The 56,607-nt window shown below is 36.4% G+C and carries 65 protein-coding genes (1 of these 65 cut by a window edge); 17 read left to right on the top strand and 48 right to left on the bottom strand.

The annotated features are described in order from the left end of the window. Window positions 1-46: 46 nt before the first annotated feature. From BW946_RS15150 to BW946_RS15170, 4 genes are all read right to left on the bottom strand, one after another. On the bottom strand, window positions 47-370 hold the full coding sequence (locus tag BW946_RS15150) for a hypothetical protein (protein WP_076596989.1): 324 nt from the start codon (window positions 368-370) through the stop codon (window positions 47-49). 67 nt (window positions 371-437) lie between these two features. After that, window positions 438-1,226 carry a sensor histidine kinase gene (locus BW946_RS15155; RefSeq protein ID WP_076597030.1) on the bottom strand — a complete coding sequence of 263 codons (789 nt, stop codon included), beginning with the start codon at window positions 1,224-1,226 and terminating at the stop codon, window positions 438-440. Window positions 1,227-1,871: 645 nt separating this feature from the next. Beyond that, window positions 1,872-2,714 (bottom strand): hypothetical protein, encoded by an 843-nt coding sequence (locus tag BW946_RS15165; RefSeq protein ID WP_076596991.1) that lies wholly within the window; start codon window positions 2,712-2,714, stop codon window positions 1,872-1,874. Between the two features lie 6 nt (window positions 2,715-2,720). Then, a complete protein-coding gene (locus tag BW946_RS15170; protein WP_076596992.1) occupies window positions 2,721-3,353 on the bottom strand; it encodes a response regulator in 633 nt (210 codons plus the stop codon). 567 nt (window positions 3,354-3,920) lie between these two features. Here BW946_RS15170 and BW946_RS15175 point away from each other — a divergent pair. Next, window positions 3,921-4,355, top strand: coding sequence for a hypothetical protein (locus BW946_RS15175; protein WP_076596993.1), 435 nt, complete (start codon window positions 3,921-3,923; stop codon window positions 4,353-4,355). Window positions 4,356-4,495: 140 nt separating this feature from the next. On the opposite strand, the gene rplQ is transcribed toward BW946_RS15175, so the two are convergent. From rplQ to BW946_RS15320, 29 genes are all read right to left on the bottom strand, one after another. Then, window positions 4,496-5,017, bottom strand: coding sequence for a 50S ribosomal protein L17 (gene rplQ / locus BW946_RS15180; protein ID WP_066695984.1), 522 nt, complete (start codon window positions 5,015-5,017; stop codon window positions 4,496-4,498). Window positions 5,018-5,023: 6 nt separating this feature from the next. Next, complete coding sequence (locus BW946_RS15185; RefSeq protein WP_047376582.1) at window positions 5,024-6,019, bottom strand: DNA-directed RNA polymerase subunit alpha; 996 nt, start codon at window positions 6,017-6,019, stop codon at window positions 5,024-5,026. 33 nt (window positions 6,020-6,052) lie between these two features. Then, a complete protein-coding gene (gene rpsD / locus BW946_RS15190; protein WP_076596994.1) occupies window positions 6,053-6,661 on the bottom strand; it encodes a 30S ribosomal protein S4 in 609 nt (202 codons plus the stop codon). 19 nt (window positions 6,662-6,680) lie between these two features. Beyond that, the gene (gene rpsK, locus BW946_RS15195; RefSeq protein WP_002983263.1) at window positions 6,681-7,070 is read right to left on the bottom strand and encodes a 30S ribosomal protein S11; all 390 of its coding nucleotides are present in this window, start codon (window positions 7,068-7,070) and stop codon (window positions 6,681-6,683) included. 12 nt (window positions 7,071-7,082) lie between these two features. Continuing rightward, the gene (gene rpsM, locus BW946_RS15200; protein WP_002983260.1) at window positions 7,083-7,460 is read right to left on the bottom strand and encodes a 30S ribosomal protein S13; all 378 of its coding nucleotides are present in this window, start codon (window positions 7,458-7,460) and stop codon (window positions 7,083-7,085) included. A 7-nt stretch (window positions 7,461-7,467) separates the two neighbouring features. Next, window positions 7,468-7,584 carry a 50S ribosomal protein L36 gene (rpmJ, locus tag BW946_RS15205; protein ID WP_007839480.1) on the bottom strand — a complete coding sequence of 39 codons (117 nt, stop codon included), beginning with the start codon at window positions 7,582-7,584 and terminating at the stop codon, window positions 7,468-7,470. A 63-nt stretch (window positions 7,585-7,647) separates the two neighbouring features. After that, window positions 7,648-7,863 (bottom strand): translation initiation factor IF-1, encoded by a 216-nt coding sequence (gene infA, locus BW946_RS15210; RefSeq protein ID WP_027381317.1) that lies wholly within the window; start codon window positions 7,861-7,863, stop codon window positions 7,648-7,650. Window positions 7,864-7,866: 3 nt separating this feature from the next. Beyond that, window positions 7,867-9,246 carry a preprotein translocase subunit SecY gene (gene secY, locus BW946_RS15215; RefSeq protein WP_062673613.1) on the bottom strand — a complete coding sequence of 460 codons (1,380 nt, stop codon included), beginning with the start codon at window positions 9,244-9,246 and terminating at the stop codon, window positions 7,867-7,869. A gap of 9 nt (window positions 9,247-9,255) precedes the next feature. After that, on the bottom strand, window positions 9,256-9,705 hold the full coding sequence (gene rplO, locus BW946_RS15220) for a 50S ribosomal protein L15 (RefSeq protein ID WP_034694692.1): 450 nt from the start codon (window positions 9,703-9,705) through the stop codon (window positions 9,256-9,258). A gap of 21 nt (window positions 9,706-9,726) precedes the next feature. Continuing rightward, window positions 9,727-9,903 (bottom strand): 50S ribosomal protein L30, encoded by a 177-nt coding sequence (gene rpmD, locus BW946_RS15225; protein ID WP_029297759.1) that lies wholly within the window; start codon window positions 9,901-9,903, stop codon window positions 9,727-9,729. An 11-nt stretch (window positions 9,904-9,914) separates the two neighbouring features. Next, entirely contained in the window at window positions 9,915-10,436 is a 522-nt protein-coding gene (gene rpsE / locus BW946_RS15230; protein WP_002983245.1) for a 30S ribosomal protein S5, read from the bottom strand. 19 nt (window positions 10,437-10,455) lie between these two features. Continuing rightward, the gene (rplR, locus tag BW946_RS15235) at window positions 10,456-10,809 is read right to left on the bottom strand and encodes a 50S ribosomal protein L18 (RefSeq protein WP_002983242.1); all 354 of its coding nucleotides are present in this window, start codon (window positions 10,807-10,809) and stop codon (window positions 10,456-10,458) included. Window positions 10,810-10,824: 15 nt separating this feature from the next. Continuing rightward, window positions 10,825-11,370 carry a 50S ribosomal protein L6 gene (gene rplF, locus BW946_RS15240; protein WP_076596995.1) on the bottom strand — a complete coding sequence of 182 codons (546 nt, stop codon included), beginning with the start codon at window positions 11,368-11,370 and terminating at the stop codon, window positions 10,825-10,827. A 17-nt stretch (window positions 11,371-11,387) separates the two neighbouring features. Further along, on the bottom strand, window positions 11,388-11,786 hold the full coding sequence (gene rpsH / locus BW946_RS15245; protein ID WP_002983236.1) for a 30S ribosomal protein S8: 399 nt from the start codon (window positions 11,784-11,786) through the stop codon (window positions 11,388-11,390). Between the two features lie 147 nt (window positions 11,787-11,933). Continuing rightward, window positions 11,934-12,203, bottom strand: coding sequence for a 30S ribosomal protein S14 (gene rpsN / locus BW946_RS15250; protein ID WP_002983233.1), 270 nt, complete (start codon window positions 12,201-12,203; stop codon window positions 11,934-11,936). 3 nt (window positions 12,204-12,206) lie between these two features. Further along, window positions 12,207-12,758 carry a 50S ribosomal protein L5 gene (rplE, locus tag BW946_RS15255; RefSeq protein WP_034694682.1) on the bottom strand — a complete coding sequence of 184 codons (552 nt, stop codon included), beginning with the start codon at window positions 12,756-12,758 and terminating at the stop codon, window positions 12,207-12,209. 11 nt (window positions 12,759-12,769) lie between these two features. Further along, window positions 12,770-13,096, bottom strand: coding sequence for a 50S ribosomal protein L24 (gene rplX / locus BW946_RS15260; RefSeq protein ID WP_047427597.1), 327 nt, complete (start codon window positions 13,094-13,096; stop codon window positions 12,770-12,772). A 21-nt stretch (window positions 13,097-13,117) separates the two neighbouring features. Beyond that, window positions 13,118-13,486, bottom strand: a complete 369-nt coding sequence (gene rplN / locus BW946_RS15265) for a 50S ribosomal protein L14 (RefSeq protein WP_002983226.1) — start codon at window positions 13,484-13,486, stop codon at window positions 13,118-13,120. Between the two features lie 2 nt (window positions 13,487-13,488). Continuing rightward, window positions 13,489-13,743: a 30S ribosomal protein S17 gene (gene rpsQ, locus BW946_RS15270; protein ID WP_027371715.1), complete on the bottom strand. Its 255-nt coding sequence runs from the start codon at window positions 13,741-13,743 to the stop codon at window positions 13,489-13,491. A gap of 12 nt (window positions 13,744-13,755) precedes the next feature. Further along, the gene (rpmC, locus tag BW946_RS15275) at window positions 13,756-13,941 is read right to left on the bottom strand and encodes a 50S ribosomal protein L29 (RefSeq protein WP_027381309.1); all 186 of its coding nucleotides are present in this window, start codon (window positions 13,939-13,941) and stop codon (window positions 13,756-13,758) included. A gap of 12 nt (window positions 13,942-13,953) precedes the next feature. After that, window positions 13,954-14,379, bottom strand: a complete 426-nt coding sequence (gene rplP, locus BW946_RS15280) for a 50S ribosomal protein L16 (protein ID WP_076596996.1) — start codon at window positions 14,377-14,379, stop codon at window positions 13,954-13,956. Window positions 14,380-14,476: 97 nt separating this feature from the next. Continuing rightward, a complete protein-coding gene (gene rpsC / locus BW946_RS15285; protein WP_034694675.1) occupies window positions 14,477-15,226 on the bottom strand; it encodes a 30S ribosomal protein S3 in 750 nt (249 codons plus the stop codon). Between the two features lie 7 nt (window positions 15,227-15,233). Continuing rightward, a complete protein-coding gene (gene rplV / locus BW946_RS15290) occupies window positions 15,234-15,632 on the bottom strand; it encodes a 50S ribosomal protein L22 (protein ID WP_002983214.1) in 399 nt (132 codons plus the stop codon). Between the two features lie 2 nt (window positions 15,633-15,634). Continuing rightward, the gene (gene rpsS, locus BW946_RS15295) at window positions 15,635-15,913 is read right to left on the bottom strand and encodes a 30S ribosomal protein S19 (protein ID WP_002983209.1); all 279 of its coding nucleotides are present in this window, start codon (window positions 15,911-15,913) and stop codon (window positions 15,635-15,637) included. A gap of 2 nt (window positions 15,914-15,915) precedes the next feature. Continuing rightward, a complete protein-coding gene (rplB, locus tag BW946_RS15300; RefSeq protein WP_027381305.1) occupies window positions 15,916-16,737 on the bottom strand; it encodes a 50S ribosomal protein L2 in 822 nt (273 codons plus the stop codon). Between the two features lie 22 nt (window positions 16,738-16,759). Then, window positions 16,760-17,050: a 50S ribosomal protein L23 gene (gene rplW, locus BW946_RS15305; protein ID WP_002983204.1), complete on the bottom strand. Its 291-nt coding sequence runs from the start codon at window positions 17,048-17,050 to the stop codon at window positions 16,760-16,762. A 3-nt stretch (window positions 17,051-17,053) separates the two neighbouring features. Continuing rightward, entirely contained in the window at window positions 17,054-17,683 is a 630-nt protein-coding gene (gene rplD, locus BW946_RS15310; protein WP_034694672.1) for a 50S ribosomal protein L4, read from the bottom strand. Beyond that, a complete protein-coding gene (gene rplC, locus BW946_RS15315) occupies window positions 17,674-18,300 on the bottom strand; it encodes a 50S ribosomal protein L3 (protein ID WP_002983195.1) in 627 nt (208 codons plus the stop codon). Before rplC ends, rplD begins: the two co-directional genes overlap by 10 nt. A 248-nt stretch (window positions 18,301-18,548) precedes the next feature. Beyond that, on the bottom strand, window positions 18,549-19,313 hold the full coding sequence (locus BW946_RS15320; protein WP_076597031.1) for a DeoR/GlpR family DNA-binding transcription regulator: 765 nt from the start codon (window positions 19,311-19,313) through the stop codon (window positions 18,549-18,551). Between the two features lie 116 nt (window positions 19,314-19,429). Here BW946_RS15320 and BW946_RS15325 point away from each other — a divergent pair, with 116 nt between their 5' ends. The 7 genes from BW946_RS15325 to BW946_RS15355 all read left to right on the top strand — a co-directional run bounded on the left by BW946_RS15325 (window position 19,430) and on the right by BW946_RS15355 (window position 28,721). Then, complete coding sequence (locus tag BW946_RS15325) at window positions 19,430-21,028, top strand: glycerol-3-phosphate dehydrogenase/oxidase (protein ID WP_076596997.1); 1,599 nt, start codon at window positions 19,430-19,432, stop codon at window positions 21,026-21,028. Between the two features lie 11 nt (window positions 21,029-21,039). Continuing rightward, on the top strand, window positions 21,040-22,536 hold the full coding sequence (glpK, locus tag BW946_RS15330; protein WP_076596998.1) for a glycerol kinase GlpK: 1,497 nt from the start codon (window positions 21,040-21,042) through the stop codon (window positions 22,534-22,536). A gap of 22 nt (window positions 22,537-22,558) precedes the next feature. After that, window positions 22,559-23,290 (top strand): MIP/aquaporin family protein, encoded by a 732-nt coding sequence (locus BW946_RS15335; RefSeq protein ID WP_076596999.1) that lies wholly within the window; start codon window positions 22,559-22,561, stop codon window positions 23,288-23,290. Between the two features lie 4 nt (window positions 23,291-23,294). Further along, window positions 23,295-24,107, top strand: coding sequence for a hypothetical protein (locus BW946_RS15340; protein ID WP_083688895.1), 813 nt, complete (start codon window positions 23,295-23,297; stop codon window positions 24,105-24,107). Between the two features lie 192 nt (window positions 24,108-24,299). Further along, complete coding sequence (locus BW946_RS15345; protein ID WP_076597001.1) at window positions 24,300-24,722, top strand: hypothetical protein; 423 nt, start codon at window positions 24,300-24,302, stop codon at window positions 24,720-24,722. Between the two features lie 224 nt (window positions 24,723-24,946). Then, window positions 24,947-25,924, top strand: coding sequence for a hypothetical protein (locus BW946_RS15350; protein ID WP_076597002.1), 978 nt, complete (start codon window positions 24,947-24,949; stop codon window positions 25,922-25,924). A gap of 76 nt (window positions 25,925-26,000) precedes the next feature. Further along, window positions 26,001-28,721: a hypothetical protein gene (locus tag BW946_RS15355; RefSeq protein ID WP_076597003.1), complete on the top strand. Its 2,721-nt coding sequence runs from the start codon at window positions 26,001-26,003 to the stop codon at window positions 28,719-28,721. Between the two features lie 40 nt (window positions 28,722-28,761). Here the strand turns inward: BW946_RS15355 and BW946_RS15360 are convergent, their stop codons facing one another. The 9 genes from BW946_RS15360 to BW946_RS15400 all read right to left on the bottom strand — a co-directional run bounded on the left by BW946_RS15360 (window position 28,762) and on the right by BW946_RS15400 (window position 39,038). Next, on the bottom strand, window positions 28,762-30,582 hold the full coding sequence (locus BW946_RS15360; protein ID WP_076597004.1) for an acyltransferase family protein: 1,821 nt from the start codon (window positions 30,580-30,582) through the stop codon (window positions 28,762-28,764). Between the two features lie 143 nt (window positions 30,583-30,725). Next, window positions 30,726-31,199, bottom strand: a complete 474-nt coding sequence (locus BW946_RS15365) for a low affinity iron permease family protein (RefSeq protein WP_083688898.1) — start codon at window positions 31,197-31,199, stop codon at window positions 30,726-30,728. 147 nt (window positions 31,200-31,346) lie between these two features. After that, window positions 31,347-31,634 carry a hypothetical protein gene (locus tag BW946_RS15370; protein WP_076597005.1) on the bottom strand — a complete coding sequence of 96 codons (288 nt, stop codon included), beginning with the start codon at window positions 31,632-31,634 and terminating at the stop codon, window positions 31,347-31,349. A gap of 14 nt (window positions 31,635-31,648) precedes the next feature. Continuing rightward, window positions 31,649-33,904: a TonB-dependent siderophore receptor gene (locus BW946_RS15375; protein WP_076597033.1), complete on the bottom strand. Its 2,256-nt coding sequence runs from the start codon at window positions 33,902-33,904 to the stop codon at window positions 31,649-31,651. A 329-nt stretch (window positions 33,905-34,233) separates the two neighbouring features. Next, complete coding sequence (gene rpsJ / locus BW946_RS15380; RefSeq protein ID WP_002661363.1) at window positions 34,234-34,539, bottom strand: 30S ribosomal protein S10; 306 nt, start codon at window positions 34,537-34,539, stop codon at window positions 34,234-34,236. Window positions 34,540-34,555: 16 nt separating this feature from the next. Then, on the bottom strand, window positions 34,556-36,673 hold the full coding sequence (gene fusA / locus BW946_RS15385; protein WP_076597006.1) for an elongation factor G: 2,118 nt from the start codon (window positions 36,671-36,673) through the stop codon (window positions 34,556-34,558). A 6-nt stretch (window positions 36,674-36,679) separates the two neighbouring features. After that, the gene (gene rpsG, locus BW946_RS15390) at window positions 36,680-37,156 is read right to left on the bottom strand and encodes a 30S ribosomal protein S7 (RefSeq protein ID WP_062673583.1); all 477 of its coding nucleotides are present in this window, start codon (window positions 37,154-37,156) and stop codon (window positions 36,680-36,682) included. Window positions 37,157-37,179: 23 nt separating this feature from the next. Next, window positions 37,180-37,593: a 30S ribosomal protein S12 gene (gene rpsL, locus BW946_RS15395; protein ID WP_002983146.1), complete on the bottom strand. Its 414-nt coding sequence runs from the start codon at window positions 37,591-37,593 to the stop codon at window positions 37,180-37,182. 314 nt (window positions 37,594-37,907) lie between these two features. After that, window positions 37,908-39,038, bottom strand: a complete 1,131-nt coding sequence (locus tag BW946_RS15400) for a hypothetical protein (RefSeq protein WP_139326017.1) — start codon at window positions 39,036-39,038, stop codon at window positions 37,908-37,910. Between the two features lie 235 nt (window positions 39,039-39,273). On the opposite strand from BW946_RS15400, the gene BW946_RS15405 reads away from it, so the two are divergent. The 6 genes from BW946_RS15405 to BW946_RS15430 all read left to right on the top strand — a co-directional run bounded on the left by BW946_RS15405 (window position 39,274) and on the right by BW946_RS15430 (window position 44,653). Then, the gene (locus BW946_RS15405; RefSeq protein ID WP_076597008.1) at window positions 39,274-39,750 is read left to right on the top strand and encodes a Dps family protein; all 477 of its coding nucleotides are present in this window, start codon (window positions 39,274-39,276) and stop codon (window positions 39,748-39,750) included. Window positions 39,751-39,839: 89 nt separating this feature from the next. Then, complete coding sequence (gene pncB / locus BW946_RS15410; RefSeq protein WP_076597009.1) at window positions 39,840-41,018, top strand: nicotinate phosphoribosyltransferase; 1,179 nt, start codon at window positions 39,840-39,842, stop codon at window positions 41,016-41,018. A gap of 15 nt (window positions 41,019-41,033) precedes the next feature. Beyond that, a complete protein-coding gene (locus tag BW946_RS15415; protein ID WP_228402607.1) occupies window positions 41,034-41,567 on the top strand; it encodes a YciI family protein in 534 nt (177 codons plus the stop codon). A gap of 182 nt (window positions 41,568-41,749) precedes the next feature. Beyond that, on the top strand, window positions 41,750-43,345 hold the full coding sequence (locus BW946_RS15420) for a GEVED domain-containing protein (protein ID WP_136521098.1): 1,596 nt from the start codon (window positions 41,750-41,752) through the stop codon (window positions 43,343-43,345). Between the two features lie 243 nt (window positions 43,346-43,588). Continuing rightward, window positions 43,589-43,825: a hypothetical protein gene (locus tag BW946_RS15425; protein ID WP_076597011.1), complete on the top strand. Its 237-nt coding sequence runs from the start codon at window positions 43,589-43,591 to the stop codon at window positions 43,823-43,825. 72 nt (window positions 43,826-43,897) lie between these two features. After that, window positions 43,898-44,653 (top strand): DUF5995 family protein, encoded by a 756-nt coding sequence (locus tag BW946_RS15430; protein WP_076597012.1) that lies wholly within the window; start codon window positions 43,898-43,900, stop codon window positions 44,651-44,653. 57 nt (window positions 44,654-44,710) lie between these two features. On the opposite strand, the gene BW946_RS15435 is transcribed toward BW946_RS15430, so the two are convergent. The 5 genes from BW946_RS15435 to BW946_RS15455 form a co-directional block, all read right to left on the bottom strand. Continuing rightward, window positions 44,711-47,809, bottom strand: a complete 3,099-nt coding sequence (locus tag BW946_RS15435; RefSeq protein ID WP_076597013.1) for an efflux RND transporter permease subunit — start codon at window positions 47,807-47,809, stop codon at window positions 44,711-44,713. Then, window positions 47,809-48,924: an efflux RND transporter periplasmic adaptor subunit gene (locus BW946_RS15440; protein ID WP_076597014.1), complete on the bottom strand. Its 1,116-nt coding sequence runs from the start codon at window positions 48,922-48,924 to the stop codon at window positions 47,809-47,811. Before BW946_RS15440 ends, BW946_RS15435 begins: the two co-directional genes overlap by 1 nt. 3 nt (window positions 48,925-48,927) lie before the next feature. After that, window positions 48,928-50,202, bottom strand: a complete 1,275-nt coding sequence (locus tag BW946_RS15445) for a TolC family protein (protein ID WP_228402609.1) — start codon at window positions 50,200-50,202, stop codon at window positions 48,928-48,930. Window positions 50,203-50,348: 146 nt separating this feature from the next. Continuing rightward, a complete protein-coding gene (locus BW946_RS15450; RefSeq protein ID WP_076597016.1) occupies window positions 50,349-51,713 on the bottom strand; it encodes a HAMP domain-containing sensor histidine kinase in 1,365 nt (454 codons plus the stop codon). Window positions 51,714-51,715: 2 nt separating this feature from the next. Then, on the bottom strand, window positions 51,716-52,390 hold the full coding sequence (locus BW946_RS15455) for a response regulator transcription factor (protein WP_076597035.1): 675 nt from the start codon (window positions 52,388-52,390) through the stop codon (window positions 51,716-51,718). A gap of 192 nt (window positions 52,391-52,582) precedes the next feature. Between BW946_RS15455 and rmuC the strand changes: the two genes are divergently transcribed. Then, complete coding sequence (gene rmuC, locus BW946_RS15460) at window positions 52,583-54,088, top strand: DNA recombination protein RmuC (RefSeq protein ID WP_076597017.1); 1,506 nt, start codon at window positions 52,583-52,585, stop codon at window positions 54,086-54,088. A 205-nt stretch (window positions 54,089-54,293) separates the two neighbouring features. Further along, the gene (locus BW946_RS15465) at window positions 54,294-55,061 is read left to right on the top strand and encodes a TrmH family RNA methyltransferase (protein WP_076597018.1); all 768 of its coding nucleotides are present in this window, start codon (window positions 54,294-54,296) and stop codon (window positions 55,059-55,061) included. A 121-nt stretch (window positions 55,062-55,182) separates the two neighbouring features. Here the strand turns inward: BW946_RS15465 and BW946_RS15470 are convergent, their stop codons facing one another. Then, entirely contained in the window at window positions 55,183-55,512 is a 330-nt protein-coding gene (locus BW946_RS15470) for a hypothetical protein (RefSeq protein WP_076597019.1), read from the bottom strand. Window positions 55,513-55,695: 183 nt separating this feature from the next. On the opposite strand from BW946_RS15470, the gene BW946_RS15475 reads away from it, so the two are divergent. Continuing rightward, window positions 55,696-56,607, top strand: the 5' portion of a protein-coding gene (locus tag BW946_RS15475; RefSeq protein ID WP_076597020.1) for a hypothetical protein. It continues 270 nt past the right edge of the window; the window shows 912 of its 1,182 coding nt (coding positions 1-912); it begins with the start codon at window positions 55,696-55,698; its stop codon lies beyond the right edge, outside the window.

A 56,607-nucleotide genomic window follows, 5' to 3' on the forward strand; every position in this document is an offset into this window, starting at 1 on the left:
ACTCACCTTAAAAAGTGAGCTTTATTATACGTTACATAAGTTACTGTTATTTTCTGGGAGAAGGAGATAAAAGACCTGCAAGGGCACCTATTGCTCCTGATGAAATAGTAGCAAAGATTGTTACCAGCTGACTATCCGGTTTTTCTTTACTGTGAACGGAAAGAATAATAAGTCCTGCAATAATGGCGATCACCGCCAGCCCGAGCATAAGAACAATAATTCGGTAGATCCAATAATCGGTTTCTTTCGGATTTCTTATCTCTACACCTTTTATAGCTTCTACAGGGTTGGTTTTGAATTTTTCCTGAAGATCACTGTTGTTTTTTAAAGCACCTTCTAAGTCTTCGATGTCGTTAATAAGAGTTTTCATGGCTTTTGGTTTTATATATCAAATTTCCATCTAAAAACCAGATCTGTCAATTACACAAAAGGGTAATTTATACTGTTATTTTGAAAACCATACTGGTTCCGGGGTTTTCGGTTATGATGTGACATTCACCAGACAATTCGCTCATTCTTCGTTTCATATTTCTAAGACCATTACCTTGCTTATGTACCTCAGAAATCCCGATTCCATTATCTGATATTTTCATAGAGAAATTATTTCCTTCCTGTGAAAATGAAAGTTTCAAAATATTTGCATGACTGTGTTTGTACACATTATTAACAGCTTCTTTTAAACAGAGAAAAAGATTACGTCTCATTTCTGTAGAAATAGGCTTTTCTCCTATGATACCTTTATATTCTGACTGCACCACTATTTTCGTTTTCTTCAAAAAGTTTCCGGTATAAAAGATAGCATAGTCTACAAAGCTTCCCAGAGTGTCATTTCCTGAATTCAGGCTCCAAAGCATTTCTCTCATGGAGATATTCATTTCTTCGGAGGTTTTCAGAAGTTCATCGATATCGTTTTGCAGATCATCGTCTTCTGCTTTCTGTTTCAGAAATTCTGCCTGAAGTTTTAATGCTGAAATTCCGGCTCCGAGATCATCATGCATATCGTGGGAGATACGTTCTCTCTCCTGTTCCAGCATTTTTTGTTTTTCCAGTTCTTTCTGGAGGAGCTGGTTTTGGTACTCAGCTTCTTTGAGTTGTTGCTGCTGAATAAAAAAGAGTTGTCTTTTATTATACAAAACAACGATCAAAATAATGAAAATAACGAAAGTTATTAACAGAATAACGGCAATAATATATGCCAACCTTATGGTGTCCGGCAACTGTTTCATATTCATGTTTTTATTTTCCGTTATCCGCAAATTTCTTTAAAGCAATATAGAACATTCCATACATGATGATATTAACACAATACTGCACAGTCTTTAAAATTTGTAGAAAACCCGGATCATTATCCTGAAGAAAAAACATGGGGATGGATCTAAAAATAAAAAAGATGCTCCAAAAAAGTAACCCACAGGAAATCCAGAAATGCGGATCATTCAACATTTTTATCTCATCAAAGTTTTTCAGTCTGATATAAAACCAAAGCAAGGTATTAATAATAAAATAAAAGCAAACTAAAATACCCAATGTATTTTCATAGTTTTCACTATAAAACTTTACAAACAGGACTATATATGCCAGCAGGACTATGAGAACATACCGGAAGAATACTTTGAGTTTTTGAGGAAAGATTTTTTCATAGTATATGTTAAAAAAAACAATCAGAAAAATACTGTAATAATTAAAGAGATAAGCAAAGTCAAACTCTTTATTATATATTTTATAATGTCCATATAGCTCCAGACTAAGAGACAGGAATAAGAAAACCGTAAAATAGTTTTGGCTGGAAAGACCTTTCTTTCCAGCTAAAACCATCGACTTTACGGTATCTATAAAGAGGATTGATAAGTATATAATCTGAATAAGCATTTCTATGGATAAAGAGAGCCCATGTCGAAGTAGCCTTCTTTACCGTTAATTTCTTCCGGAAGATACATTCCAACAATAGTTAACTGTTTTTCATGATCAGAATAGGCTTTCCTATATTTAGGCTCATCCAAGCCATATTGAGGATTTCTTCTGAAAAAGTCAGATAAAATCTTATATGGAGTAACTTCGCCCAAAATAAACTTTACCTGTTTATATCTTTCCCCGGCAGAATCTGTTTCAGCCATAATTTCTTTTAAACTATCCCAGGTATATCTTAAGCATACTGTCGCATCTTTAGGGTGACTATAAGCAGAAGTAGCCGTATACAAATTATTCTTCAGAAAATTTTTGTGGAAATTACTGAAATCAGAATCGCTTATAATAATTTTATTGATATCAAATTGATAATTCAGATTAAAAATAACAAAATGTTTCTTTAACGGATTATCATTACTATCCAGCGGAGTAACGACCACGTATAAAAATTCATTTGAAAGTTCAGAAATATTTAATACAGAATTATCTCCGGTATACTTAACATATTCATCCTTTGTTAAAAAGATAAAACTAAACTGCAATCCATTTCCCAATGAACCGTAATTATTATACAAAGTTTCAATGGTACTAATATCTAAAGTATAACCATCCAAATAGTGCCGTCTCAGATTAGCACTAAGAATTTCAAGAATTCCAGTACTTGCCTGATACATAAACATTACACCCACATCGTGATGTACACTTTCAAATATTCTTTCAGTTTTACTATAAACCAAATTTCTCAGTTTATCTCCAGTTTTTACTTCTGTGCCACTAGTAACCTCTTGATTGTAATTGTTGCTTCCCATAATTTCTTAGTTTTTAAAATGGTTAAATTTATTGACTGCCTCCACTTTGTTATTTACGTGAAGTTTTCTGTAGATATTTCCGACGTGTTTTTTCACGGTATCAATGCTGATGAATTTCTGATCTGCGATTTCTTTGTAGAGAAATCCCTGTGAAAGAAGTTCAAGAATTTCCTTTTCACGTTCGGTAAGTTCATCGAAACCCTTAATCTCAGGAAGTTTTTTCTCAAAATGCATAAGTACTCTTCGGGCAATAGAAAAACTCATAGGAGCGCCACCGTGGTATACGTCCCGGATGGAAGAAAGAATCTTGTCCATACTTTCTCCTTTTACAAGGTATCCCATAGCGCCAGCTTTTAAGGAATTAAAGATCTTTTCATCATCGTCAAAGCTGGTACACATGATGAACTGTGTATTGGGCATTTCTTTTCGCAGCTTTTCTATGATTTCGATTCCGAGCATATCCTGTAATTGGATATCCATCATCACTACATCCGGAGAAAAATCGGCTAGGTTTTTCATAGCATCATTCCCGTCAAAGAACTGAGCGATTACTCTCATGTCCTTCTGGTAATTGATGACCTTCTTCAACGCATTGTTGTAGTTTTTTTCGTCCTCTACTATGGCAATGGAAATGCTCATGACCTTTTTTGTTTGTAGCAAATTTCAACAGAAAACAATTTGAAATCAATTACACCTTTGTGTAATATTAGAGTTTGAGTTTGAAGTTATGTTCAGTCTTTTAGTTTTTACTAAATTTAATCATTTTTTCACTTTAAAAATAAGATTAATCAAAATATTTCACAATAAATTAAAATGAAAATCAAGAAGTTATAATTACAATTTTAAAATTAATTATTATTTCATAATCTGATCAAAGATAGGATGATCAATACTGCTTACGGTATTATGGAATTTGATCCACACAAAAATCTGAATCCGGTTCTTATCTTTCTTAAACCATATTCCAGGAACGTAAAGTGTCTGCTGATGACCTGCTGTAATATTCCAATATCTTCTTAAATTTTCTCATTTGATAAAAGAACCGCCTCTCTCTAATTTCAAAATTTTCTTTTTGCCTAGACCTAATGTTCAAGGAGAAAAATAAAAGAATTATGCATCAATATCGGTTAAAATTTCTCATATTGTAAGGCATGATTTTTGTAAAATTAAAGTATAAAATCATATTGAATATCAAATAATATAATCATGAAAAAAAGTCTTTTAGCACTAAGTGCTGTACTGGCACTAGTGGTAGTGAGCTGTAAAAAAAGTGAAAGCGGAAACAAAAGTGTTATCAAAACAGAAAGTTCAGAAACTGTGGTTACAGACCATAACGGAAAAATAGATTCGGTAACCCAAAGCTCCTCGACAGTGGATATCAACGGTCAGAAGACTGAGAAAACAGATTTTGTTTATAAAGCTACAGACGGAACGTTAGTAAAGGTAGTATTCAAAAATGATCCGAAGGAAAGTACAGTAGCCATTACCAGCAATAAGAAAACATTTACATTACCTAAATCAGAAACTAAAGGTGATGAAACGATTTACAAAAAAGATGATATGACTGCAAGAGTAAAAGGAGACAGTCTTCACCTTGAACAGGGTAATAATATTATTGAGTTGAAAAGAACAAAAATCTAAATAAAAAATGTCCTTCAATATTGAGGGACATTTTTATCGGGTACCTCCCCATTATTTCTCAATATACCTTTTCATCCATATTATGGAAAATAAAAAAACCATCCGAAAACGGATGGTTTTTATGTATATCTGAATGAATATTACTCTTCAGTTTTTTCTTCAGTAGTATCAGCTTTAGCTTCTTCTACTTTCTCTTCTACTGCTGGAGCTTCAGCAACTACTGCTTCAGCTTTTTTAGGTGCAGCAGATGATCTTCTGCTTCTTCTTGTAGCTTTTTTCTCCTCTGCATTCGGGTTGTAAAGCTCGTTGAAATCTACCAATTCGATAAGAGCAGTATCAGCAGCATCACCTGGTCTGAATCCTGTCTTGATGATTCTTGTATAACCACCGTTTCTTTCAGCGATTTTAGGAGCTACAGTTCTGAATAATTCAGCAACCGCAAATTTATTTTGAAGGTAAGAGAATACTACTCTTCTGTTGTGTGTAGTATCTTCTTTTGCTTTTGTTAATAGAGGCTCAACATATACTCTTAAAGCTTTAGCTTTAGCTACAGTAGTGTTGATTCTTTTATGCTCAATTAGAGAACAAGCCATATTAGAAAGTAAAGCACTTCTGTGAGAAGCTGTTCTTCCTAAGTGATTGAATTTTTTACCGTGTCTCATTATTAATTATTTATCAGCGTCTAACTTATATTTTGCAACGTCGAAACCGAAGTTAAGACCTTTTGAATGCACTAATTCTTCTAGTTCTGTCAAAGATTTTTTACCAAAATTTCTGAATTTCATCAAATCAGACTTACTGTAAGAAACCAATTCTCCAAGAGTTTCTACTTCAGCTGCTTTCAGACAGTTAAGGGCTCTTACAGAAAGATCCATATCTGCTAATTTAGACTTAAGAAGTTGTCTTGTGTGAAGAGTTTCTTCATCGTACTGGATAGATGCTTTTACAGCTTCAGTTTCAAGCGTGATTCTCTCATCAGAGAACAGCATGAAGTGATAAATTAATATCTTGGAAGCCTCAGTTAAAGCATTCTGAGGGCTGATAGACCCATCAGTTTCTATATCTAATACAAGTTTTTCGTAGTCTGTTTTTTGCTCTACACGATAATTTTCAATGCTATATTGTACTTTCTTGATCGGCGTAAAAATAGAGTCAATAGCAATAGTTCCTACAGGAGCATTGTTTGATTTATTTTGTTCAGAAGGAACATACCCTCTACCTTTTTCAATATTGAAAGTAATTTCGAAAGTTACATCACTGTTTAGGTTGCAGATCACCAAATCCGGGTTTAAAACCTCAAATCCGTTGATAGACTTTCCTAAATCACCAGCAGTAATAACCGTTTGACCTGAAACTTTAGCAACAACCTGCTCGTTAGCCTGGCCTTCTGCTGCAGCTTTTAATCTTACCTGCTTAAGGTTTAGAATAATTTCGGTAACGTCTTCGATTACTCCTGGAATAGTTGAAAATTCGTGCTCTACACCTTCTATTTTGATAGATGAAATAGCGTATCCTTCCAGAGAAGAAAGCAACACTCTTCTCAAAGCATTACCGATTGTAAGCCCGAAACCTGGTTCTAAAGGTCTGAATTCAAATTGACCTTTAAATTCATCAGAGTTAAGTAAAATTACTTTATCGGGTTTTATGAATTGTAAAATTGCCATATTATTGGGTTGAGCAAAAATTTGATTAAAAAATTATTTAGAGTAAAGTTCGACGATAAGGTTTTCCTTAATGTCCTCCGGAATCTGGATTCTTTCAGGAGCAGAAATGAAAGTTCCTTCTTTCTTCTCATCGTTGAATTGTAACCACTCATAGTTTGACTTAGAAGCCAATGCATTGGTAACAACTTCAAGAGACTTAGACTTTTCTCTTACAGTGATTACATCACCAGCTTTTACCAAGTAAGAAGGGATGTTAAGAATCTCTCCGTTCACAGTGATGTGTCTGTGAGAAACCAATTGTCTAGCACCAGATCTTGTTTTAGCAAAACCTAATCTGTATACTACGTTATCCAATCTTGATTCACAAAGTTGTAATAGAACTTCCCCTGTTACACCTTTACTTCTGTGTGCTTTGTCAAATAAGTTAGCAAACTGTCTTTCTAAAATACCGTAAGTATATTTAGCTTTTTGTTTTTCTGCCAACTGAACTGCATATTCTGATTTTTTAGCACCTCTTCTTTTGTTAGGACCGTGTTGTCCTGGTGGTTGGTTTTTTCTTTTTTCGAAGTTTTTATCATCTCCGTAGATTGCAGCACCAAACTTTCTAGCAATCTTAGTTTTAGGTCCAATATATCTTGCCATAATGGGTAAATTCTAAAAATTAAACTCTTCTTCTTTTTGGTGGTCTACATCCATTGTGTGGCATAGGAGTCACATCAATGATTTCGCTAACTTCAATTCCTGAATTGTGGATAGATCTGATAGCAGATTCTCTACCTGCACCCGGACCTTTCACAAACACCTTTACTCTTCTTAAACCAGCTTCGTGAGCTACAGCAGAGCAATTTTCAGCTGCCATCTGAGCAGCAAATGGAGTATTCTTTTTAGAACCTCTGAAACCCATTTTACCGGCAGAAGCCCAAGAGATAACCTCTCCGTTTTTATTTGTTAAAGAAATGATGATGTTATTGAAAGAAGCCTGAATATGAGCTTCACCAATAGCTTCAACTTTTACTTTTCTTTTCTTAACTACTTTAGTTTGTTTTGCCATAATTCCTAACGATTATTTACTAGCTTTTTTCTTGTTAGCAACAGTTTTTCTCTTTCCTTTTCGGGTTCTAGAGTTGTTTTTCGTTCTCTGGCCTCTTAAAGGTAATCCAAGTCTGTGACGTATTCCTCGTTGGCATCCTATGTCCATTAATCTCTTAATGTTCAATTGCACTTCAGATCTTAATTCTCCTTCTACTTTTACGTTTTCTGAGATATACGTTCTGATTGCAGCCAATTCATCGTCATTCCATTCGTTGACTTTTTTGTCTTCGCTGATACCGGCAGCTTTAAGGATTTCAGAAGAAGTACTTCTTCCAACTCCATAGATGTAAGTTAAACCGATAACTCCTCTTTTGTTTTTTGGTAAATCAATACCTGCAATTCTCGCCATAATTTAATTAACCTTGTCTTTGTTTAAATTTTGGGTTCTTCTTGTTGATTACGAATAGTACACCTTTTCTGCGTACGATTTTGCAATCAGCGCTTCTTTTTTTAATTGATGCTCTTACTTTCATTTTGATAGTATTTATTTTTTAACAATAGCCAAATGAAATCCTAAGACTCCATTTGGCATTTGTTTAATATCTAAATGTGATTCTCCCTTTTGATAAATCATAAGGAGACATTTCTAGTTTCACCTTATCACCAGGTAAAAGTTTAATATAATGCATTCTCATTTTACCAGAAATATGAGCGATAAGAATATGCCCATTTTCTAGTTCTACACGGAACTGAGCGTTCGAAAGTGCTTCCGTTATAACGCCGTCTTGTTCAATATGTTTTTGTTTTGCCATAAATTAATATCCAGTCGTTCTTGATAATTTAGACTGCATTAAGCCATCATAATGATGGTTCAGCAGATATGTATTAATCTGTTGAACTGTATCTAAAATTACACCCACCATAATTAATAGTGACGTTCCCCCGAAAAATAGGGCAAACGCATCTGTCTGAACAAAGGTTCCGTGCACAATTGCCGGAAGGATTGCAAAGATAGATAAAAATATTGCACCTGGCAAGGTAATTTTTGATAAAATATCATCTAAATAATCAGCCGTCTCTTTTCCTGGTCTTACTTTCGGTACTAAACCTCCATTTCTCTTCAAATCATCAGCCATTTGGTTTACCGGGATTGTAATTGCAGTATAGAAAAACGAGAAGATAATAATTAATAGCGCAAACAATACGTTGTACTGCCAGCTAAAAACATTCTTGAAACCTGCAAGAAAAGTATTAGACTCATCGAATTTTGTTAATAATCCTGGTACGAACATCAGTGCCTGAGCAAAGATAATCGGCATTACACCAGCAGCATTTACTTTCAATGGGATCCATTGTCTTGCTCCCTGCATAAGATTTCTGTTTACACCTCCTCTTGCTTGAGCTCTGCTTACATACTGAATGGGAATTTTTCTAACAGCTACTGATAAGATTACTGCTAAAAGAACTACCAACATCCAGAATAATACTTCAATAAGGATCATGATAGATCCCATTCCTCCTTTTCCGTTCTGCACGGCCATCTCCTGTACGAATGCCTCAGGTAATCTTGAAAGGATCCCCACCATAATAAGGATAGAGATACCATTTCCGATTCCTTTATCGGTAATCTTTTCACCCAGCCACATTGCGAATACTGAACCGGCAACCAAAATAACAATACTTGGCAACCAGAACATGATTGAATTTGGCTCTACATAGTATGCAGACTGGAACTGAGCATATGGTAAGAATAATTGAGTAATAGAAGTTAAGTAAGAAGGTGCCTGTACCAGACAAACTCCAATTGTTAACCATCTTGTAATTTGGTTCAATGTATTTCTACCTGACTCTCCATCTTTCTGAAGCTTCTGAAGATAAGGAATAGCCATCCCCATCAACTGAACAATAATAGAAGCAGAAATATAAGGCATGATTCCCAACGCCATTACGGAAGCGTGGCTGAAAGCTCCCCCCGTAAACGACGAAAGCAAGCCAAGGAGACCTGCTCCTTGCTTGTTACCGCCTTGATTTTTATAATGCTCTAAGAGATCTCCCACCTCTGCAAGGTTAATTGCAGGAAGCGAGATATAAGATGCGAATCTATACACAAGGATAATACCTAAAGTAAAGAGAATTTTATCTCTAAGTTCTTTAAGACTCCAAATATTTTTAAGTGTTTGTATAAATTCTTTCATTAGTAAGTATTATAAGGTAATTGCTTTTCCACCTGCTTTAGCAATAAGCTCTTCAGCAGATTTAGTGAATTTGTCAGCAGAGATTGAAACCGCAGATTTCAATTCTCCTCTACCCATAATTTTCACTAATTCGTTTTTAGAAACTATCCCGTTTGCTACTAAAACTTCTTTCGTGATATCTCCAGTGATGGATTTGTTCTCGATTAAAGTTTGAATAGTATCAAGGTTAACTCCTCTAAACTCTTTTCTGTTTACGTTTTTGAATCCGAATTTAGGTAATCTTCTTTGTAAAGGCATCTGTCCACCTTCGAAACCGATTTTTTGAGAATAACCAGCTCTAGCTTTCTGACCTTTGTGTCCTTTTGTTGAAGTACCTCCTTTTCCGCTACCCTGACCTCTACCAATTCTCTTTGAGTTGAAAGTAGATCCTGCAGCAGGTTGTATGTTATTTAAATTCATTTTAATTTCTCTTTTATAAAATTATTTTTGAACTTCAAGTAAGTGGCTTACTGCAGCGATCATTCCTAAGATTGAAGGAGTAGCTTCGTGCTCTACAACTTGGTGAAGTTTTTTTAATCCTAATGCTTCAAGCGTTCTCTTTTGGGTTTTTGTTCTACCAATAGCGCTTCTTACTTGCTTTACTTTAATTGTTGCCATTGCTTTAATTATTAACCGTTAAACACTTTACTTAGAGAAATTCCTCTCATTCTAGCGATTTCTTCAGGTCTTCTGATATCTAATAACGCTTTGAAAGTAGCTTTCACCACGTTGTGAGGGTTAGAAGATCCTTTAGATTTTGAAAGGATATCGTGAATACCAGCAGATTCCAATACCGCTCTTACCGCACCTCCGGCGATCAATCCTGTACCGTGAGAAGCAGGTCTTAAGAAGATATCTGCACCACCGTATCTAGCAGTAGTTTGGTGAGGGATAGTATGGTTCATTACAGGAACTTTAACAAGGTTTTTCTTAGCGTCTTCAACTGCTTTAGCAATTGCAGAAGCTACCTCTTTAGATTTTCCTAAACCGAAACCGATAACACCTTCTTCGTTTCCTACTACAACAATAGCAGAAAATCCGAAAGCTCTACCTCCTTTTGTTACTTTTGTTACTCTGTTAACAGCTACGAGACGATCTTTTAATTCTAATCCTCCCGGTTTTACTCTTTCTATATTATCTAGTCCTAACATATTTTCCGAAATTTAATGATTAGAATTTAAGTCCACCTTCTCTCGCTCCATCAGCAAGAGCTTTCACTCTACCATGGTAAACGAATCCGTTTCTGTCAAATACAATACTTTCAATTCCTGCAGCGATAGCTTTAGCAGCGATAGCTTTACCAACAGCAGCAGAAACTTCAGTCTTAGTACCTTTAGCGTCTACACCTTTTTCTCTAGAAGAGGCAGATACTAAAGTTTTACCATTTTTATCGTCGATTAACTGAGCGTAAATTTCCTTATTACTTTTATATACAGATAATCTTGGCAATTCAGAAGATCCAGAGATTTTCCCTCTTACTCTTCTTTTGATTCTTATTCTTTTTTCTAATTTACTTAATGCCATAATACTTATAATTTATTAAGCAGATTTACCAGCTTTACGTCTAACAATTTCTCCTACGAATCTTACACCTTTTCCTTTGTATGGCTCAGGCTTTCTGAAAGAACGGATCTTTGCAGTAACCATTCCTAGAAGTTGCTTGTCGTGAGACGCTAAAGTAATAATTGGGTTTTTACCTTTTTCAGTCAATGTATCAACTTTTACTTCACTTGGAAGTTCCAATACAATACCGTGAGAGAATCCTAAAGCTAACTCAAGTTTTTGACCTGAGTGAGAAGCTCTGTATCCTACCCCTACTAGTTCTAGTTTCTTTTCGAAACCTTCTGATACACCAACGATCATGTTAGCGATCAACGCTCTGTATAAACCGTGAAGCGCTTTGTGTTGTTTAGAATCAGATGGTCTGTTTACGTTAAGTTCACCATCTTTTTGTTCTAAAGTAATTCCTGCTGTAAGCTCCTGAGAAAGTTCTCCTTTAGCTCCTTTTACAGTTACTACACCGTTGTTTTCAGTGATTGTAACTCCTGCTGGAATTGTTATAATTGCTTTACCAATTCTTGACATTTTCCTGTGATTAAAAATTAATAAACATAGCAGATTACTTCACCGCCTACTTTCTCTTCTCTAGCTTTCTTGTCAGTCATTACTCCTTTAGAAGTAGAGATGATAGAAATACCCAAACCGTTTAGTACTCTTGGAAGCTCAGCTGAACCTTTGTACTGTCTCAAACCTGGTCTAGAAGCTCTTTGGATAGACTTGATAGCCGGTTTGTTAGTTTGCTTATCGTACTTTAAAGCGATTTTGATCACTCCCTGAACAGCGTTATCTTCAAACTTGTAGTTTAAGATATACCCTTGATCAAATAAGATCTTAGTAATCTCCTTTTTGATTTTCGATGCAGGAATTTCCACCACTTTGTGGCCTGCGCTTTGTGCGTTCCTTACTCTTGTTAGGAAATCTGAAATTGGATCTGTTACCATTTTTCTTTTATAAATTATTGGTTAAAGAACAATCAGTATTGAAAAGACTTGAAGATTAAAATATCAGACTTCAGAAATCTTCGGTCTGATATTTTTATTCTTTAGTATCCTGACAACTTAATTGTCCCGATTTTTAATTAGTAATTATTACCAACTAGCTTTTCTTACCCCTGGGATAAGACCGTTGTTTGCCATTTCTCTGAAAGTTACTCTGGAAATACCGAACGTTCTCATGTATCCTCTTGGTCTACCTGTTAGTTTACATCTGTTGTGTAATCTTACAGGAGAAGCATTTTTAGGCAATTTTTGAAGTCCTTCGTAATCACCAGCTTCTTTAAGAGCTTGTCTTTTAGCAGCGTATTTAGCAACCAGTGCTTCTCTTTTGCGCTCACGCGCTTTCATTGATTCTTTAGCCATTTCTTAGTTCTTTTTAAATGGTAAACCGAAGTGAGTTAATAATGCTTTAGCTTCTTTATCTGTTTTCGCAGTAGTAACGAAAGTGATGTCCATCCCCTGGATTTTTTTCACTTTGTCAATTACGATTTCAGGGAAGATAATCTGCTCAGTAATACCTAAGTTGTAGTTACCTCTACCATCGAAACCATCAGCTTTGATACCAGAGAAATCTCTGATACGTGGTAAAGCAGAAGCAGTAAGTCTGTCTAAGAATTCATACATCTGATTTCCTCTTAAAGTAACTTTTGCACCTACAGGCATACCTTTTCTCAATTTGAAAGCAGCTTCGTCTTTCTTAGAGATTGTACCAACGGCTTTTTGACCTGTGATATTTGTAAGCTCTTCTACAGCATAATCAATGATTTTTTTGTCTGCAGTAGCATCACCTAAACCTTGTGATACAACGATTTTCTCTAATTTAGGTACTTGCATTACTGACTTATACCCGAATTCTTCCATCATTGCAGGAACAATTGTCTCTTTATATGCTTTTTTGGGTCTTGCTATATATTCCATGTTAATTCAAATTATAAAGTTTCACCCGTTTTTTTGTTAATTCTTACTTTCTTATCTCCTTCGATTTTGTAACCGATTTTGATAGCTTTTCCGTCTTTACCAACTAAAGCTACGTTTGAGATATGAATAGAAGCTTCCTTTTCAGTAATTCCTCCCTGAGGATTAGAAGCTGAAGGCTTAACGTGTTTTTTAACGATGTTAAGTCCTGCAACGATTACTCTTGGGTCTCTACCTTCTTTCTTGATCACTTCAATAACTTCACCAGTCTTACCTTTGATATCTTTCTTACCAGTAGTAATGATGACGTTATCTCCTCTTTTTATTTTTAACTTTGACATTTCTTTTAAAAATTTTTAAAATTAAAGTACTTCAGGAGCTAATGAAATGATTTTCATATATTCTTTGTCTCTCAACTCACGAGCAACTGGTCCGAAAACACGCGTTCCTCTCATTTCTCCCGCTGCGTTTAGTAATACACAAGCATTGTCGTCGAATTTGATGTATGAACCATCTTTTCTTCTTACAGCTTTTTTAGTTCTTACTACTACAGCTTTAGATACCTGACCTTTTTTAGCGTTTCCAGATGGCGTAGAATCCTTGATCGTAACAACGATTTTATCACCAACTGAAGCATATCTTCTTCTGGTTCCTCCCAGAACTCTGATCACTAGTACTTCTTTAGCACCTGTGTTATCAGCAACTTTTAATCTTGATTCTGTTTGTAACATTATTACTTAGCTTTTTCAATGATTCTTACTAATCTCCATCTCTTGCTCTTGCTCAAAGGTCTAGTTTCCTGGATCAAAACTGTATCACCTTCTGTGCATTCGTTGTTCTCGTCGTGTGCAGTATATTTTTTCGTTTTCAAAACGAATTTACCGTACATCGGGTGCTTTACTCTTGTAGTTTCGCTAACAACAATAGTTTTTTCCATTTTATTGCTGGAAACCACTCCGATTCTTTCTTTTCTTAAATTTCTATCCATTGTAAAATGAAATTATTGTTTGTTAGTTAACTCAGTATTTAGTCTAGCGATTGTTTTTCTCAAATCTCTGATTTGAATCGGGTTTTCAATTGGGCTGATTGCATGAGCCAATTTCAATTTAGAATATTGAGCTTTTGCTTCAGTTAATTGAGCTTGAATATCACCCGCGCTTAAATTTTTAATATCAGCTTTTTTCATTGTATTCAAAGATTAAAGAGGTTTAACAAAATCGTTAGCAACGATGAATTTAGTAACTACTGGTAATTTTTGTGCAGCAAGTCTTAAAGCTTCCTTAGCGATATCGTAAGGCACACCTCCAACTTCGAACATAATTTTACCTGGTTTTACTACAGCTACCCAGTATTCAACAGCACCTTTACCTTTACCCATACGTACTTCCGCTGGTTTCTTAGTAATTGGCTTATCCGGGAAGATTTTGATCCATAGTTGACCTTCTCTCTTCATATATCTTGTCGCAGCGATACGAGCTGCTTCAATCTGTCTTGCAGTGATCCAAGCTCCTTCCGTTGCTTTGATCCCAAAAGTTCCGTATGCAAGTTGACTACCTCTTTGGGCATTCCCCTTCATCTTCATCTTATGAACTCTACGGAATTTGGTTCTTTTTGGTTGTAACATAATTTCTAAATTTTAGATTTTAGATTTTAGATTTTAGATTTTTTTTATTTTAAAAAAGTAACGGTAATTTAAAATTCAAAATTTCTAATCTAAAATTTTAATTATTATTGTTATTGTTGTTGTTTTTTCTAGGTCTTCTGTTGTCTCTGTCTCCTCCTCTGTTTCCTCTGTCTGACTGACCTCCTTTTTTCTGTTGTCCCACTAGTGGAGAAAGTTCTCTTTTACCGTAAACTTCACCTTTCATGATCCAAACTTTTACCCCTAGTCTACCGTAAGTAGTGTGAGCTTCTGCCCAGTGATAATCGATATCAGCTCTGAAAGTTGACAATGGAATTCTTCCTTCTTTGAAAGATTCTGATCTTGCCATCTCAGCTCCGTTTAATCTACCGGAGATTTGAACTTTGATACCTTCAGCACCCATTCTCATAGTACTTGCCATTGCCATTTTAACAGCTCTTCTGTAAGAAATTCTGTTTTCAATTTGCTTAGAAATACTATCAGCAACTAATACAGCGTCTAATTCAGGTCTTTTGATTTCGAAAATGTTGATTTGAATATCCTTACCAGTCAATTTCTTCAACTCTTCTTTCAATTTATCAACTTCCTGACCTCCTTTCCCGATGATAAGTCCCGGTCTAGCAGTAGTAATAGTTACTGTAACTAATTTTAAAGTTCTTTCAATATAAATTTTTGAAATACCACCTTTAGATAATCTAGCTTCAAGGTATCTTCTGATTTTGTAGTCTTCAGCGATTCTGTCTCCATAATCGTTTCCACCAAACCAGTTAGAATCCCATCCTCTGATGATACCTAATCTGTTACCAATTGGATTTGTCTTCTGTCCCATACCTTGATTAATTTTCTTTGTTACCTAAGATTAATGTAACGTGGTTAGATCTTTTTCTGATTCTATACCCTCTACCTTGTGGAGCTGGTCTTAGTCTCTTCAATTGTCTTGCACTATCCACAAATATTTCTTTAACGATAAGGTTTGCTTCCTCAATGTCAGCACCTTCGTTTTTTACTTGCCAGTTAGCCATAGCAGAAAGAAGTAATTTCTCTAACTTGTTAGAAGCATCCTTCTTAGAATATTTTAGGATATAAAGTGCTTTGTCTACCTGCTCTCCTCTAATGATATCAGCAACTAATCTCATTTTTCTTGGAGAAGACGGGCAATTATTTAATGAAGCTTTTACAACGTCTTTGTTAGCTTCTTTTCTTGCGATTGAACTATCTTGTTTTCTTGATCCCATGATTATCTGCTTCCTTTGTTTTTGTTACCACCATGACCTCTGAAAGATCTTGTTGGAGAAAATTCGCCTAACTTGTGACCAACCATGTTTTCTGTAACGTAAACAGGGATAAAAGATTTCCCATTGTGTACAGCAATAGTTTGTCCTACGAAGTCCGGAGAGATCATAGATGCTCTAGACCAAGTTTTGATAACTGTCTTCTTACCAGACTCTATATTTGCCTGAACCTTCTTATCTAAAGTATGATGAATGAACGGTCCTTTTTTAAGTGATCTTGCCATAATTATTTTCTTTTAGATACGATGTAACGGTTAGACACTTTGTTTTTCTTTCTAGTTTTGTAACCTTTAGCCGGTTTACCGTTTCTAGATCTTGGGTGACCTCCTGAAGAACGTCCTTCACCACCACCCATTGGGTGATCTACCGGGTTCATTACAACCGCTCTTGTTCTTGGTCTTCTACCTAACCATCTGCTTCTACCAGCCTTACCTGATACAGTTAATTGGTGATCTGAGTTGGAAACAGAACCAATCATTGCCATACATTCAGTAAGGATCATTCTTGATTCTCCTGAAGGCAACTTGATGATTGCATATTTCCCATCTCTGGAAGTTAATTGAGCTGAAGAACCAGCACTTCTTGCTAAAATTGCACCTTGTCCAGGCTTCATTTCAACACAAGAGATTACAGTACCCAATGGAATATTTTTCAATTTCATTGCGTTACCTACGTTTGGTTCAACGCTTTCTCCTGATACTACTTTCTGATCAACTTTGATACCGTTTGGAGCGATGATATATCTCTTCTCTCCGTCTGCGTACTCTAATAAAGCGATAAATGCAGTTCTGTTTGGATCGTATTCTACAGATTTTACAGTGGCTTCAACGTTTGCTTTGTTTCTTTTGAAGTCAATAATTCTGTATTTCTTTTTGTGTCCACCTCCGGTGTAACGCATGGTCATTTTACCTGTTTGGTTACGTCCACCTGACTTTTTAATACCAACTGTTAGAGATTTCTCTGGTTTGTTGGTAGTAATTTCCTCAAAATTGTTTACAATTCTGAATCTCTGTCCCGGGGTGATAGGTTTTAATTTTCTAACAGACATTACTATTATTTATAATTAATAATTAATTTACAGCAAAAATATCGATAACCTCACCTTCAGCAAGTTTGATTACCGCTTTTTTCAATTTATTTGTCTTTCCTACTTGAAGACCTTTTTTAGTGTATTTTGAAGAAACCTTCGGAGCATAAATCATTGTGTTAACGTCTGCTACTTTTACACCGTAAGCCGCTTCAACAGCTTTTTTGATCTCGATTTTATTCGCCTTAGGATTCACTAAGAAAGAATAAGAACCTCTTAAATCTGTAAGGTAATTAGCCTTTTCTGAAATAACTGGTTTAATAATAACTGACATGATTTATTTCTTTAAATTTTCCTGGAATTTTTCAACTGCACCTTCAAAGAAAATAATCTCACCAGCGTTTACTAAATCGTAAGAACTGATCTCGTTGAAGTTCATTACTTTAGTTTTAGGCAAGTTTCTTGAAGATAAATATACATTCTTGTTAGCTTCAGGAAGAACGAATAAAGATTTTTTACCGTTAAGTTCCAATGCATTCAATACATTGATGAAATCTTTAGTCTTAGGAGCATCAAAGCTCACATCTTCTAAAACTTTAATGCTGTTGTCTCTCATTTTCTGAGATAAAACAGATTTCTTAGCTAATCTCTTAAGAGCTTTGTTCAATTTGAATCTGTAGTCTCTTGGTTTTGGTCCGAATACTCTACCTCCACCTCTGAATACCGGAGATTTGATATCACCGTATCTAGCAGATCCTGATCCTTTTTGCTTCTTAAGCTTTTTAGTAGAAGCCGTAATTTCGCTTCTTTCTTTTGCTTTATGAGTACCTTGTCTTTGAGCAGCAAGATACTGTTTAACTTCTAAGTAAACCGCGTGCTGATTTGGCTCAATTCCGAATACTGTTTCGTCTAGAGTTACTTTTCTTCCGGTCTCTTTTCCTGATGTATTTAATACTACTAGTTCCATTTTCTGATAATTACATAAGAATTTTTAGCTCCCGGAACAGCACCTTTTACTACTAAAAGATTTTGTTCTTGATCAACTTTTAACACTTGAAGGTTTTGAACAGTTACCTGCTTACCTCCCATTCTTCCAGCCATTCTCATCCCTTTGAATACTCTTGAAGGGTCTGAACCAGCACCGATAGAACCTGGAGCTCTAAGTCTGTTGTGCTGACCATGAGTTGCCTGCATTACACCTCCAAATCCGTGTCTTTTAACAACACCCTGGAAGCCTTTACCTTTTGAAGTTCCTGTTACGTCAACATATTCACCTTCAGCGAATAAATCAACTTTTACTTCTTCTCCTACTTTTACTTCATCAACGAATTCTCTGTAGAATTCAACTAATTTAGCTTTAGGAGCAGAACCAGCCTTTTTAAAATGGCCAGCTAACGCTTTACCAACGTTCTTCTCACTCTTGTCATCGAAACCTAACTGAACAGCTTTATAACCGTCTTTTTCTAAGGTTCTGACCTGTAAAACCGAGCATGGACCAGCTTGAATAACTGTACAAGGAATGTTTTTCCCTTCTTCGTTAAACAAAGATGTCATACCGATTTTTTTACCAATAATACCTGACATTGTTTATATTATAATAAAATTTATCCTTTATTTTTCCCATTTTTCGGAGGTCTGAAGCAATTTCTACTTTTGATATAGGCATACTACGCCCCTAAAATGAGTGTGCAAATTTATGAATAATTTTGTAACTGACAAATATTTCGACTAAAATATTTTGATTTTTAATCAATTAGATGATTTTGAAAAAATTCAGAACAAAATTCCCAACAATTTATTTTGATTTTTAAAAAGAAATTAAGATGAAGACCTTACTGCGTGATCACCTTCACCCCCACTTCTTCCAGCCCAGCTCTATCCTCAGCACAAATACCACTATCTGTTATAAGATAATCCACCTGATCCAATGCCGCTATCTTTCCGAATCCTTTCTTATTCAATTTTGAAGAATCCGCAAGAATCACCGTCTGATCAGCACACTCCATCATAATCTGATTCAAATGAGCTTCCGCAGCATTAGAAGTACTGATTCCGAACTCAGGATCAATTCCATCTACTCCCAGAAAAAGTTTATTACATGAAAATTGTTTTAGAATTCCTTCTGAAATAGAACCCACTATAGAAGTAGAGCTTTTTCGCACTTCACCTCCCAGCTGTATAATATTAATGTTGGGATTATTGCAAAGTTCAATAGCAACCCGTAAAGAAGAGGTCAATACCGTAAGCGGTCCAAAATTCACCAGCATCCTGGCAAGATAATGCATGGTTGTTCCGGATGCCAGTATAATGCAGTCATTTTCCTGAATCAATGACAGCGCTGCTTTTGCTATAACCTGCTTTGCTTCTACATTGATACTCTCTTTCTCCCCAACATTTTTTTCATAAGCATATCTTACCTGCTTACTCGCTCCTCCATGATTCCTGAAAAGAAGCCCCAGACTTTCGAGATAGTTCAGATCCTTTCGGATCGTAACCGAAGAAACATTGAGCTTTTCACATAGATCCTGAACAAGCACATATCCTTTCTCATTAAGCTCTTTAAGTATTTCATCCTGCCTTGGTAATAGCTTTTCCATTTTATTCGTTTCATCAAAATTATCGATTTTTTCCGACATGCTAAAATTTCATTTATTTTCTTTTTGCTTTCATTTTTAATTTATATATTTGAAAACGAAACATAAACGAAACATTTATGAAACGAAACGAAGAACTCAATAAATTAACCCAAGTAAAAGAATGGGACTTTATAGTCATAGGAGGAGGAGCCAGTGGTTTAGGTTCAGCATTAGATGCAGTAAGCAGAGGATTCAAAACATTATTGCTAGAATCTCATGACTTTGCAAAAGCAACATCCAGCAGAAGTACCAAACTGGTACACGGCGGAGTTAGATATCTCGCTCAGGGAGATGTCGGATTGGTAAAAGAAGCATTGAAGGAAAGAGGATTACTAGCAAAGAACGCAGCTCATATCGTAAAAAATCAGTCTTTCATCATTCCAAACTATACATGGTGGGGAGGAATTTACTATAAAATAGGATTATCTGTTTATGACTTTCTTGCCGGAAAACTGAGCCTGGGTAAAACGAAATACATCAGCAAAGCGAAAACAGTTGAAAAGCTTCCCACTATTGAACAAAATCACTTAATGAGTGGTGTTGTTTACCAGGACGGACAGTTTGACGATGCCCGACTTGCAATCAACCTTACCCAAACTATTATTGAAAAAGGGGGAAGTGCTGTTAACTATGTAAAAGTAACTAACCTTTTGAAAGATGCTTCCGATAAAGTAATAGGTGTAGTTGCAGAAGACCAGTTTTCTAAGCAGCAATATCAGATACACGGCAAAGTAGTCATCAACGCAACCGGTGTATTTACGAATGACATTCTTAATATGAACAACCCTAAGCATGGTAAACTTGTAGTACCAAGCCAGGGAATTCACCTTGTGCTGGATAAATCCTTCCTGAAAAGTGATGATGCTATCATGATCCCGAAAACATCTGACGGCAGGGTTTTATTTGTTGTTCCGTGGCATGACAGGGCTTTAGTAGGAACCACAGATACTCTTTTAAAGGATGAAAGCTTTGAACCCCGTGCACTGGAAGAAGAAATCAGCTTTGTTTTAAACACAGCAAGACAATATTTAGCAAAAAAGCCCACGCGTGAAGATGTAAAATCTGTTTTCGCAGGTCTTCGTCCGCTTGCAGCTCCTAAAGACGGAAGCAAAAGCACAAAAGAGGTTTCCCGAAGCCACAAAGTCATTACTTCAGAGACAGGATTAGTTTCTATCATCGGAGGAAAATGGACTACCTACCGTAAAATGGCAGAAGACACCGTAGACGAAGCTATTAAAGTTCACAGATTGGGAAATACCCCATCAAAAACAGAACATCTTTCTATCCATGGAAATGTAAAACCCGAACAGGTAGACAGAACCAATCATCTGTACGTGTACGGCTCTGATATTCCAGCCATCAGAAAATTACAGGAAAGTAACCCGCGTTATGCTCAAAAGATCCACCCGGATCACCCTTTCACGGTGGCAGAAGTGGTATGGGCTGTAAGAGCAGAAATGGCAGAAACCATTGAAGATATTCTGGCAAGAAGAGTACGCTTACTGTTCCTCGATGCAAGAGCTGCTATAGACAGCGCTCATAATGTAGCAAGAATCATTGCTGAAGAGAAAGGTTATTCTGAAGAATGGTCTCAGCAGCAGGAAAATGAATTTATTGAACTGGCAAAAGGGTATTTATTAACACCTTATTCCCCTAAAGTTATCAACCTAAATTAGCACTATAATACATGAATGAAAAGCTTATCCTCGCTCTAGATCAGGGAACAACTTCCTCCAGAGCGATTCTCTTCAACCATAGTGGAGAAATTAAGTATGTATCTCAGAAAGATTTCAGACAGATATTTCCTACTCCGGGTTGGGTAGAACACGACCCCAACGAAATCTGGTCTTCACAGATATCCGTAGCCGCAGAAGTTATTGCAAAAGCAGGTATCTCCGGACTGGAAGTTGCCGCTATCGGAATTACCAACCAACGTGAAACTACCATCGTCTGGGATAAAGAAACCGGTGAACCTGTCTACAATGCTATTGTATGGCAGGACCGCAGAACTTCAAAGTATTGTGACGAACTGAAAGAACAGGGGCATGCAGAAACAATCAAAGAAAAAACAGGACTTGTTCTGGATGCTTACTTTTCAGCAACCAAGTTAAAATGGATCCTGGACAATGTAGAGGGAGCAAGACAAAAAGCTGAAGAAGGAAAACTATGTTTCGGAACTGTTGACACATGGCTTGTCTGGAAACTTACCCGTGGAAAAATGTTTATTACAGATGTTTCCAATGCCAGCAGAACAATGCTTCTTAATATTCATACCTTAGAATGGGATAATGATTTATTAGAATTATTCAACATCCCTAAAAACATTCTCCCCAAAGTAAAGCAAAGCAGCGAAATATACGGAGAGACTGCTACAACTCTATTCTCTACCAAAATTCCAATTGCAGGTATTGCCGGTGACCAGCAGGCTGCCTTATTCGGACAGATGTGTACCACTCCCGGAATGGTAAAAAACACTTACGGAACAGGATGTTTCTTATTAATGAATACAGGAACGGAAGCCGTTTCTTCTAAAAACAATCTTCTAACAACCGTAGCCTGGAAAATCAATGGAGAAGTAAATTATGCTCTTGAAGGAAGTGTATTCGTAGGAGGCGCTGCTATTCAATGGCTGAGAGACGGCCTTAAGCTAATTCGTTCTTCTGATGAAGTAAATAGATTGGCTGCTTCTGTACCAGATAATGGTGGCGTTTACTTTGTACCTGCGCTGACAGGTCTTGGCGCTCCTTACTGGGATCAGTACGCCCGTGGAACAATTGTAGGAATCACCCGAGGAACAACTGATGCACATATTGCAAGAGCCACCCTGGAAGGAATTGCATTTCAGGTTTATGAAATTGTAAAAGCGATGGAAGCAGATTCAGGAAGAGCAAGTCTTGAATTAAGAGTAGACGGCGGTGCTTCTGCCAGCGATCTTCTGATGCAGATACAGTCTGACCTGTTCGGTTTCAAAACCACAAGACCTAAAACACTTGAAACAACAGCATTAGGAGCAGCTTATCTTGCCGGACTAGCTGTAGGATACTGGAAAAGCATTGACGAAATCCAGGAACAATGGATTGTAGACAAAGATTTTCATCCTCAATTAAACAGAGAACAAGTGGATAAAATGACCCACTTCTGGAAGAAAGCTGTAAAAAGCGCTCAAAGCTGGATAGAAGATTAACTCACTCATTAAAAAAACTTATATGACCCCATTTATTGCAGAAGTTATCGGAACGATGCTTCTTATACTATTAGGCAACGGTGTTGTAGCCAATGTTGTCTTAAAAGATACGAAAGGAAATAATTCCGGATGGATTGTTATCACTACCGCATGGGCACTGGCCGTGTTTGTGGGGGTAACCGTTGCAGGGCCAATAAGTGGAGCCCATCTGAATCCGGCTGTAACCATTGGTCTTGCAACTGCAGGAAAGTTTTCGTGGGATCTGGTTCCCTCTTATATTGCAGCCCAAATGATCGGCGGAATGCTGGGTGCATTTTTAGTATGGCTGTTTCATAAAGATCATTTTGCCATCACGGAAGATGAAGGCGCAAAACTGGCATGTTTCAGTACAGGCCCGGCAATCAGAAAAACATCGTCCAATCTTATCAGTGAGATTATCGGAACATTTGTACTGGTATTCTGTGTCTTCTATTTTGCCAATCCAAGCATTACTTTACAGGCAGATCCAACGGCTAAAGTAGGATTAGGTTCTATTGGAGCAATCCCCGTTACATTTGTAGTCTGGGCAATAGGCTTATCTCTTGGAGGAACTACCGGATATGCCATTAACCCGGCAAGAGATCTTGCGCCAAGAATCATGCATACCATTTTGCCTGTAAAAGGAAGCAGTGACTGGAGCTACGCATGGATTCCGGTAGTAGGTCCGATTACAGGAGCTATTATCGCAGCAGTACTATATGGATTTTTAAAATAAACACATGATGAGAAAAATCTTAAAAGGGATCTTCTTTCTTGTTTTAGGAACAGGAAAGCTACTTTCACAGGAAAATGCTGAACCCAAGGAAACGAAAGAAGGAAGACTTGATTTTACGGCCAACATTCAGAACAATCACTTATGGAGAGGTCTTATTATTACTGATAAACCTGTTGTAATGGGAAATCTGTCGTATGCTCTGGATGAAGAGAAAAAATGGAAGGTAGGAATCTGGGGAGCATCTGCACTGGCGGATGATAAAGACAACACCCATTATAAAGAGATCAATTATTATATTCAATATTCTGACGGTCGTTTTTATATTGGGTTATGGGATCTTTATAACTCCAGGAACATCAATACTGCAGTAGCTGCAGATGATATTTTCAGTTATTCACAGAGAAGAACTGCTCATATTATTGATTTAAGAACCAACTATACTTTCGGGCCGTCATTTCCGATCAATATTGAAGCTGATATCATGCTGTACGGAGGAGCCAATGCAGGAGAAGTTATTCTTGAAGCTGACGGAAGCTACAAAAAGAACAGATATTCTACCTATGTGCAGGCAAGCTATCCTGTTATTAAGGGACAGAAAGTAAATCTGGATGCATTTGTAGGAGCCGGATTTGCTCTCAATGACAAAACGTTTTTATACGGCAATGGCCAAAACAGCTTTGACATCGTAAATGTAGGCGTAAAAGCCGGAAAAACTGTTAAGATTACGGATCATTACAGTCTTCCGGTATCCATGATGGCCATGTGGAATCCATCCAATAAGTTTGCAAGGATTCAGCTTGCAGCCACCGTTTTTTAATCTGATTTGAACTCAATGATAAAAAGCCACTTCTTTAAGGAGTGGTTTTATTTTGATGAAACACCTTCCAGCCAAAGAAAGTAAACCGTTTTGCAACTCCATTATCCAGGCCTTCTATTTGATAATTTACAACAACCGTGTTTTTACAGTGAATGTTTTCCTTAAAAATCTTTACTTTTGAAAAAAATATCTATGAAAAAGTTTTTCAGTGTAATAATTCTGTGCATCAGTATTTTTACATGGGCACAGCAGACAGAAGTTCCATTTATTGGATACAGAGCTTTTGATATTATGAAAGGATATAGCGGTACTGGTACTCCTCATTATTATCTGGATCTAAAAAACAATGGTGATGTGCATTTTGGATACGTCCAGGTGAATCAGGCGAGCGGAGAAGAAACAACGGAGGAAATCAATGCCGGAAAATATGCTCCGAATAAGGTAATGAAAGTGGTCTTTAAAAAATATGAGGAAACATTTTTCGTGAAATTTGATAAAGATAAAATCTACCTTACCGATGAAAAAGGAAACGTTAAGAATCTTGAAGGCTGCTGCTCATCCACTGAGAGCATCAATAAAGAAACCTGTACATGCGAAAGCGAATTTTTAAAGTAGTACAATAATATACAAAGAAAGCCATTCCATCCGGGGTGGTTTTTTTGTTGTGAGATATCATCCTGAAATTGCAAAAGGATACTATGATAATTTTCCGTCTGCAAAAACTTTATACATTTGTTACAGTTCATCTTCATATAGTCGAGTCTCATTCTCCAATCACCGGGATTTTACGGTATATATTCTGCCAAAATATCTTTAATTTTGAAAAGTCATTTTCACCGATGAAAAATTTAAAAATTTTATTTCTATTTCTTTTGTTCCTTATTGCGTCATGCAACAGGAAAGAGAATCATCCTTACACTTTTTATTACTGGAAAACCAAACTGAAGCTTGATAATGCAGAAAAGAAAGCATTGGATAAAGCAACAGTTCCTTATTTGTACACCAGATTCTTTGATGTAGATAAAGTGAACGGAAAATTTCAGCCGGTAGCAGTGATTACCAAAGACCAGAGTTTTCAGACAGGCAAGAATATCGTTCCTACGGTTTTTATTACTAATCAGACCTTGTTGGATATCTCTGCAGAAGAGATCCGATTTCTGGCAGAAAGCATTCACCTTTTAATTCAAAAGAAAGCAGAAGAATATCACCTGAAAACCAATAATGAAATTCAGATCGACTGCGACTGGACCGCCGGAACACGAAATGATTATTTTAAATTTCTGAAAGAACTCAAAAGAATTTCCGGAAAAGAAATTACCTGTACCCTTCGTCTTCATCAGGTGAAAGACAAAAAGCAGACTGGAATTCCTCCCGTCGGGAAAGTATACCTGATGTGCTACTCTACTTCGTCACCTCTTGAAAACTCTGATAAGAATTCTATTCTGGATGTCAATATTCTGAAAAGTTATCTTTCGAAAATAGAAGATTATCCTGTCAAAAATATTGAAGTGGCACTTCCGATTTATTCGTGGGGAATTGTTACCAATCATTTGGGTAAACATAAACTGATTAATGCATTATCCAAAAAAGATCTGGAAAACTCCGATTTTAAAAAGATTTCAGATCACGAAGTTGAAGTTTTGAAAGACGGATTCTACTTCGGAAGTTATTTGAATAAAGGTTTCAAAATAAAGGCAGAGGAAATATCCGAAGAACAAGTTAATGACGTTATTGAGTTTTTACAGAAAAAAATCCCACATTTTAATATTATTTATTATCAATTAGATAGTAAATTTGTGTCAGACCGGAAATTTTAATCTCTAAGAGATAGAGGCACACTTGCCAGAACACTACATCATACAATATTAAAACTAAAAAAACACTGCACACCCTATGAAAAAGTATATTCTTTCACTTGCGGTTGTATCACTTTTCTATACACAATCTGATGCCTGCGCGTGGTCAGATCCTGATTATGATTACTTCAACCTTTTTACGCAAACCATTATCAAGGACAAGACTTATCTTCCTTTTCTGCATAATTACTCAAGCAGGTTTTATGGAGGATATAACTCAGCACTGATTCCTGATGACAATGTGGAAACATGGAAAAAGTTCTTCAACAATCAGCTGAGCTATTCTGAAACCCAGAATCTGGTGTATAAAATAAGCATGAACGACCTGAATGCTTTAAAGAACGGAAATCCTTCCAACCCTCTTTTACAAAAACTGGGCACCGGCTTTTACCAGAAATATAAGGAAGGAATTGATTATCTGATTGAGGCCAAGTATCTTGAGCCTTTTATGAGCATCAATTATATAGAAAGTGAAAACTCATTCTATTACGACAGAGATACGAGCAGAAAAAATGCTACAGCTCTTGATTACAATAAAACGATCGCTGCTTTAACCTCGTTATACAATGCGGCGAGAAATCCTGAAATCAAACAGCGTTACGGATATCAGCTGGTACGCCTGAATCATTATACAAGAAATTACGATTCTGCCGTGCAGGCTTTCAAGACCTATGTTGCTCCCATCAAACTAAAAGGAACAGTTTACTTCATGTCTCTGGACCAGCTGGCAGGAGCACAAAGAGGACTGGAAATGAACAGTGATGCCAACTGGAACTTCTTTCAGGTATTTATGAACAGCAAAGACCGTAAGGAATCTGCTTTTGTCTCGATGAAACTTTCAGACACCGCATCTTTCAGCAATATTCTGAAAAGAGCCAATACGAATGAAGAAAAAAATATGGCTTATTTCCTCTTAGGATACGAGGAATTCAACAATCCTGTTCCGATGATGGAAAAGATGTATGAAATTGATCCTGATTCCGAAATTCTGAAGGTAATGGCCGCCAGAAGTATCAACGAACTTGAAAGAAGTTATCTGCCTACCTATTACTATACTTCCGATGCTCAAAAAGCAGCTACTAAAGAAAATTCAACGGATAATTCCGCAAAAGATAAATCTACAGATCAAACAAAAACTGAAGGAAAGGAAGAAAAACTTTCTTTCTGGCAGAAAATTGTAAGATTCTTTAAAAATCTTTTCGGAGGTTCGAAATCTGACAAAACTGGCGATAATGCTAAAGCTGACCAGAGTGATGACGAGCTGTTCAGCAACCCGGACAGAATCCCTTTCTACACCAGAACAGGTTATTATTACGACGAAAAAACGCAGGACTTCCTGGACAGCCTTGAAAAGTTCACAGATAAAACAAAAGAAAAGTCTAAAGACGAATACTGGCAGATTGCAGATGCTTATCTTAAGTTTTTAAAGAAAGATTATAAACAAAGTTCTGAAATTCTGAATGACATTAAAACGACCAATCCGGAATACCTGGAAGAAATCAAAAGAATGAAAGTTCTGAATGATATTGTTTCCCAGCCGAAAATTGATGCGGAGTATGAAGATCATCTGATGAAAGACTATGCGGAATACTTCGTAGAGAAAAAGGTAGAAAAAGATTCAACAGCTGCAGCTCAATTCGATTATTATGGTGAAGTACCTTCTACAGCGGATTTCCTTAAGGATGTTATTGCGAACCGTTACTTCCTTCAGGGTGAAGACGGAAAATCATTCCTGATGAATAATAAGCTTTCGGACCTGCAGTACAACCCGAATTCCAGTCTGGTAAAAAGCGTGGAAGAGTTTTACAGAAAGCCAAATAAAACCCAGTTTGAGCAGCAGATCATCGCGAAAAACATGGACAGTGTAGGTAATATTGATGCCTTCTTCAGTACCATTTATGGAGACAGAGCGATGAGACTTGCCGATTTTGAAAAAGCAAAAGCTTATTATGAAAAAGCAAAAAGCTTTGCTGGCATTCCAAGACAGAATTATGAATGGACAGAAAAGAATGGCCAGACCATCACTCCAAAACAATATGCTCCTGCAGAATACAACGGATTTAAAAATATCTCCAATCTTGTCTTCGGACATAATGTGTGGGAAAGTTTTGGAAGCCCCGATACCGAAAGTATGAAAGCAGAAAATTATACAGATTTCCCTTTCATCAAAACAAGTATGGATAAACTTGAGCTGGCAGATGCATTGATTCAACTGAAAAAGATTGGAAACGACACAGGTGAAAAGGCAGCAAAAGCCAATCAGCTTATCGGAAACTTATTATACAATACTTCTATTTTAGGGTATTACCGTCAGTTGTTTGTTATGGATATCGACAACAGCAACGGAGGCAAATATGATTTCTGGAATACGGACAGAAAGAATCCTTACAAATATTATTATAAAAACTTCCTTGATACTTCTTATATTGAACCAGATAATTTTGACCTGTCAATCAATTATTATCAAAAAGCACTTAAGCTTTCCAATAATAAAGAGGAAAAAGCAAGAATCTTATTCCAGATGGCAAGTGCTGAACAGGGTAAATATTATCAGTATGAAGCAAAAGCACCAAAAGATTTTGATTATTCTGATCCGAAATGGTCTGAAAAAGAAGATGCCCAACAAAAGGAAATGGACAATCTAAAAAACCAGAAGTACAGAACCTATTTTGCTCAGCTGAAAGCTCAGTATTCCGATACCGAGACAACAAAGAACTTAATGGGAAGCTGTAGTTATTTTAATTATTTTATGAGATAATTTTGTCACAAATAAAAAAATAAAGGATCATATTGATTCTTTATTTTTTTATTTGTGGATTGAAAAAATTCATAAAACTTTGATCAAGATCTTTCGCCAATTTTATAGATCCCAAGGTATTGATGTGCTCCTTATCATAGTAAAAAACGGTATCATTAATATAAGGGGCGGTCTCGAATATTCTGCTTTTAGAAACATCATATACATATACATTTTTATATTTCTTAGAGAGATCATTTAAAAACAGATTGTCACTCTTATTATATAAAATGTCATATTCAAATTTATTTTTCCTGATAAAACTATTATTAATTCTCAAAGGACTGTGATCCAGCTTAGGAAAACTCTTGATAAAAATTATTTTCTGATCGCCATTCAAATTAGCAACCATTTTTTCTAAAGAACTTTTTAAAGACGGAACCCTTGTATAACCTATACTATTGATAATAATAACTTTATTTTTCTTAATATTTTCCGTTGTTGCATTGGCAAGCTTTCTCGAATTTTCGTAAAAAAACAGATCTTTTTCAGGAATTTCTGATTCATTAATTCCTTCTACGGCAGGATATCCGTCGCACGTAATAGTATTATACGAAAAATGATGCTTCTTACCAAGATAATTCAGAAAAGGCTTTAGCATCAGGGCATGGCTGTCACCAATTAAAAGAATGCTGTCATTTTTAGAAATATCACCAAACTTTTCTACCTGCCCATCATAATGAGATTTTATCCCAAAAAATGCTTTGGAATAATATTCCGGAATTGCATTTACTTTAGTGATAACCGGCAGAAAATAAGTATACAATAGAAGAACAGCCGTTGCCGGAAGAAAGATTTTATAAAATAATTTAGACTTTGCAACCCGTAATTTTGTTTCAATAAAAGTGTATGACAGATAAGATAAGATAAAAGTGGCCACGCAGACAATAAAAATTTGTGTGACAGAAAAATCATAAGTATCGAATTTATACCTGATAAATGCCATCACCGGCCAATGCCATAAGTATAAAGAATAAGATAATTCGCCAATATAAACGGGAATTCTTTGTCCTAAAAAATCGCTAACCATATTATTCTTTAAGCTTAATAATCCCGCAGCCGCAATACACGGAACCAATGCTAATATACCCGGAAAATTACTGTTTTCGTTAATCACAAATGAGCAAACCGATAATACAACAACACAAAATACAGCGATAATATTTTGTTTTTTCCTTTTTATTAAATCTAAATTTCCAAGGCTGATACTAAAAAACGAACCTACCAAAAACTCCGGAATTCTAGCCGAAAGAGAGAAATAGGTATGGCCTTTACTATTCCAGAAAATGAGTTTGTAAGTGGTGTATAATGATAAGAAAATGATTAAACCCAAAATAACCGCAGGAAGATACTTTTTATTGATAAAAATAAGCAGCAAGGGAAGGAAAAAGTAAAACTGCATTTCTACAGATAAGGACCACGTGTGCAGCAATGGGTTTTCGACCATCTTGGCACCAAAATATGAATTACCCGCAGAAAAATGATTATTCGAAATAAATATTGCTGATTTTAAGATCGACTGTTTCAGGGTATTAATATCAACAGACATGTAAATATAGCTCCCGACAAGGCTGATACAGAGCAAAACAAAAAAATAAACCGGCACTATTCTCTTTAATCTTTTTGAATAAAAATCAATAAAACTAAATGTTTTTTTTTCTTTTTGATGAAGAATAATAGAAGTCATAAGGTAGCCTGAAATGACAAAAAAAACGTCAACCCCAAGAAAACCTCCCGGCAGCCATCCTGAATTTAAATGAAATATAAAAACAAGTAAAAAGGCCACTGCCCTCAGACCCTGAATATCACTCCTAAAATGCATCCGCAAATATAAATATTTATATCAACATTTTACTATTCGAATTTTTTCTGTCAAAAAATTGATTTAAATGTAAATTATTACTTATTTTAATCATTACATGATTTGAAATATTTCATAAACAAAAATTCAGTTTATTTTATGTATTAACTTCGGTATTTGAGCCATTCTTCATGTTTTCTTTTAAAGAAATCATATTTGTAATCCTGATTTCGCTGTGCGGCATCAATAGAATGGGAAGTATGAATATCTGCATCTTTTTTGGCAAGCTCTCCCAGCCTTTCATAGTAAATATGGAGCTGATCCAGTTCTGCTTCTGTAAGGTCTTCAATATCCACAATACGATTGCTTGCTTTTTCGTGAGCCGCAATAAGTTCATTGAGTTTAATCTGTATGGCTTTGGAGTCTTTGTTCTGAGCTTTCTGAATCAGGAATACCATCAAAAAAGTAATGATTGTAGTTCCGGTATTGATTACCAGCTGCCAAGTTTCGGAATAATCAAAAAAAGGTCCGGTTACCGCCCATAGTACTACGATAAGAAAAGCTCCCATGAAGGCATATGGGCTTCCTGTAAATTTTACAGCCCAGTTTGAAAATTTCTCAAAAAAGCTATGGTTCATTTTTCCCATCATCGTTGTTTTATAGATTGATTAAATGTATAAAATTAACAGGAATCAGGGATAATAAATACTGACAAAAAAAACATTAAAACAGAAGTCTGTCTTAATGTTTTTTAATTAAAATTGATATGAATGATTGAAATTATATTATTTGATTTTTTCCGGGAAACGATATTCCAGGTTTTGTTTTTCTTCTGCTATGATACTTTTTCCGATTTGAGCAGGTGAAAAAGTTTTTGGATACAATGTATTATTCCAATGATCTTTCCAGGGAGAAATATTACCCCAAGAGTATATGCTTATGGGATTTGTATAATGTTTTTCAATATTTTCCCTGGCTGTTTTCAGTTCTTCTTCAGACAAATGTTCTTCGGAACAGGAGGCCAGAGCAGCTCCGGCAAATAATACTGAGAATATTTTTCTGGTAATTTTCATGCTATTTTTTTGTGTTAGAATTTATAGTTTACCTGTACAGCAAAGTTTCTTGGCTGAATCTGATCAATATATCCTCCTCTGAAATAAGAACTGTATCCTACACTATCAAAGATATTGTTAAAGAACACTCTTATTCCCATTCCATTTTTCAGTGAATATCCTGCCTGAGCATCCACTGTGGTATATTCCGGCATATCGAAAGGTTTATCTCCAGGTTTCACACTGTTCAGGTGACCTGCTGTAAATGTCTTCTGAGTCCATTCGTCAACCGGTCTTTTTCCAACATAATAAATTCCTGCTCCTATATCAAGTCCCGATAAAGTCCCCTTATTGAATTTATAATTCAACCACCCGTTTGCGGTGTTTTTAGGAGCGTTCATGGGAGCGGATCCGTTCATATAAGCAGGGCTGTCCTGGTATTGAGCATCCAGATATGCCCATCCTGACATCACCTGAAGGTTTGGAAGAATTCTTCCGATCAATTCTACTTCCACTCCTTTTCTTCTAAGATTTCCTGCAAGACCATACATCGTTTGCTTGTTGATGACAACAGGGTTATAGTTTTCATCAAGAATAGTGAAAGACAGGTGATCAGTTTTAATGTCAAATACTGTAACATTAAATCTTAAACGCTCATTAAACCAGTCTGATTTAATACCAGCTTCCCACTGTTTAGTCATTGATGGGCCTACTCTTCCTCCATCTAAAAGGAAGTTATTGGAAGATCTTAAAGAGGTTGTAGTGGTATATGATCCAAATACATTAACGTTTGGAAGTGGTGAAACAATCAATCCGAAATTAGGATTCCATGTATCTACAGACTCATTGGCAGATCCGTTCAGTCTGCTGTAACGAATTCCTAAATGTGCCTTTACATATTTCCCGATAGTCATCACATCCTGAGCCATTGCACCGATACTTGGAGTTAAAATAGCATTTGATCTTCCCAGATTTTTATAGATGACATTTACCGGAAGCTGATTTGGAATGCTTCCGTTTACTACGTCAAAAATATCAAGTGGATTAGCCGCATAGGTTATGTTTCCTATTTTTGTGGCACGTGCAGTAATTAAATTACCGGGTGCGATTGAGTTTTTATATGCTTCGTAGGTTGTAGATGAAGTTTCAGTTTCTCTCCAGTCAAAACCAACCTGGAATGTATGGTTGATAAACCCTGTTTTTATCTGTTCTCCGATAAAGTCTAACTGTAATACTCTATTGATATCTTCACCCTGTGATTTTCCAATGGTACGTTGTCTGATATTATAGTTGGTTTCACCTGCGGGTAATGATACGGATGAAGCTTCAGAGTCTGTATTGCTAACAGAATTAACGAAAGCAGCTCTCACTTTTAATTTATCCGTAAGGTTACGTACAATCGTAGTGGCAAAGTTGAAAGTCTCAGCTTTTGAATAATCGGATGTATATCCTAAGAACTTACCTTTGGGCATATGATACAATGCTTCTACAGTTCCCGGAGCAAGGTTGATTGTTCCTCTGTCTGGTGTTCTTTTATCATGCAGATAATCCATTTCCACATTAATGTATGTTTTATCATCCGGACGGAAAGCTATCGATGGATTTACGTAGATTCTTTCTCCCTTTACATGGCTTCTGAATGAATTGTTATTCTGATAGGCACCATTGAATCTTACAGCAAATTTGCCCTGAGAATCCAATACTCTCTGGAAATCTACCGTAGGTCTGTAAAAATCCCAGCTTCCGTAACGGAATCCTACATTGGTCTGGTCAATAAACTGTGGTCTTTTTGTTACAACATTGATAACTCCTCCTGCAGATCCCAATCCATTTCCTATTCCCTGACCAATTGCGGCAGATCCCTTGATTACCTGAATACTTTCTACTCCCTGCATATCTGTGATCATCCCTGCAGTACGGAAATCTGAATCCAGCTGAACACCGTTTTTCAGTACGGGAACGCCACGATATCCTCTTATGGACATACTCTCGTTTCCTCCACCATAACTAGAAAATAAAGTTACTCCCGGAACGTTTTTGGCAACATCAGTGACTGTAAGTGCTCCTAATTCTTCAATTGCTTTATGGGAAATTACTGAAATACTCTGAATCTGGTCTCTGGTTTTCAAAGGCAATCTCGTGATTGCATCAAGACCTTGCGGCTGTTTCTTTTTTTCACCAAATAATTCTACTTCTTCAATTTTCTTGTGTTTAATTGAATCATTTACTGTCTGTGCATTGGCCAGAACTCCACCCAATACAAGCAGAGAAAAGGATACTACTTTATTCATCTGATAATTTTTTACAAAATTATTATTTTTATTAATTCTAAATAAATAAAGAAGTGTGACATATGTCACCATGAAAAGCCCTGTTAATATCAGATCATTAATCCAATAAGATGACTCATTACAATCATCAAACATATCTGATCTATTATTAAGACAAATCCTTTAAAGCTTTTTTATGATTACAGAAATTTCAATTCAAAAAAAGCAGATTTAATGCATTACAAACCTGCCTTTTTGCTATTGATGTAGTTATATAAAATAGCATATACATAAAAAAATCCGTTCCTTTTTAGGAACGGATTGTATAATCATTGCAAAGTATGCATTTATCACACTTTAATTTCAACGTCTACACCTGAAGGAAGTTCTAATTTCATTAGAGCATCAACAGTTTTAGAAGAAGAAGAGTAGATATCCATTAGTCTCTTGTGAGCTGAAAGTTGGAACTGCTCTCTTGCTTTCTTGTTTACGTGCGGAGATCTCAATACTGTGAAGATTCTCTTATTCGTTGGCAATGGAATTGGACCGTTTACAACAGCACCAGTAGCCTTTACCGTTTTTACGATTTTCTCAGCAGACTTGTCTACCAAGTTGTAATCGTAAGATTTTAGTTTTATTCTGATTCTTTGTGACATTTCTTTAATTTAAAAATTAACCTTTTGCTTTAGCTATGATTTCTTCAGCAACGTTTTGTGGAGTAGCCTGGTACTTCTCTAATTCCATAGAAGAAGTAGCTCTTCCTGATGAAAGTGTTCTTAGAGTCGTTACATATCCAAACATTTCAGAAAGTGGAACAGAACCTTTGATTACAACAGCACCGTTTTTCTCTTCCTGACCACTGATAGTACCTCTTCTTTTGTTAAGGTCACCAATGATGTTACCCATATATTCTTCCGGAGTTACAACTTCCAGTTTCATAATAGGCTCCATAATTACTGGCTTAGCAGCACGTCCCGCTTCTTTAAATCCTAATTTAGCAGCCATTTCAAATGAAAGAGCATCAGAATCCACTGCGTGGAAAGATCCATCTTTAAGAGTAACTTTAATACCTTCAACTTCGAAACCAGCCAATGGACCGTTCTTCATTGCAGCTTTAAATCCTTTTTCAATAGCAGGAACAAATTCTCTAGGAACGTTACCACCTTTGATCTCATTGATGAATTCTAAACCAACTTTACCTTCGTCTGCAGGTCCTAGTTCAAATACAATGTCAGCAAATTTACCTTTACCACCAGATTGTTTTTTGTAAACTTCTCTGTGTTGAGCAACTTTTGTTAAGTTTTCTTTGTACTCTACCTGAGGTTGTCCCTGGTTTACTTCTACTTTGAACTCTCTTTTCATACGGTCAACAATGATATCTAAGTGAAGCTCACCCATACCAGAGATAATCGTTTGTCCAGAAGCTTCGTCAGTTCTAACAGTAAACGTAGGATCTTCTTCTGCCAATTTAGCTAAAGCGTTACCCATTTTATCCTGGTCAGCTTTAGTTTTAGGCTCAACAGCGATACCGATTACCGGATCAGGGAAAACCATAGATTCAAGAACGATTGGATTTTTCTCATCACACATCGTATCACCAGTTTTGATAGACTTGAATCCTACCGCTGCACCAATATCACCAGCTTCAATATATTCTACCGGGTTTTGCTTGTTAGCGTGCATCTGATAGATTCTTGAGATTCTTTCTTTATCTCCTGAACGAGAGTTCAAGATGTAAGAACCTGCATCCAGTCTTCCAGAGTAAGCTCTGAAGAATGCTAATCTTCCCACAAACGGGTCAGTAGCAATCTTAAATGCAAGAGCTGCGAAAGGCTCATCTACAGATGGCTTTCTTGTGATTTCAGCGTCTGTTCTTGGATCAGTACCTTTGATATCATCCTTATCTAATGGAGAAGGCAAGTATTTACATACTGCATCCAACATAAACTGTACTCCTTTGTTCTTGAATGAAGAACCACAAGTCATTGGGATAATAGATAAATCGATAGTAGCAGCTCTCAATGCAGCATTGATTTCTTCTTCTGTAATTGAATCCGGATCTTCAAAGAATTTCTCCATCAAAGTTTCGTCATATTCAGAAACAGCTTCTACTAGTTTCTCTCTATATTCAAGAACTTCATCTTTCATATCTTCAGGAATTGGCACTACTTCGAAAGTAGCTCCTTGTCCTGCTTCATCCCAGATGATCGCTCTGTTTTTAATTAAGTCAACAACACCTTTGAAATCTTCTTCAGCACCGATTGGTAAAACGATTGGAACTGCGTTAGATCCTAACATTTCTTTAACCTGGTTTACCACGTTAAGGAAGTCAGCACCTTGTCTGTCCATTTTGTTTACGAATCCCATTCTTGCAACTTTGTAGTTGTCAGCAAGTCTCCAGTTTGTTTCAGACTGAGGCTCTACTCCATCTACTGCAGAGAATAAGAATACCAATCCATCCAATACTCTTAAAGATCTGTTTACCTCTACTGTGAAGTCAACGTGTCCCGGTGTATCAATGATGTTGAAGTGGTAAGGTTTAGTTTCTGGTAAAGCTTTTCCTTGATCTGTTGGAAAGTTCCAAGAACAAGTGGTAGCTGCAGAAGTAATAGTAATACCTCTTTCTGCTTCCTGCTCCATCCAGTCCATTGTAGAAGCACCATCGTGAACCTCTCCAATTTTGTGGTTTACCCCTGTATAGAATAGAATCCTTTCTGTAGTGGTAGTCTTACCTGCATCAATGTGAGCAGCGATACCAATATTTCTTGTGTATTTAAGATCTCTTCCCATTTCAGATTAGAATTTGAAGTGTGAGAAAGCCTTGTTAGCTTCCGCCATTTTGTGAGTATCAGATTTCTTTTTGAAAGCAGCACCTTCTTCTCTTGAAGCAGCTACAACTTCGTTAGCTAATTTCAAAGCCATAGACTTATCATTTCTAGCTTTAGAATATTTGATTAACCATTTCATTGCCATAGAAATTTTTCTATCAGCTCTGATTGGCATAGGGATCTGGAAGTTTGCTCCACCTACTCTTCTGGAACGTACTTCTACGTGAGGCATTACATTTGTAAGTGCATCTTTCCAGATTTCAAGTGCAGTTTTTTCGTTATCTCCTTTTTTAGTTTCTACGATATCTAATGCATCATAGAAAATTTTGAATGCGATTGACTTCTTACCGTCAAGCATTAAATTGTTTACGAATCTCGTTACCAATTGATCATTAAATTTCGGATCTGGTAACAACGGTCTTTTTTTCGCTTTTGTCTTTCTCATTGCTTTTGTACCTTATTTAATGATTATTTTTTCTTTCCTTTTGCAGGAGCAGCAGCTGCTTGTCCTGGTTTAGGTCTCTTAGCTCCGTACTTAGATCTTCTCTGTGTTCTTCCATTTACACCAGCGGTGTCTAATGCACCTCTTACGATGTGGTAACGTACTCCCGGTAGGTCTTTCACCCTTCCGCCTCTAACCAATACTATCGAGTGCTCCTGAAGATTGTGTCCTTCGCCCGGGATATAGGCATTCACTTCTTTACCGTTAGAAAGTCTTACCCTTGCTACTTTTCTAAGTGCAGAGTTAGGTTTCTTAGGTGTAGTTGTATATACTCTCGTACATACACCACGTCTTTGTGGACAAGAATCTAGGGCAGCCGATTTGCTCTTCTTGGCAAGCGTGGCTCTTCCTTTTCTTACTAATTGTTGAATAGTAGGCATTTAATTGCTTTTTATTTTAGGGTGCAAAAATAGTAATATTTTTTTAATCTACAAGCACTTATATAAAAATTAAAATCAAATACTTACATAAAAATAAAAGACGTTTCAATATAACAATCCGGAAAATATAATATACATGAGGAAAAGGGGAAAAAATATACTTTTTTCAAGCTTAAAAAAAATAGTATTAAATAATTATGAAATTTATTGATTCCTGATTTTCAATATTTTTTCATTTAAAATAGATTCCGGAGATCAGATCAGATGTATTTAAAACTTTCTTATCCTGTAGAATTTAAACTTCAATTTTAATTCTACATAAGATAGCTTTGGATCCATTCAATCATGGTATCGTGCTGAAGATGCAAGAGAACCAATAAATAAAAAACACCGGAAAAAATAAGATACGAAGATTTTATTGCGTTATTATTAAATGATATAACTCCGGAATCATTTCTTTTTAACAGCAATGTAAAAACAATAAATAATAATGTGGAATAAATATAATTCCATCTCATCCAATCAATTCCGAGATAATATAAAGGAGTAACCCAAAGAAGACAGATCACATTACAGAAAAGATAGTTATAAAATGATTCTTTTTTAAACAGATAAACATAGAGTCCCATTTGAAATACCATGATAAGAAGCTCAATAGCATGAACCAGAAATGATAATTTATACTGAAGAACATAATTAAAATCAAAATAATATTCCATATCAAAAATATTCTCTTTCTGAAAAACTACCCCTCTGCTTTTCAAAATAGATAAACTTTCTCCTTCGTTCACATTTCCACCAAAAAAATAGATAATCCCCATAGTGGCAAAAGCAGCTACTGTAATAGACAGGAAATATTTAATATTAATTTTCTGCCACTTGGAATAATTAATCCATAATAAAAACGGAAAGAAAAAAAATCCTGCCTCGTGTATGAAAAGAAAAATGACATAAAAAATCCATAATAACGCATCATTAAGCTTAGATTTTTTTACAAAAGAATACCAAAGCATTATAAGAATCAGTATGACTTCTCTTCTGCCAGCATTTCTCACAGTCAATGCAGGAAATAAAAGAATATAAGGAGAGGCCATTATGGCCAGATAAAAAAGATCAACTTTATATTTTTTCAAATATAAAAGTGTCCCATACAGAATTCCTGAAAGACACATGATCTGAAGAATAAAGATTTGAAATTGTAATTTCAGTCTCGTTATATCCTGTATATAAAAAAACATTTCTCCCAAAAGACCTCTTCTTTTAAAACCGCCATCTGTATAGTTGATCAGCCAATCAGAAAGAGTCCAGGCTGAAAATGGTTCATCAGCCTTAAGATATAATGCTATAAAAACACCTATATAAATCAGTACAATTACAATACTGAAATATTTAACCAGTGATCTTTCTTTATTTTCAGGCATATTGATGAGAGTATCGAAAAACATAAGAGTATATAATTTCTGAGGTATATTTTAGATAAGCACAATATTAATATTTCCAAACTATATTTAAAAACTTTCTTATAGTTATGATCTATTAATAACCAGGAGAGTTCGGCACGATATTTCGTAAATTTGAAGTATACAAAATGACAAACCATCAATCACATCAACAAAGTTTCATCCTATACTTAACCGAAGCAGTGATTGTATCTAATCTTAAAAAAATAAATATATACATATGAAAAATGCTAGTATCATTGGCCTTAAAGAAGCCGATTGCAAAAAGATTTCAGAAAAATTAAACGTTTTATTGGCTAACTATTCTGTATTCTATCAGAACACAAGAGGTTCACACTGGAATATTAAAGGAGAGCAGTTCTTTATCCTTCATCCGAAGTTTGAGGAATTGTATAACAGCCTGGTTTTAAAAATTGATGAGATTGCAGAAAGAATCCTTACGCTAGGAGCTACGCCTGCACATAATTATTCAGATTACCTGAAAGTAGCAACCATTAAAGAAAGCAAAGAAGTAACGGATGGTACTAAAAGTGTTGAGCAGATTCTCAATTCATTCAAAGTGGTAATTGATCTGCAGAGAGAACTTCTGGACATTACAGATGAAGCGGGAGACGAAGGTACCAATTCGCAAATGAGCGACTATATTACCGAGCAGGAGAAAGAAGTTTGGATGTACAATTCTTATCTTGAAAAATAACTCCATCATGGAAATATTTCAAAAAAATCGCCTTACATTTAGGCGATTTTATTTTTTATTTTTATATTTGCGTTAAAATTACACATATTATGAGCGACGTAAGGTTAAACTCTATCCTTGATAATGATTTCTATAAAATAACCATGCAGAATGCTGTGGTAAAGCTATTCCCGAGTTCTATTGTAAAATATGAATTTATCAACAGAGGGAAACACCACTTTCCGGAGGGGTTTGACGTTGCTTTAAGAGAAGCTGTCAATAAAATGGCCGAACTTAAACTTTCGAAAGATGAAAAAAAGTTCATGGCAAGAACATGTCCTTATATAGATCTGCCCTACCTCGATTTTTTAGAAGGTTATCATTATGACCCCTCTGAAGTAAAAATTCATCAGGAAGGAGGTGATCTTTCCGTCATCGTGGAAGGACTATGGTACAGAACGATACTTTGGGAGGTTCCATTGCTTGCATTGATCAGCGAACTTCATTATGAAATGAACCACTTGGAAAGAGATTCCAACGAAGTGGTCATGAGTAAAACAATAGAAAAAGCGGACTCGTTGGGCAGGCTTGGAGTAACGTTTGCAGAATTCGGGACAAGAAGAAGACACTCTTACAAGGTACAGAATCTGGTAATGGAAGCTTTAACCCAGAAAAAAGAATCTACTTTTATCGGAAGCTCAAACGTTCATTTTGCGATGAAGTATGGTGTAAAACCCATCGGAACACATGCTCATGAATGGTTTATGTTCCATGCTGCCGAATATGGATTCAAAATGGCCAACGAATTGGCACTGGAACACTGGGTAGATGTATACAGAGGAGATCTTGGAGTAGCCCTGTCTGATACTTATACTACAGATGTATTCTTCCAGCAGTTTGATAAAAAATTTGCCAAGCTTTTTGACGGCGTGCGCCATGACAGTGGTGATGCTTTGGAATTTGCAGATAAAACCATTGCCCACTATCAAAATAATGGGATAAACCCAATGTTTAAATATATTATTTTTTCCGATGCTCTTAATCTTGAAAAAGTAGAGGAAATTACCAATTATTGCAGAGGAAAAATAGGCATATCGTTCGGGATCGGAACCAATCTCACCAATGATGTGGGGTTAAAACCCATGAATATCGTAATGAAACTCATCGGCGTACAGGCTCCCAATAAAGAATGGATTCCTACAGTAAAACTTTCCGATGAACATGGTAAATATACCGGAGATCCAAAGATGATCGAACTGGCGAAAGAATTTTTAAGAATAAAAGATTAACCATAAAAGCGCAAAATGATGAAAAAAATAGCAATCCTGTGCGTAGTTTCTCTTTCTGTAATTTCATGTACCATTTATACAAAAGGTGAAGATGGTAAACCTGGAGTTCCTGCAAAATCAGCTAATGCAGAAACTTCATCAAAGAAAGATGAAAAACCAAAATTCAATCAGGAACTGGCAACCTCTTTAGGAGCCGATAAATATGGGATGAAACCTTATACAATCGTTATGCTGACCTCAGGTTCCGTTAAGATTGAAGACAAAGCCAAAATGGGCGAGCTTATGAAAGGTCACATGGCTAATATCGGTAAACTGGCAGATGAAGGTAAAATTGTTGTGGCCGGCCCTTTCCTTGAAAAAAATAAGGAAAACTACCGCGGTATGTTTATTTTCAATACCAAATCTAAAGAAGAAGCAGAGCAATGGGTAAAAACAGATCCTGCAGTTCAGGCTGGCGTTTTCAGTTATGAAATTTTCCCTTGGTATGGTTCTGCTGCCCTGCCTTTATACCTTAAGCATCATGATGAAATTTCGAAAGAAAATCCTTAGATAATTAATCCCCACCTATTCAAATGTAAAATTAGTAATTTCAACCAAAAAGAGCAAAATACTCAAAACTATTTAAATTAAGATCAAAAACACAATTAAATTACTTGTCAAATGTAAATAATAATAAATATTTGGTTTTATAACAAAATAGTATTATATTGGTAAATAAAACTTTTACCAATATGAAAAAATTACTATTCTTGAGCTTTACGGCGCTCTCTATAATGGGCAGCGCTCAGATTTTAGTCACAGAAAGTTTTGAAAACGGAACTTATCCTGGTTTTACAATTACTGGTGGATACACCGCAACTCCTACTACCTATATTGTAGGGAATTGTGACGGCGCAATATCCATAGGTGCTGAATCATACGGCTCCAATACTGCCAACAGAACTATAAACCTGTTATATACCAAACCGGCAAGTGTAACTGCCAATGGAAAAAAAATTGATATTTCTTTTTCATATTCAACAATTGCTTATGATACTTCAAGTTTGATCGGAGGAAATATTAACGTGGAATACTCTACAGACGGCGGTACCACATATACACCGGTTAGTACTCCTATTACATTAACTTCGGCCGCCCAAACCTGCGCTTCATATACAGGTACAATCCCTGAAAGTGCCAATGTAAACGGAAATTTTATACTCCGAATTCAAACAGTAGGTACTACGGGAACTACTTATGATTTTTACAGTTTTATAGATAATGTAAAAATTAAACAGGAGGTTACTGCCACACCTGCATGTACCACTATAAGTGCTCCTGTAAATGGTGCAACCGGAGCATCTGTACGTCAGCAGATTTCCTGGGCAGCAACAGCCGGAGCAGAATCATATAAAATTAAAGTAGGTACTACTTCAGGTGCCTCCAATATCTATAGTGGAACCACATTTAACACATTCTATACTCCTACAGCATCAAGTGCTTTTCCTCAAAATACAACATTATATGCAACTGTAACTCCTACCAATGCTTTAGGAGATGCTACAGGATGTCCGGAAATTTCATTCACAACCGGAGCTAATCCTTTTGCTCCTTATTGTGGCCCTCTTCTTGCTAAACTTGGTGTATATCCTATATCCAATGTTGTTTTCAGTGATATGACAAACGCCTCCAGCGCTACTGCAAATACAGGTAACGGCCAGGAAAACTTCACCAATAAAATAGCCAGCGTTATAAGAGGTACTTCTTATCCTATAAGTATGACAGGTACTTCAGTTGGCACCACCAACCGATTCGGATTTACTGTATTCATAGACTGGAATCAAAACGGAAGTTTTGCTGATGCTGGTGAATCTTACTTTGTTACTTCCGATTTTGCAGGAGGTACCGGCACACCTTTAACTGTTAATAAAACTATCGCTGTTCCCGCTACTGCCACTTTAGGGAACACCAGAATGAGAATTAAATATCATTTTAACAGCTCAACAACTTCCGTAAGAACAGAATTATCTAATCCATGTGCGGATCTTAGCCAAGGCCAGGCAGAAGACTACACCATAAGTGTTCAGGACGTACTTTCTACTTCAGACATCAACCTGAACAAGAAAACAGAGATCTCTGTTTACCCTAATCCATTTAAAGATGTACTTAGAATTTCTGATACTAAAGGCGTAAAATCTATTATAGTGAGTGATGTTTCTGGCAGACAGATCAAAACCCTTAGCCCAAGCAATGAACTGAATCTTTCTGAACTGAATTCAGGACTATACCTGATCAATCTTCATATGGAAGATGGAACTGTAAAAGCGATTAAAGCAATTAAAAAGTAAAGTTCTAAGAAATTTTATAATAATAAAAAGGTTATCCCAAAATGAGATAACCTTTTTTACTTACATAATGATTAGATAAAATGATCCCTCTTGAAAAAGATTATTATAATTTAAAAGCATTATAACAAAGAGAAATATCTTGCTTCAATGAATGAATTAATTAATTAATTTAATGATTTTAGCACTTAAGCAGTTTATTTTAAATAAGTTAATCAGAAACCAAACTAATTAAGAATTAATCTCATGAAAAAAATGAACTTTACAAAGCTTTCAAGAACAGAACTGAAAGATGTATTCGGCGGAACATTGTATCCGGCAGAGTGTCCGGGAGGATGCCATGGTGAAGCTATGATCAGATGTCCTGACGGCACAACCACTATGACTAATTTTATATGCATGGGCGGAACCTGCCAACCTGCAGCAATGTGCAGGCCATTGATTCTTGAACCTTTTCCTGATACGGCTATAATAACGCCGTAATCTGAACAAATAATACATAAAGTGAGCTTTCAGGCTCACTTTTTTAGTATCTTTAAATAAAACAAAACCATCATGAAAACCATTGAGGAAGTTCTTAAAAGACTGGATGAAATCATCATCTGGTGTAAAGAAAATCAAAGTCCGGCTGGATATTTTGCCTGTACCTACAGAATTATGACCGCACAGGTTCTGAAAGGTATTCAACAGAAAAAATTTGAAGACAATCCGAGGATGACTTCGCTTGACATTGCATTTGCACAGAGGTATCTTCAGGCATGGGACAGCTACAGCAAAGGAGAAAAATGCACCAATTCCTGGTATATTGCTTTTGAAACGGCTAAAAACAAAAATCTGCTGATATTACAGCATATATTTCTGGGAATGAATGCACACATCAATCTGGATCTGGGTATTTCTGCTGCTTCCATCATGCCTTACCGGAAAATAAACCCCTTGAAAAAAGATTTTGAAAATATTAATAATGTTATCGCTTCCATTAATCAGAATGTACAAAATTCACTGAATAAGATATGTTATCCTGTAGATCTTGTTGACAAACTTTCCAATGGAAAGGATAATGCCGTTCTTGATTTTGCTATTTCAAAAGCAAGAGATACTTCATGGGCAACGGCAGTCATTGCCTCCAACACTCCCAATTTCTTACGGGAATCTGTGATTGGCATTGTAGATTATGCAGCAGCAAAAGTTGCTACCCAAATCCTGAATCCGAAAATCTTAACTCCTGCTCTTTTAAAGGAACTTAAAAAATGTGAAAGCAGCGATGTGGTGAAAAATATTGAGATTCTGGAGTCTACAAAAACTTCATAAAAAAGGCCGGGATCTTCCTCACGGATCCCGGCCTCATAATGAACAAAATGAAAGAAACTATAATGCTTCCTTATGCTTTTTGCGATAGGCATAATGGAAAATAATAGGCAGTACAGTAAATGACAGCAGCATACAGATAATTAATCCTCCAACAATCATAATGGCTAACGGTTTCTGAATTTCAGAACCCATTCCGTTGGACATCGCTGCGGGAAGAAGTCCCATAGAACCCATCAGGGCAATCATCACCACCGGGCGGATTCTGCTTTTCACTCCCAGTGCTATGGATTCTTTGAGTGACATTCTGTTTTGCAGATTCTCTTTCATAACTCCGATCAGAACGATACCGTCTATGGTAGCCACTCCAAACAGGATGATAAACCCAATTCCCGCTGAGATCCCGAAGATGGTTCCTGTAAACCACAGGGACAAGAATCCTCCAATGAAAGCAAATGCCAGGGTAATGGATGAAATCAGCGTATCTTTTATGTTTCCGAAGTTAAAGTATAGCAGCATCAGAATAAGAACTAAAGAAATCGGTACTACCATAGCCAGCTGTTTTGCGGCTCTTTCTTTACTTTCAAATTCTCCGGCCCACGTCATTTTATGCTTTTTCGGAAGCTTCACTTCCTGATCTACTTTCGCTTTGGCTTCCTGAATGGTACTTCCCAGATCACGCCCTTCAATATTAAATCCAACTCCGATATATCTGCTGTTTCCTTCACGATAAATAAATGACGGTCCGGTGTGATAATCAATGGTTGCAATTTCCTTCAACGGAACTTTTTTATTGTCCTGAGTCGGGATGAGAATATTTCCCATCTTTTCAGGTGTATCTCTGTAATCTTTTTCAAATCTGAGCATTACGTCAAACATTCTTTCCTGTTCGTAAAACTTGGTGGCAGCCTGCCCTCCGATTGTCATTTCAATGACCGCCTGTGCATCTGCTGTGGACACCCCATATTTTGCCATTTTGGAATCATGAAGTTGTATTCTCAGCTCAGGAAGTCCGATATTTTTAAAAACATTCACATCGGATATTCCCGGAACTGTTCTGATGGAATTGGCTACTTTATTGGCATAATTTTCCAGCTCAAATAAATCATTTCCAAAAATTTTAATGACCAGCGGTGCTTTTACTCCCGCTACATATTCTTCCACATTATCCTGTATCGGCTGGCTGAATCCAAAATTGATACCCGGAAATTTCTCAAGAGAGACTCTCATTTCTTCTAGGAGTTCTTCTTTGGATATTTTTTTCTTCCATTTATTTTCCGGCTTCAGCTGAATATTAAATTCGATATTAAAAAATCCGGTGGGATCTGTTCCGTCATTGGGGCGGCCTGTCTGGGTCATGACAAATTGTACTTCATCATATTTCATGAGAATCTCCTTCATTTCTTTGGTTAACCTAACAGATTCATCCAGATTGACACTGTTGGGAAGGGTTGCTCTTACATAGATGGCACCTTCGTTCAGTTTGGGTAAAAATTCAGATCCGTAATTGGAGAATCTCCAGCCACAAACGGCAAGCAAGGCAACGAAACCAATAATGAATCCTTTTTTGTGACGATCACTGAATTCGTAGATTCTATAAATATTAACTCTGAAGAATCTCGAAATAAAGTTTTCTTTCTCTTCAATATTTTTAGTCAACAGCAGTTTACACATTGCCGGAACATAGGTCAAACTTAAAATCAATGATCCCAATAATGCATATCCCAGTGTAAATGCCAAAGGAGAGAACATTTTTCCTTCCACTTTCTGGAAAGAGAAAATCGGCATCAGCGCAACGATAAGAATCAGCAGGGCAAAGAAAATATAGCTTGCTACGCTTCCTGCACTTTTCTTGATGATTCCCAGTTTTGAAATTTTATTGAATCTCCGCAGCCCAATCTTTTTCGCTTTAAGTTCGAGGGCGACAAAGACGTGTTCGACAATAACCAGTGTTCCTTCCAGAAGCAGCCCAAAGTCCAGTGCCCCCATGGAAATCAGGTTGGCCGGCAGACCCTGAATTTTCAGCATAATAATAGCAAACAGAAAGGCCAAAGGAATTACTGATGCTACGATGAAAGTAGTTCTCCAGTTGTAAAGGAAAATAAATACAATGACGGAAACCAGAATGATTCCTTCAATAAGGTTTTTGGAAACGGTATGAACGGTAGTGTTCACAAGCTCCGTACGGTCAATGATTGGAACAATCTGTACATCACCGGGAAGCTCTCCGCCATTCAGTTCTTGTATTCTGTCTTTCAGCCTTGCAATGACTTCGCTTGGATTTTCACCCCGAAGCATAATCACAATTCCTTGTACAACATCATTTTCGTTGTTGTATCCTACCTGTCCTAATCTCGGTTTTGCAGAAACTTTTACTTCGGCAACGTGCTTTACCAAAATAGGCGTAGAACCTTTTACCTCGATCTGAATATTTTCTATATCTTCTTTTTTCTCCAAAAGACCGATCCCCCGCACTACATAAGCCTGATCACCTTTTGCCACTACATCTCCTCCTACATTGATATTACTCTTCGAAACTGCTTCATACACATCCAGGGGGGAAAGGTCGTAATTGTGTAATTCTGTAGGATTAATTTTTATTTCATATGTTTTTTCTTCTCCGCCAAAGCTCACCACATCTGCCACACCGGGAACAGCCAGCAATTCTCTTTCTACCACCCAATCCTGAATGGCTGTCACTTCTTTGATCGGAAGCTTACTCTTGATAATATACCGGTAAATTTCTCCTGTAGCACCAGAGGGAGGTTCAATGCTGTACTCTGCTCCGGCAGGAAGTTCTACATTTCCGAGTTTATTGGAAGCATATTGCTGTGCATAAAAATCATTGACATGGTCATCAAAAATAACCGTCACCACAGATAATCCGAATAAGGAAATAGAACGTACCGAAGTTTTATTCGGGATGGCATTCATTTCCTTTGAAATGGGTAATGTGACAAATTTTTCTATTTCTTCAGCACTTCTTCCCGGCCATTGGGTAATCACTCTTACCCTTGTATTGGTAACATCCGGAAATGCTTCAATGGGTGTATGTATGTAGGAATAGATTCCTCCAGCCAGCAATAGAAAAGTTCCCAAAAGAACAATCAATGAGTTTTTTAACGAGAAGGAAACTATATTCTGTACAAATTTTCGCATTACTTCGTGGAATTATTTAATTGGTTTTTCAGATTTTCATAGATCAGCAGTCCGTTGGAAGCAATAACATTTTCACCCGGTTTTAAATTGCCTTCTACATAGATATATTGACTGTTGGAAGCAATCTCCGTGACGGGTCTTATCTCAAGCTCACAATCCTTTTTATAAACCACGACATAGCTTTGGTTATTATCAAAGATTAAAGCTTTTGCAGGAATTGCCAATGCGCTTTTGTTTTGTGAGTTGATGGGTAATACAACATCCGCGGACATTCCCGGCCTCAGTTTCATTCCATTATTATCCATAATGATTTTGGCTTTGAGTACCCTTTCGTTTTCATTGAAAACCTGGGAAACGGTATTAATCTTACCTGAAAAACTGTCATCAGGATAAGCAAGTGTTTTTACCACAACCGGCTGATCTGCATAAACGTGTCTCATATTGGTGGCATATACATTGGCCATTACCCAGACTTTATCCAGGTTGGAAATGGTAAACAGCTGATCTCCTCCTGCGGTAACAGGCATTCCTTTGGAAATATTCTTCGAAATAACATATCCGTCTGCAGGGGCTTTGATCTGAATCGTACTTCCTCCTGCAGAATAAAGCTGCATATTTTTCTGTGTCTTGGAAATATTGGACTGTAATATCGCAACTTCGGAACGCGCTTCCTGCAAATCTTTCTGAGAGGCAATATCATCTTTATACATAGCTTCTACAGAGGAAAGTTTTCTTTTCGCAACAGCCAGCTGTGCCTGTAAGGTCTGCGTATCATCCTGCATTTCATTAACAGCTGTACTTTTTACACTGGCCAGCGTCTGTCCCTTTTTTACATAGTCACCAAGAGAAAAATAGGTATCCATCACCACTCCATCCACAAGGCTCACAAAAGGAACTGTTTTATCAGAATTACTTTCTACTTCTCCGGTAAGTGTAATACTTTCTTCTATGGGAAGCATTTCTGCCTTAGCCAGTTTAATCTCTTTTTTAAGTTCTTTGCTGATGCAATAAGCTTTTTCAGGTTCTTTATTTTCTACTTTTCCGGCACAGCCTGTAAAAATAATGAGGGCAGACAGGTAAGCTGCAGCGCTGTATTTAGTAATATTTTTGTTCATAGCTTATAAATCTTGTCCTACAACATACTGCAGGTTTTCGTAGTATTGATTCAATTCTTTTTTAGTATCCAGGATGATCATTTTATTTCCGATGTAGGTATCCAGAAAATCCATGTACTCCAGCATGCTGATATTTCTGAGTCTGAAGTTTTTTTCGTGGCTTACCAGCAAACCATCGAGTGTAGCTTCATAATTGTCATCAATTTCTTCCGAAACCTGTTGTGTTCTGATATAGTTTCTGAAAACAGAGACAATTTCATTCTCAGATTTCAGCATGTTTTTGCGGGTCTCAAGCTTGCTTTTCTCGATCTCAAGCTTCGCTTCCTGAATATTTCCTTTATTGCGATCGAAAATGGGCAGATCAACAGAAACTCCCAGCCCTATAAAGTCTTTCATAATATTTCCTCCCCGGTCATATCCTATAGAAACTGCAACATCGGGAGTTTTCATGGCGTTTTGAATTTCCAGATTTTTGGAAGCATGCTTCTCTTTATTTTTTGAGATCATAATATCCGGGCGGTTTTCTTTTGCTTTTTCTATCCATTGTGTAACCTCCAGTTCAGAAAGTTGTTTTTCAGGCATAACAAATGAATCTGAAATCTCCAGATAGGTTTGGGAAGGCAGCATCAATAAGGCTTTAAGCTCTACCTGCTGATCTTCAATTTCCTGCTTCAATGAAACCAGCTTCTTTTTAAATTCAATTTCCTGTGCTTTTAAGCGGACATATTCAGCTTTACTGATATTCCCAAGGTTTAATTGATTATTATAGGATTTTGTTAATTTCTCAATGGAAGCAATCTGCCCCTGATAGATTTTCTGCTGTTCCTGATTGTAAAGAATTTCAGTAATGGTATTTCTGAGCGTCTTCTTAAGTTCACGTAAAACTTCCTGCAGTTCATACTTCTCACCTTCCACTTCTATTTTCTGAAGTTCGATATTTTTCCTTCTTTTACCTGCAGTCTGAATCACCTGTTCTATCTCGGCAGAAATCTGAGTACTTTTTCCCCAGTTTCCGATGAGCGCAGGCTGCTCTTCGATATCATAGGTTCTCCATAGATTGACTTCACTGATACTCAATGTAGGGTTAGGCCAGTATTTAGCCTGAACAGCTCTTGCCTCGGCTTGTGAAATTTCTAGCTTCTGCACAATAAGGTCAAGGTTTTTAGCCAGAAAAATAGTTTCAGCTTCCTTTCTGCTGATTTTCATAGTATCTGAAATCTGCGCTGAAAAGAAACTGAAACAGGGAATATAAAATAGGGTAAAAAATAGCTTCTTCAAGGTCTTTTTATTTAAGACCACAAAGCTATTTGTCTAATATTAGAGGGAATTGTAAAGAAAATTAAAATTCGGTTAGTTCAACATTAGAGTTTGATTAGAACTTTTTTAAAATACTAATAACACAAATATTTTCACTAATGATACGATTATGAATAAGCCGGAAATTCAAGAAGCACATTAGTCCCGACATTAACAGCAGAATCTATTTTCATGACAATATGATGATGATCAAAAATACTTTTAGAAAGGGATAATCCAATCCCACTGCCTTTCACCGTATCTACATTTTTTCCTCTGTAGAACGTTTTAGCTATTTTCACAAGATCATCAGCCGGAATTCCTCTTCCTTCATCTCTGACCTCAATATTCAGCTGATTGCTTTTTTCTGATAATGTGATCACTATAGGTTTGTCATAGGAATATTTAATCGCGTTTTCTACAATATTATATAATGCAAGGTAGAGAAGTGTCTCGTTTCCCGGGAATTCCAGCAAAGCAGGTTTTGTTACCTGAAGCTGTATTTTGATAGATGAATTGTTTTCTTTTGCTTTGGGTTCTAATTTTTCATAAATTTTCCAGATCAGCTCATCTACTCTCATGAGTTTGTGAGATGACTCCAGTTTTGTCATTCCGGACATCAGCAAAAGATTGTTGAGAATATTTTCAATCTCATACACGTTTTCCAATGACTGTCTGGCCACTTCTTTATATTCTTCCGGTGTACGGTCTTTTTGGGCAAAGACTTCCAGGTTTCCGGATATTGCCGCTAAGGGCGTTTTGAATTCATGAGAAACATAATTGATAAAGTTCTGCTGCAGAAGCACATTTTCAGAAATTCTGCCCAGCAGTTTATTATAAGATTTAATAAGATCTTCAATCTCATCATTGGTATTGGTAGAAGTAATAATTGCCGTAGAGATATTATTATATTCCACTTTATTGATGCGTTCCACTACATTGGAAATAGGTTTATAAACCACCTTGGAAAGATATCTGCTCAGAAAATAAATCGCAAGCAGACCAATGACCAATACCGAAAGCATGATAATAGCCAGTCTCAGAATCTGCGACTGGAAAGAATCGTTGGAAGATTTCACGAAAACCACAAAATCTCCCTGATTGTCCGGATAAAAAATCCCGTAGTAGAACTGATTATCAGACATGAACTGTATTCCTTTGTTGTTTCTGACAGCCTGTAAATGAGACAGTTTTATATTCTTATCGTTCAGATTATGTCCAAAAGTAACTTCATTATTCTGATTATAAACTGCTACCCTGTTATTCTGAATCAGATGGTTGTATTCTTTTTTGATCTGGGCATGTCTGTCTTTGGGAAGCTCATCTTTTTCAAGATAATAAATAGCAGAAATTAACGCCGTATTCCGCAGCTTTTCAAAATAGAAAATCCTGGTACTGTCATAATAGGCAAAAAATATCACCGCAGATGTAATGATAGAAACAATGCCGAATGAAAGGCTTGAAATAAGGGTAAATCTGTTTCTGAGCGTCATTTTCAGTCTTTGATCAAATAACCGGTTCCTTTTACCGTATGAATAATTTTATGTTCTGTCTCATCAATCTTATTACGCACATAGGAAATGTAAACATCTACTACATTCGTTGTATTATCAAAATCAATTCCCCAGACTTTATGCAAAATCTGGGTTCTGCTCAATACCTTATTTTTATTCTCCATCAGGAAAGTAAAAAGTTTGTATTCCGTAGGGGAAAATTCTATTTCTTTACCGTTCTGAGTTACTTTATGGAGATCCGTATCAATGGTGATATTGCCGCATGATAAAAGCTGATCGTCTTTCTGATAACTTAATTTATTTCTTCTGGTTAACGCTTTAATTCTTGAAATCAGTTCTTCAAAATGGAAAGGTTTTGATAAATAATCATCAGCGCCCATGTCCAGCATTTTGATTTTATCATCAGGACTGTTCAAGGCACTTAAAACCAAAATCGGAGTATAATTTCCTTTAAATCTGATAATCTGTGTAAGCTGCATTCCATCCAGTCCGGGAAGCATGATATCCATTAAAATAATATCAAAATCATAGGTATGAAGAAGTTCACGCGCCTTTTCCCCGGAATCTGCCAGGGTTGTAATATAGCCAGCCTCGGAAAGGCCTTTTATCAGGAAATTACTGATTCTTTGATCATCTTCTACCAACAAAATATTCATAAGTCTCTGAAATTTCCCATAAATATAAGTATTCTTCTTCAGAAAGGAAGATGGAAGATGGATGCTGGAAGAGAGAAGTAATGGAGCTGCTCTATTCAATAGCCTCAGACATTTCATCAATCTTTTAAAATAGTAGAACAAACAGGCGGTATTGTTCATACAGCTTCCAGCCTTTTTTCATAATTTTGGAAGATGGAGATGATCTATTTAATTATTGGGTTGGTTGCCGGTGGTGTACTGGGCGCGGTTATTTTATATTTTGCACTGAAATCGTCAATGGTTTCCAGAAGTTCTTATGATGCACTGAATACCTTATCTATTAAAAATCAATCTGATCTGGAAAATTCCAATCTGAAAATTCAGGAGCTTCATCAGAATATCAGTAAAGAGAAAGAAGCCAATATGCTTCAGCAGGATCTTTTGGATGATCTGAAAAATGAATTTTCTAAAATATCCGCCGAATATTCTTCTTTAAACATCCAGTTTCAGGAGTTAAAACAAATCAATCAGAGACAGACTTCTCAGATAGAAACCCACATTCTTGAAAAACAGACTCTTTTTGCTAAAAACTCTGAGCTTTCTGCTAAAAACGAAAGTCTCCAACAATCACTTGATACACAGAAAGAAGAAATTATCAAGATTCAGGAAGAGTCTAAACTTCAGTTCGAAAACCTCGCGAATAAAATTTTAGAAGAAAAGACAGAAAAGTTTACGGCTTTAAATCAAAATAACTTAAAAAATATCCTTGACCCTTTTCAGGAGAAAATTGCAGACTTAAAAAACAAAGTTAACGAAGCCTATGAAAAGGAAAATAAAGAGCGTTTCTCCCTTGCTGAAAAAGTGAAGGAACTGGCGGAACTGAACCAGCAGATTTCCGAAGATGCCAAAAAACTGACCCGCGCTCTGAAAGGAGAAAGCAAAACACAAGGGAACTGGGGTGAAATGATTCTGGAAAGTATTCTTGAAAAATCGGGACTGGTAAAAGGAAGAGAATATTTCCTGGAGCATGAATTACGCGATGAAGACAACAAAGCTTTATTCTCCGAATTTTCCGGAAAGAAAATGCGACCTGATGCCGTTGTAAAATATCCGGACGAAAGAAATGTCATCATTGATTCTAAAGTGTCACTGACTGCTTTTACCGAATTGGTAGACGAAACCGACGCCGATGTTTATGCCATAAAACTGAGCCAGCACCTTGGATCTATCAAGAATCATATTAATCAGTTAAGTCAAAAAGCATACGATGACTATGGAAAATCATTGGATTTTGTGATGATGTTCATTCCTAGTGAGCCTGCTTATATTGCTGCAATGCAGGCGGATCAGAATCTTTGGAACTATGCCTATGAAAGAAGAATCCTTCTGCTTAACCCAAGCAATCTGATCACTTCCCTTAAGCTGATTGCCGATCTTTGGAAACGCGAATATCAGAACCGAAATTCTATTGAAATCGCTGAACGAGGAGCCAGACTTTATGATAAATTCGTAGGCTTCGTAGAAAACCTGGAAAAGGTAGGACGAAATCTGGATCAGGCTAAAAATGTATACAATGATGCTTACAAACAGCTTCATACCGGAAATGACAACCTGGTGATCCAGACTCAAAAGCTGAAATCTTTAGGAATCAAAAATAAAAAAGATCTGCCTCAAAGTCTTATTGACAACAGCAGTTTCACAGAAACATCAGAAAGCTAAACCTCAGAAAAGCTATTCCCCTTAGTTATTGGAAGCAGTATTCTTCTGAGCAAGCTATGTTCGGAATAAAATGGCTATTAATTGACTTTATGACCATTCTTATCTTTTTTTAAATGGAAAAATAAACTCCATTTGAGACTACTCGGAAAACCATTTTTGTTAAAACCAGAGAAGTTCAATCATAAATTTTGCATAATTTTGCAGCATGTTGATAGAAAGTTTTCAAAACGATAAAATAAAAAATGTCACTAAGCTTCTTACTGACAACAGGTTTCGTAAAAAATCAAAAGTTTTTGTAGTAGAAGGACAGCAGGAAAATGAAAGAGCTATTCAGTATGATTTTGAACCGCTGGAGTTCTTTATCTCTGAAAATATCTTTAAAGGAACTCTTCCCGATAGAAAAATCCATTATGTAAGTGAGAAGGTATATGAAAAAATCGCTTACAGAGGGAGTTCTGAAGGAATTATCGGTATTTACCATACCAAAGAAAATTCACTTTCATCATTTGTTCCTAAAAAAGATTCTACGGTAATTATTGTTGAAGGTGTAGAAAAGCCAGGAAATCTTGGGGCTATTTTAAGAAGCTGTGAAGCTTTTGGAGTGGATGCACTGATTGTTGCTGACGGAAAAACTGATTTCTACAATCCTAATGTAATCAGATCCAGTGTTGGCTGCCTTTTCGGGATGGAAGTATATCAGGCTGAAAACGAAGAAACATTGGAATTCCTTCAAAAAAACAGTTTTAATATCTATACAACGATTATGGACGAAAGTGCTGAAGATCTTTATAAGAGAGATTTCAGACAGCGTTCTGCGGTATTATTCGGTACGGAACATTCCGGACTGAGTGATTTCTGGATCGGAAAAGGAAAAAACACGCTTATTCCTATGGCAGGAAGTATTGATTCATTAAATCTGAGTAATGCTGTGGCTATTACGTGTTATGAATCTCTGAAGCAAAAGAAGGGATAGACTATTGGTCTTATTTTTTATAGTAAAGAGATTACTTCACCTGCGGCCCGCAAATGACTAAACATAAAAAAACCGTTTCACTGGGTGAAACGGTTCTTTTATTGTTAAGCGTATGCTAGAATTATTTCTTAGCAGCATCTTTAGCAGCATCAGCAGCTCCTTTAGCAGCATCAGCAGCACCTTTAGCAGCTTCAGCAGCACCTTTAGCAGCATCTTTAGCAACTTCAGCACCAGCAGCAGTAGTAGCAGCAGCAGCATCTTTAGTAGCTTCTACAGCAGTAGTTGCAGCAGAATCAACAACTTTAGCAGCTGAATCAGAAACTACAGCAGCAGAATCAGCTACAGTAGCAGCAGCAGAATCAGTTGTACCTTCAGTAGCAGTAGCTTCAGTTTTTTTACAAGCAACTAGAGAGATTGCAGCGATAGCAGCTACGAATAATGACTTTTTCATAATAAATTAAATTTAATTTTGTTAATATTGTTTTATAAAATTTTCTTCTGTTCTGTTATTTGAACAAGACAAAGGTAGAGCAGTTAGAAAGTTTGTCTATGAAAAATAATTGTAATACCTTTGTAAAATAGTTTTACAAAAAAACATAGCTGATAATCAATAATTTAATTATTTTTTGAAAAATTGACAGATTTAGATCTATTACACTTTGAACAGCTAAAAAAGGATGTTCAGGGTCAATACTTAAAAGAATATACCCCTTCGCAGGATGACATATCCAAGTGGAAGGGTATAGATATTATATATTTTCAGGAAGACCTTCGAAAAAAAGCGAAAGGTAACATTAGTGAAAAGTCATTTTACACTTATTTTAAAACTTCACCGGTTACTAAATTACCAAGGATAGATATGCTCAATTTATTGAGTATTTATGCGGGTTATGACTCCTGGTATGAGTTCAAAAAGCAACATCTTTTTGCCGGCGAATTGCTGCAGGAAAATGAAAATTTTGATGAAGAAGATATGGATGAACTTGAAAAAACAGTTTCTTCAGCTCCCGAACTTCCAAAAACTGAATTTCAGCCTAAAAAAGTTGAAATAAGCAACCAGGAAAACACTGATTTACAAAAATCAAATACTGAAAATCAGACACTTACAAAAAACAAAGCGACAACAAATGAGATTGAAATTTCTGCTGTTCCGCCTAAGAAAAATTTCTTCAAAAAGAACGCCTGGGCACTTGTTACTTCAGTTTTGATTACCATTACTGGCCTTTTAGGATTTAAAGATGTACTTTTTTCGAAAACTTATAAATATTGTTTTATTGATAAGGACAGAGGAGTTTCTGTGATCAATACCTTAGAAATAATGGTGGTGAAAGAAAACGAATCTCCGTTGATGTATAAAATAAAGCCCGGCGAGTGCTTCTATTATTCCAGCAAAGATAAAAATCTAAAAATGCGAATCAGTGCTCCTTTCTACGAGCCTCTGGAGGTCAACAGAAGCCTTGAAAATGCCCCTGAAGAAGAAAAAATAGAACTAAAGCCGGATGATTATAAGATGGCTGTGTATTATTTCTCTATAAAAGACATCAAA

It is taken from the genome of Chryseobacterium sp. RU33C (genome assembly GCF_900156015.1).
Lineage (GTDB): Bacteria > Bacteroidota > Bacteroidia > Flavobacteriales > Weeksellaceae > Chryseobacterium > Chryseobacterium candidae.

Bases quoted from the DNA above. Each gene is read 5' to 3' on its own strand.
- BW946_RS15150 (WP_076596989.1), bottom strand. From the start codon at position 370: ATGAAAACTCTTATTAACGACATCGAAGACTTAGAAGGTGCTTTAAAA.
- BW946_RS15155 (WP_076597030.1), bottom strand. From the start codon at position 1,226: ATGAAACAGTTGCCGGACACCATAAGGTTGGCATATATTATTGCCGTT.
- BW946_RS15165 (WP_076596991.1), bottom strand. From the start codon at position 2,714: ATGGGAAGCAACAATTACAATCAAGAGGTTACTAGTGGCACAGAAGTA.
- BW946_RS15170 (WP_076596992.1), bottom strand. From the start codon at position 3,353: ATGAGCATTTCCATTGCCATAGTAGAGGACGAAAAAAACTACAACAAT.
- BW946_RS15175 (WP_076596993.1), top strand. From the start codon at position 3,921: ATGAAAAAAAGTCTTTTAGCACTAAGTGCTGTACTGGCACTAGTGGTA.
- rplQ (WP_066695984.1), bottom strand. From the start codon at position 5,017: ATGAGACACGGTAAAAAATTCAATCACTTAGGAAGAACAGCTTCTCAC.
- BW946_RS15185 (WP_047376582.1), bottom strand. From the start codon at position 6,019: ATGGCAATTTTACAATTCATAAAACCCGATAAAGTAATTTTACTTAAC.
- rpsD (WP_076596994.1), bottom strand. From the start codon at position 6,661: ATGGCAAGATATATTGGACCTAAAACTAAGATTGCTAGAAAGTTTGGT.
- rpsK (WP_002983263.1), bottom strand. From the start codon at position 7,070: ATGGCAAAACAAACTAAAGTAGTTAAGAAAAGAAAAGTAAAAGTTGAA.
- rpsM (WP_002983260.1), bottom strand. From the start codon at position 7,460: ATGGCGAGAATTGCAGGTATTGATTTACCAAAAAACAAAAGAGGAGTT.
- rpmJ (WP_007839480.1), bottom strand. From the start codon at position 7,584: ATGAAAGTAAGAGCATCAATTAAAAAAAGAAGCGCTGATTGCAAAATC.
- infA (WP_027381317.1), bottom strand. From the start codon at position 7,863: ATGGCAAAACAAAAACATATTGAACAAGACGGCGTTATAACGGAAGCA.
- secY (WP_062673613.1), bottom strand. From the start codon at position 9,246: ATGAAAGAATTTATACAAACACTTAAAAATATTTGGAGTCTTAAAGAA.
- rplO (WP_034694692.1), bottom strand. From the start codon at position 9,705: ATGAATTTAAATAACATACAACCTGCTGCAGGATCTACTTTCAACTCA.
- rpmD (WP_029297759.1), bottom strand. From the start codon at position 9,903: ATGGCAACAATTAAAGTAAAGCAAGTAAGAAGCGCTATTGGTAGAACA.
- rpsE (WP_002983245.1), bottom strand. From the start codon at position 10,436: ATGTTAGGACTAGATAATATAGAAAGAGTAAAACCGGGAGGATTAGAA.
- rplR (WP_002983242.1), bottom strand. From the start codon at position 10,809: ATGGCATTAAGTAAATTAGAAAAAAGAATAAGAATCAAAAGAAGAGTA.
- rplF (WP_076596995.1), bottom strand. From the start codon at position 11,370: ATGTCAAGAATTGGTAAAGCAATTATAACAATTCCAGCAGGAGTTACA.
- rpsH (WP_002983236.1), bottom strand. From the start codon at position 11,786: ATGGTAACAGATCCAATTTCAGATTTCCTAACAAGAGTAAGGAACGCA.
- rpsN (WP_002983233.1), bottom strand. From the start codon at position 12,203: ATGGCTAAAGAATCAATGAAAGCGCGTGAGCGCAAAAGAGAAGCACTG.
- rplE (WP_034694682.1), bottom strand. From the start codon at position 12,758: ATGGAATATATAGCAAGACCCAAAAAAGCATATAAAGAGACAATTGTT.
- rplX (WP_047427597.1), bottom strand. From the start codon at position 13,096: ATGTCAAAGTTAAAAATAAAAAGAGGAGATAACGTCATCATTACTACT.
- rplN (WP_002983226.1), bottom strand. From the start codon at position 13,486: ATGTTACAAACAGAATCAAGATTAAAAGTTGCTGATAACACAGGTGCT.
- rpsQ (WP_027371715.1), bottom strand. From the start codon at position 13,743: ATGGATAGAAATTTAAGAAAAGAAAGAATCGGAGTGGTTTCCAGCAAT.
- rpmC (WP_027381309.1), bottom strand. From the start codon at position 13,941: ATGAAAAAAGCTGATATTAAAAATTTAAGCGCGGGTGATATTCAAGCT.
- rplP (WP_076596996.1), bottom strand. From the start codon at position 14,379: ATGTTACAACCAAAAAGAACCAAATTCCGTAGAGTTCATAAGATGAAG.
- rpsC (WP_034694675.1), bottom strand. From the start codon at position 15,226: ATGGGACAGAAGACAAATCCAATTGGTAACAGATTAGGTATCATCAGA.
- rplV (WP_002983214.1), bottom strand. From the start codon at position 15,632: ATGGGATCAAGAAAACAAGATAGTTCAATCGCAAGAAAAGAAGCTAAC.
- rpsS (WP_002983209.1), bottom strand. From the start codon at position 15,913: ATGGCAAGATCACTTAAAAAAGGACCGTTCATTCATCATACTTTAGAT.
- rplB (WP_027381305.1), bottom strand. From the start codon at position 16,737: ATGTCTGTTAGAAAATTAAAACCTATCACCCCGGGACAGAGATTCAGA.
- rplW (WP_002983204.1), bottom strand. From the start codon at position 17,050: ATGTCAGTTATTATTAAACCAGTTATTTCAGAAAAGGCTAATTACCTT.
- rplD (WP_034694672.1), bottom strand. From the start codon at position 17,683: ATGGAACTAGTAGTATTAAATACATCAGGAAAAGAGACCGGAAGAAAA.
- rplC (WP_002983195.1), bottom strand. From the start codon at position 18,300: ATGTCAGGTATTATTGGTAAAAAAATCGGTATGACATCTTTGTTTAAC.
- BW946_RS15320 (WP_076597031.1), bottom strand. From the start codon at position 19,313: ATGGAAAAGCTATTACCAAGGCAGGATGAAATACTTAAAGAGCTTAAT.
- BW946_RS15325 (WP_076596997.1), top strand. From the start codon at position 19,430: ATGAAACGAAACGAAGAACTCAATAAATTAACCCAAGTAAAAGAATGG.
- glpK (WP_076596998.1), top strand. From the start codon at position 21,040: ATGAATGAAAAGCTTATCCTCGCTCTAGATCAGGGAACAACTTCCTCC.
- BW946_RS15335 (WP_076596999.1), top strand. From the start codon at position 22,559: ATGACCCCATTTATTGCAGAAGTTATCGGAACGATGCTTCTTATACTA.
- BW946_RS15340 (WP_083688895.1), top strand. From the start codon at position 23,295: ATGATGAGAAAAATCTTAAAAGGGATCTTCTTTCTTGTTTTAGGAACA.
- BW946_RS15345 (WP_076597001.1), top strand. From the start codon at position 24,300: ATGAAAAAGTTTTTCAGTGTAATAATTCTGTGCATCAGTATTTTTACA.
- BW946_RS15350 (WP_076597002.1), top strand. From the start codon at position 24,947: ATGAAAAATTTAAAAATTTTATTTCTATTTCTTTTGTTCCTTATTGCG.
- BW946_RS15355 (WP_076597003.1), top strand. From the start codon at position 26,001: ATGAAAAAGTATATTCTTTCACTTGCGGTTGTATCACTTTTCTATACA.
- BW946_RS15360 (WP_076597004.1), bottom strand. From the start codon at position 30,582: ATGCATTTTAGGAGTGATATTCAGGGTCTGAGGGCAGTGGCCTTTTTA.
- BW946_RS15365 (WP_083688898.1), bottom strand. From the start codon at position 31,199: ATGAACCATAGCTTTTTTGAGAAATTTTCAAACTGGGCTGTAAAATTT.
- BW946_RS15370 (WP_076597005.1), bottom strand. From the start codon at position 31,634: ATGAAAATTACCAGAAAAATATTCTCAGTATTATTTGCCGGAGCTGCT.
- BW946_RS15375 (WP_076597033.1), bottom strand. From the start codon at position 33,904: ATGAATAAAGTAGTATCCTTTTCTCTGCTTGTATTGGGTGGAGTTCTG.
- rpsJ (WP_002661363.1), bottom strand. From the start codon at position 34,539: ATGTCACAAAGAATCAGAATAAAACTAAAATCTTACGATTACAACTTG.
- fusA (WP_076597006.1), bottom strand. From the start codon at position 36,673: ATGGGAAGAGATCTTAAATACACAAGAAATATTGGTATCGCTGCTCAC.
- rpsG (WP_062673583.1), bottom strand. From the start codon at position 37,156: ATGAGAAAGACAAAAGCGAAAAAAAGACCGTTGTTACCAGATCCGAAA.
- rpsL (WP_002983146.1), bottom strand. From the start codon at position 37,593: ATGCCTACTATTCAACAATTAGTAAGAAAAGGAAGAGCCACGCTTGCC.
- BW946_RS15400 (WP_139326017.1), bottom strand. From the start codon at position 39,038: ATGTTTTTCGATACTCTCATCAATATGCCTGAAAATAAAGAAAGATCA.
- BW946_RS15405 (WP_076597008.1), top strand. From the start codon at position 39,274: ATGAAAAATGCTAGTATCATTGGCCTTAAAGAAGCCGATTGCAAAAAG.
- pncB (WP_076597009.1), top strand. From the start codon at position 39,840: ATGAGCGACGTAAGGTTAAACTCTATCCTTGATAATGATTTCTATAAA.
- BW946_RS15415 (WP_228402607.1), top strand. From the start codon at position 41,034: ATGATGAAAAAAATAGCAATCCTGTGCGTAGTTTCTCTTTCTGTAATT.
- BW946_RS15420 (WP_136521098.1), top strand. From the start codon at position 41,750: ATGAAAAAATTACTATTCTTGAGCTTTACGGCGCTCTCTATAATGGGC.
- BW946_RS15425 (WP_076597011.1), top strand. From the start codon at position 43,589: ATGAAAAAAATGAACTTTACAAAGCTTTCAAGAACAGAACTGAAAGAT.
- BW946_RS15430 (WP_076597012.1), top strand. From the start codon at position 43,898: ATGAAAACCATTGAGGAAGTTCTTAAAAGACTGGATGAAATCATCATC.
- BW946_RS15435 (WP_076597013.1), bottom strand. From the start codon at position 47,809: ATGCGAAAATTTGTACAGAATATAGTTTCCTTCTCGTTAAAAAACTCA.
- BW946_RS15440 (WP_076597014.1), bottom strand. From the start codon at position 48,924: ATGAACAAAAATATTACTAAATACAGCGCTGCAGCTTACCTGTCTGCC.
- BW946_RS15450 (WP_076597016.1), bottom strand. From the start codon at position 51,713: ATGACGCTCAGAAACAGATTTACCCTTATTTCAAGCCTTTCATTCGGC.
- BW946_RS15455 (WP_076597035.1), bottom strand. From the start codon at position 52,390: ATGAATATTTTGTTGGTAGAAGATGATCAAAGAATCAGTAATTTCCTG.
- rmuC (WP_076597017.1), top strand. From the start codon at position 52,583: ATGGAGATGATCTATTTAATTATTGGGTTGGTTGCCGGTGGTGTACTG.
- BW946_RS15465 (WP_076597018.1), top strand. From the start codon at position 54,294: ATGTTGATAGAAAGTTTTCAAAACGATAAAATAAAAAATGTCACTAAG.
- BW946_RS15470 (WP_076597019.1), bottom strand. From the start codon at position 55,512: ATGAAAAAGTCATTATTCGTAGCTGCTATCGCTGCAATCTCTCTAGTT.